The sequence below is a fragment of the Candidatus Binatia bacterium genome (assembly GCA_036493895.1).
Lineage (GTDB): Bacteria > Desulfobacterota > Binatia > UBA1149 > CAITLU01 > DATNBU01.
Genome location: DASXOZ010000026.1, coordinates 56,955 through 114,625, shown reverse-complemented (window position 1 = coordinate 114,625; position 57,671 = coordinate 56,955). Strand labels below are relative to the sequence as shown.

The following is a 57,671-nucleotide window of genomic DNA, read 5'->3' as shown; positions in this document are numbered from 1 at the left end:
CGCGGCGAAGCGTCCTGCCGGGCCGGTGTCGCGCGATTGACGACGATGGCGGCAAGGCCGATGCCCGCGTCCTCGAGATCGCGCCGCAGGTGCAGCGCCGTCTCGATGTCGGCGATGCGCGGCCGCGTGACGAGCACAAACGCCGTCTGCGGCGCGCGAAGCAGCGCATCGATGTCGCGCGCGCGCCCTTCGAGCCCGCCGACGAGCCCTTCGAACAGCCGCACGAAATCGCCGACGTCGCGTTGCAGCGACGTTCCGGTGACGCGCTCGACGGCCGCCAGCAGCAGCGAGAACGTCGCGCGTGCGACGGTGCCCCCGGCGCGCGCGACGATGCGCGCCGGCTCGGCCAGGATCGACAGTGCGCCGGTGTCGAGAAGTCCGGCCAGGCGCTCGGGAGCCGCCAGCAGCTCGCGCGCGTTCGCCGCCGGCGGCGTGTCGAGCACGAGGCAGTCGTGCCTGGCTTCGTCGGTGATCTCGTGCAGGCGCTGCAGCGCCATGTAGCTGTCCGTTCCGCCGAGCTGGCCGGCGATCGCGCGGTAGATCGGGTGGTCGAGAAGTGCCTGCGCCGCCGCGGGCGACGGTGCGTGTCGCAGCACCATGCGATCGAAGGTGTGCTTGACGTCCAGGCGCATGGCGACCAGCGACCCGCCGGCCGAAGGCAACGCCACCGTGCTCGGCTCCGCATCGAAGGCCGGCACGCCGAGAGCGTCGCCGAGGCGCGGTGCCGGATCGACGGTGAGCACCGCGACGCGCTCGCCGGCCGTCGCGCGAGCCCACGCGATCGCCGCCGACATCGACGTCTTGCCGACTCCGCCTTCGCCGACGAGCACGACCAGGCGCTTGCCGGCGAGTGCATCGAGAAGCGACCGCGCGCCGTCCCGCGGCGCGGCGTCATCGTCGCGTTGCTTGCGTTTTGCGCTGCGCGCCGGGGGGCGGCGCTTCGAAACTCGCACTCGCGTGCTCATGCGGCCGCGCGATCGAGCGAGGCCAGGAGCGCGGCGGCCGCTTCGCGCGGCAACTGCCGGTGGCCGGGATCGAAAACGAAGGGAAGTCGCACGCAGGGTCCGACGGTTTCCTCGAGCAGCGCGACCAGCTCACGCTGCCGCACGTGACGCTGCCAGTGCAGCGCAACGTCGCTCGAGCCCGTCTCTGCGAGCAGTCGCGCCGCCTCCGTATCGTTTACGTACGCGGGCCAGCAACCGTTGACGATGACGTTGGAAGCCGCGACGCCGGCAACGGCAACGTCGTCGCGAAGCGCAAGCACCTCGGTGATTGCCAGCTCTTCGGGCGTCGCGATCAGCAGCGCGACGAACGAGCGGGGATCGACGAGCAGGGCGAGGGCGCGGCGCGCTTCGCCGGCCGCGGGGCCGAACGGCGCGAGGTCGAGCACGCGGCGCGGCGCCTCCAGCATCGGTGCACTGTGGCCGCTCGACGGCGCGTCCACGATGACGAGGCCGCGCCGGCGACGCGCTTCGTGCGCGACGGCAGCGAGCGCGACGAGGTCGCGAAGGCCGGGCGCCGCAGCGGCGACGGCCGCGAACGTCCCGCTGGACTGCAGCCGCCTGGCCAGGAACCGGAAGCCGAGGACACGGTTGAGGAAAGCCTCGAGGTCGCTCTTTTCGTCGAGCGTCTTCTCTTCCCACGCAGGGCGGTGGCTCGCAGCGACGCGCGCGTGGCGGCGCGGATCCGAAGACGGCGGCATCGAGATGACAAGGGCCGGCCGTCCCTGGGCCACGGCTTCGGCGGCAAGCGCTCGTGCGATGGTCGACTTTCCGGTGCCGCCCTTGCCGGTAAGAAAGAGGATGCGCGCGGGCACGGCCTTGGCCTGTAGTACGGCGCAAGTACGTGCGCCAGCTACGGGCATCCCGGGCATTCGACCTTTTGCGGGAGAATATCGGCGCCAGCGCGGGCGGAGCGCAGCGGCGCCCGTTGCATCATGTAGCGGAGGGTTCGATCATCGGTCCTTCCAATGGAGTCCTCGCAGCGAGCCCGGTCGTCGAGCCCGGCTCGCGCCGGCACGGCCGGCGCGGCCGGCGCGGGTCGCCTTGGCGCTTCCGGCGCGGGTCACTCCAGCGCCTCCGGCGCGACTCAGAGGATAGCGGACCTCTTCGTGGCGCGCCTTGCCGACCTCGAAGACCGCGTCGACCGGGAACTCGGGCGACGGCAGCAGGGCCTCGGCCCGGCCGGAGAGCTGGCCCTCGACCTCGTGCGCGAATCCTGGCGGCGCGGCGCCCGGCTTGCCCGGGAGCTGACCTCCGGCGGCCCGAGCGGCCTCGTCGCGTCGTGGCTGGCGGGGCCGGCAGTCGGCGAGCTTGGCTTCGACGAGAGGGCGGCCGACGCCTTCGGCGAGGTCGTCCACCTGTCCGCTTCGCGCTGGGTCGGACTCGGCGGCCGCCCGAACCGGGAGCTTCCGCAGGATCGCGGCGTCCTCGTGCTGCTCAACCGCAGCGGCTGGCCGCTGCCGGTCGAAGCCGTCGTGCTGTGGGCCTGGCTTCGCCACGGGCAGCCGGGAGCCGGATGCAGGCCGATGGCGGTGCTGTGGCACGAGGAACTCCCCGAACTGCCGTGGATCAGCGATTTCCTTAGGAAAATCGGGCTCGTCCCGGCCACAGCCGACAACGCGGCAGCTGTGCTCGAACGCGGAGGCATCGTGCTGGCGTTTCCCGAGGGCCGCTCGGCCTCGTCCAAGACTTACGATCGTCGTTATCGTCTCGCGCGATTCGAAGGTACCGCGGTCCTCGAGGCGGCAGTTGCGTGCGAATCCGCGATCGTTCCGGGAGCAGTGATCGGCAGCGAGGAAAGCTTCGCGCTGCTCGGGCACATTGGGGGCTTGCCGTGCACGCTGCAGTTTCCACTGTTCGGCCTGTTCGGCCTGCTGCCGCTGCCGCTGGCATGGTCGGTGTGTCTAGGGGCGCCATTGAGCCAGGTCTCGGTGTCCGCAGGCCCGGCAACCGTCGACGACATCGCCGATACGGTCCGCGCCAGGATGCAGGCCCTGCTGGCCGAGATGCTCGCTGACCGGCCGTTCAGTCGCCGGCCCTGAATCCCGGTCCGCAAAGTCGTCTGTGCCCGGGCTCATGAAGTCCGGAAGATTTCCTCAGAAAGCCTTTCTCGTGGGACGGGCTCTGTGGTATCCGACCCAGTGGCGGTGCGGGGCAACCCGGGTTCCGGTGGGGAATTGTCCGGATCCTGATCAGGTTTGTCCAAGGACGAGGATGGTCGTCCGCGCTTGCCGAGGGGCCCAACGATTCTTGTTGGTCACGTCGTGTGCCGGGCACGCGGGCGTGGGGAAAAAAAGGGGTATCGAATGAGCTTCAGACGCTCGAATCTATTCTTCGCTGCAGTGTTGATGACGGCTTCGCTCTTCGGAGCGGCGAGCGCGGAGGCGGCGGGAACCTTCGCCGGCATCAACGTAGGAACTCAAACGGGAGCATTGAGCGCCGGCACAGCCGGAAGCGCCACGTTTTCGATCAACGGCGTGCGCACCGGTGGTGGTGCGATCACCGTCACCTACAACGCGCCTACGTTCGCGGGTGGAACGCCCACCGGTGTGACCTCGAATTACGTTCCGAACCCGTCAGCCTCGACCGGCGGCACGAACGCCGACTCCGTGTTGACCATCACCACGACTACGGCGACTCCCGCCGGCAGCTATACGTTCACGGTTTCGGGCCACGACGCCGGGAACAACAACCAGACCAGCGCCAACGTCACGCTGACGGTCAGCGGAGTGTGCGGCAACGGCGTCACCGAGAGCGGCGAGTCCTGCGACAACGGCGTCAACAACGGTGCAGCCAACAACTGCTGTTCGGGAACCTGCACCTTCACCGCGAGCACGGTCACCTGTCGTGCCTCGGCGGGTATCTGCGACACGGCAGAGAAATGTACCGGCGCGAGCGGCTCCTGTCCTGGCGATTCCTTCGTCGTGTCGACGACCGCCTGCCGCAACTCGGCCGGCATCTGCGACTCCGCCGAGAACTGCACGGGAACATCGGCAGCCTGTCCGGGCGACAGCTTCGTCGCCTCGACCACCACCTGCCGCAACTCGGCGGGCATCTGCGACTCGGCCGAGAACTGCTCGGGAACATCGGCCGCGTGTCCGGCCGACACCTTCGTCGCCTCGACGACCACCTGCCGCAACTCAGCGGGCATCTGCGACTCCGCCGAGAATTGCACCGGAACATCGGCAGCCTGTCCGGGCGACACCCTCGTCGCCTCGACGACCCCCTGCCGCAACTCGGGCGGAATCTGTGACGTGGCCGAGAACTGCACCGGCACGAGCGCGGCCTGTCCGGCCGATTCGTTCGTCTCTTCCACGACGACCTGCCGCAACTCGGGCGGTGTCTGCGATGTTGCCGAAAACTGCACCGGCACGTCGGCGGCCTGTCCGGCCGACAGCTTCGTGGCCTCGACCACCACGTGCCGCGATTCGAGCGGCGTCTGCGACGTTGCCGAGAACTGCACCGGCAACACCGCGACGTGTCCGTCCGATTCTTTCGTGTCGTCGAGCACGGTCTGCCGCTCGGCAACCGGTGTCTGCGACATCGCCGAGCAGTGCACCGGATCGTCGGGAGCCTGCCCGGCCGATCTCGTCGAGCCGACGACGACGGAGTGCCGTGGCTCGGCCGGCGTCTGTGACATTGCCGAAACCTGCGACGGCACGAGCGTCGACTGTCCGGCCAACTCGTTCGTTTCGTCTTCGACCGAGTGCCGCGCTTCGGGCGGCGTCTGCGACGTTGCCGAGAACTGCACCGGCAACTCGGCGGCATGTCCGGCCGATTCGTTCGTTTCATCCTCGACCGAGTGCCGCGCATCGGGCGGCGTCTGCGACGTCGCCGAGAACTGCACCGGCAACTCGGCGACTTGCCCGGCTGATTCGTTCCAGAGCTCGGACACCGAGTGCCGCGCTTCGGGCGGCGTCTGCGATGTCGCGGAAAACTGCACCGGCGCGTCGGCCGCGTGCCCCGCGGATTCGTTCCAGGATTCCACCACGGTTTGCCGCACTTCGGGCGGCGTCTGCGACGTAGCCGAGACCTGCACCGGCAATTCGACAGCGTGTCCGGCTGACTCGTTCCAGAGTTCCGACACGGAGTGCCGCGCTTCGGGCGGTGTCTGCGACGTTGCCGAGGACTGCACCGGCAATTCGGCAGCTTGCCCTGCCGATTCGTTCCAGGCCTCGTCGACCGAGTGCCGCGCTTCGGGCGGTGTCTGTGACGTGGCCGAGAACTGCACTGGCAACTCTGCCGCGTGTCCGGCTGATTCGTTCCAGAGCTCGGACACCGAGTGCCGCGCTTCGGGCGGCGTCTGCGACGTGGCCGAGAACTGTACCGGCAATTCGGCAGCGTGCCCGGCTGATTCGTTCCAGAGCTCGGACACCGAGTGCCGCGCATCGGGCGGCGTCTGTGACGTAGCCGAGAACTGCACCGGCAATTCGACAGCGTGTCCGGCTGACTCGTTCCAGAGCTCCGACACGGAGTGCCGCGTCTCGGGCGGTGTCTGCGACGTGGCCGAGAACTGCACCGGCAATTCGGCAGCGTGCCCGGCCGATTCGTTCGAGGCTTCGTCGACCGAGTGCCGCGCTTCGGGCGGTGTCTGCGACGTGGCCGAGAACTGCACCGGCAACTCGGCGGCGTGCCCTGCCGATTCGTTCCAGGCCTCGTCCACCGAGTGCCGCACTTCGGGCGGCGTCTGCGACATCGCCGAGAGCTGCACGGGTTCTTCCGCCGCGTGCCCGGCGGATTCGTTCGAGCCGTCGACCACCGAATGCCGCGGAGCCGGCGGCGTCTGTGACGTAGCCGAGAGTTGCCCTGGCAATTCGGCTGCATGCCCGGCCGACTCCTTCCAGGATTCGACGACGGTCTGCCGCAGCTCGAACGGAGTCTGCGATACGGCGGAGAACTGCACGGGAACCGACGGGGCGTGCCCTGCCGATACGTTCCAGGCTTCGACGACGGTCTGCCGCGGCGCCAACGGAGTCTGCGACACGGCGGAAAACTGCACGGGAACCGACGGGGCGTGCCCTGCCGATACGTTCCAGGCTTCGACGACGGTCTGCCGCAGCGCCAACGGAGTCTGCGATACGGCGGAGAACTGCACGGGAACCGACGGGGCGTGCCCTGCCGATATGTTCCAGGCTTCGACGACGGTCTGCCGCAGCTCGAGCGGAGTCTGCGATACGGCGGAGAACTGCACGGGAACCGACGGGGCGTGCCCTGCCGATACGTTCCAGGCTTCGACGACGGTCTGCCGCGGCGCCAACGGAGTCTGCGACACGGCAGAGAGCTGCACCGGAACCGATGGGGCGTGCCCGGCCGATTCGTTCCAGGCTTCGACGACGGTCTGCCGCGGCGCCAACGGAGCGTGCGACACGGCAGAGAGCTGCACCGGAACCGACGGGGCGTGCCCTGCCGATGCATTCCAGGCGTCGACCACCGTGTGCCGTTCGACCGCCGGTGCCTGCGATACGGCGGAGAACTGCACTGGCACCGATGCGGCGTGCCCGGCCGATGCATTCCAGCCTTCGACGACGGTCTGCCGCGCCGCCACGGGAGTGTGCGACTCGGCAGAGAGCTGCACCGGAGCGGCTGCGGCCTGCCCGGCCGACGCTTTCCAGAACGCGGGAACGGCGTGCGGCGACCCGAGCTCGGGTGTCTGCGACGATCCGGATTCGTGCAACGGCACGGGAACCTGCGTCGTCAACCACAAGGCGGATGCGACGTCGTGCGACGACAACCTGTTCTGCAACGGCAGCGACAGCTGCCAGGCAGGAGTCTGCACGCACGCCGGCGATCCGTGCCCCGGCCCCAACGGCGACGGCAACTGTGCGCAGAGTTGTAACGAGGCGGCCGACAACTGCACGGCGAACGATCCGGATGGAAGCGCCTGCAGCAACGGCGCCATGTGCACGAGCAGTGAGACCTGCACCGCCGGCGTCTGCGGAGGTGGCAGCACCACCAACTGCGACGACGGCGACCTGTGCACCGTCGACAGCTGCAACGGTCTGACGGGTTGCCAGCACTCCAGTACGCCGGTCGATGCCTCGAGCTGCTTCGCAGCCGGCAAGTTCAGCATCGGCATCAAGAACGCCAACGGGCCCAAGAGCAGCGTGAAGTGGGGCTGGAAGAAGGGTGAGGCGGTCGACAACGCCGACATCGGCACGCCGACGTCGACGACCACCTACGCGCTGTGCATCTACGACAGGCAGAGTGATGTGCCGAGCCTGGTCGGGTCGTACAACATTGCGGCGGGCTCGCCGCCGTGGACGGCCAAGCCGGGCCAGGCCAAGTACAGCGACAAGGCGGGAGCCTCCGACGGCGTCACGAGCGTCAAGATCAAGGCCAGCACCGACGGCAAGTCATCGCTCAAGCTGAAGGCCACCGGCGCGAACCTGACGCTGCCGCCGGCATTCAACACCAGTGTGTTCTTCGACGTCGACCAGTCGCTGACGGTGCAGATGCTCAACAGCGAAGGCGCATGCTGGACGACCGACTTCACTCCAGGCACGGAGAAGAAGAACGACGCCGCCAAGGGCTTCAAGGCAGTCGGCCCGGTCGCCCCGTAAAGACACGACCTGCTGCAGCGGGACGGGAGAGCTTCGGCTCTCCCGTCCTCGCCGCGACCTTCTACTTCCCTTCGGTTGCTTCATCGCTCTCGCGCCGCGTCGCATGTGGACGCGTTCGCATCCCCTCATCTCGCGAGTTCGGCGCAACTGGCGCAATGACAGCACTTCGAACGGGTTTTTACCCGATCGAGGGCGCTACGTGCTCCATGCGCGCCGCCGCACCCGTTGCGCGCCTGCACTGGCGCCTCCATCCTGAAAGGACCGCGTAGCCCTCCAATTTTGCGACGGCACGCGCCGGAGACGCCACGTGAAAGCTCCTGTCCGTCCTCGAATCCTCTCGATGCTGTGCCGCAGCAGCCTGGCACTGGCTCTGCCGATCGCGTGCGCGATTGGCGGCTGCGACAAGCCGCCGATTCCCACGGCCGGGCCGGTAGCCGCGGTCGATGTTTCCGGCCAAGGCAGCTCATCGCCTTCGCCGGCGGGCGATTCGAACGTGCCCGCATCGTCGCCGTCGGCATCGCCCGAACCTGCCTCCGCGCCCGGTTCTGCGCCGCAAGCAGGGCCTTCCCCGCCGTCCGCACCCGATTTTTCGGCCGAACGTCTCGAGCAGATGGTCGCGCCGGTCGCGCTCTATCCCGATCCGCTGTTGCAGGACGTGCTGATGGCCGCGACGTATCCGGCCGAAGTCGCCGAAGCTGCGCAGTTCGTCAGGAACCATCCGAACCTGACGGGAAAAGCCCTGGACGACGCGATTGCCGGCCGGCACTGGGACATCAGCGTGGGCGCGCTCGTGCACGCGACCGGGGCCATCAAGCTGATGGGCGAAGATCCGGAGTGGACGCGCGACCTCGGCGATGCGTTCCTCGCGCAGCAGAACGACGTGCTCAACGCCGTGCAGGTGATGCGAAACCGCGCCTGCGATCACGGCACGCTGAAGACCACGAGCCAGCAGAAGGTGATCACCGAACCTGCGCCGCCGCGGGCGGGGCCTCGTTACGCCGGTGCTCCGCCTCCGTATTACGTCGTGCCGCCACCCGCGCGCATCGTACGCATCGTTCCGGTCAGCCCGACCGAATTGTTCGTGCCGGTGTACAACCCTCTCGTCGTGTTCGGCCCGCCGCCGGTCGTCGTCTACTACCCGCCGCTGTTTCCGGCCGTTGCCGTGGACGTTGCGCCGTTCGTCACGTTCGGAATCGGTCTTTCGATCGGCGCACTGTTCGTCGGAGACCTCGACTGGGACCACCACGTGATCTACCCGTACCGCTGGGGCGGCGGCTACTATGCGGGTGACAGGTACTGGCGAGATGGCTACGCGTCCCACGTCACGCCGTGGCAGCACGATCCTTTTCACCGCCGCGATGTCTCGTACCGCAGTACGACGGTACAGCGCTTCTACCGCGGAGGCGGAGCCGGCGCGCTGGCCGCAGCTCGCGGCGGCGCAGGCGGCGGGCGTGGCGTGCAGGCCGCTGTCCCGGGCAGCGCCGCGCGAGAAGGCGGCGCCGGGCATGGCGGGCATGGAAGGAGCGACGCGGCCGCGACTCGCGGCGGTACCAACCACGAATCCGGCTCCGGTCGTCACGCCGCGCCGGTGAGCTCCCACGCAAGAGGCCCTGCCGCGGCGGCAGGGCAGCATGCGGCGGGCGGGCCTCACGGCGGACAAGCGCATGCGACGGGATCCCGTCACGGCGCAGTGGCTCGCGCGACCGGTGGGCCTCACGGGGCCGGTCCGCATGTGACCGGCGCACCGCATGGCGGATCTCGGATGAGCGCGGGTCCTCACGGCGGCCCCTCGCAGATGATGAGCGGCCATCACGGCGGCGGTGCGCAGATTGCGCGCGCACCTCACGGCGGCGGTTCTCCCATGATGGGCGGTGCCCACGGCATGCACGGCGGAGGCTCTCACTCCGCGGGCGCAGCGGCGCATCCCTCCGGCGGCGGCGGCCACGCGGGCGTCGCAGGCGGTGGCCACGGCCGCGGCGGACACTGAATCCGCAGCGGCGCGCCTCGCCACGGCAGCGCTTCGCCGACATGATCGGCCGGCGGAGGTCAGGCATGGCGCGCTACGTTCTCGCGATCGACCAGGGCACGACGGGTTCGACGGTGATGGTGTTCGACGAGCGCGGACGCGTGCGCTCGCGTGCCTACAGCGAGTTCCGTCAGCACTATCCGAAACCGGCGTGGGTGGAGCACGATGCCGAGGAGATCTGGACGGTCACGCATGCGCTGATCGCCAGGGCCCTGGCAACGGCCAAGGCGAAACCTGCCGAGCTCGCGGGCATCGGTATCACCAACCAGCGCGAGACGACGGTCGTCTGGGACCGGCGCAGCGGAAAACCGATTCATCGCGCGATCGTGTGGCAGGACCGTCGCACCGCCGCGGTCTGCGAGCAGCTTCGAAAGCGCGGCGCGCAGAAGGAAGTCCGGCGCAAGAGCGGCCTCGTGCTCGACCCGTATTTCTCGGGAACCAAAGTCGCGTGGATTCTCGACAACGTGCGCGGTGCGCGCGCGCGAGCCGAAAAAGGAGAGTTGGCGTTCGGCACGGTCGACTCGTGGCTCATCTGGAAGCTGACCGGCGGCAAGGTGCACGCGACCGATTACACCAACGCATCGCGCACGATGCTCTTCAACATTCGCACGCTGACGTGGGACGGAGCGCTGTGCCGCCTGCTGCGCGTTCCCGAAGCAATGCTTCCGCATGTTCGTGCGTCGGCCGGCAGCTTCGGCGAGACGCAGCCCGGGCTCGTCGGCGCCGGGTCGGTGCCGATCACCGGCGTGGCCGGTGACCAGCAGGCTGCAATGTACGGCCAGGCCTGCACCGCACCCGGCATGGTGAAGAACACTTACGGCACGGGCTGCTTCCTGATGATGTTCAGCGGAGACAAGCCGCTCGAATCGAAGCACGGCCTGCTGACGACGCTGTGCTGCCGCGCCGACGGAGGCCCGGCTTACGCGCTGGAGGGATCGGTGTTCATCGCCGGCGCGGCGATCCAGTGGCTGCGCGACGGGCTTCGCATTCTCGAGAAGGCCTCCGACAGCGAAGCGGCTGCACGGCGAGTGGATTCCACGCTAGGGGCGTACGTCGTTCCCGCGTTTGCCGGGCTGGGCGCGCCGTACTGGGACGCCGACGCACGCGGTGCGATCGTCGGCCTCACGCGCGGCGTCACCCGCGACCACCTCGTACGCGCGACGCTGGAGTCGCTGGCGTACCAGACGCGCGACGTCGTCGATGCAATGGCCGCCGATTCGAAGCGCACGCTGAAGGTGCTGCGGGTCGACGGGGGCGCGGCTGCCAACGACTTCCTCATGCAGTTTCAGGCTGACGTGATCGGCGTCGCAGTGGACCGGCCCACCGTGATCGAGACGACGGCTGCCGGCGCTGCGTTTCTTGCCGGCGTCGGCGCGGGTTTGTGGAAGAGCGCCAGGGACCTGGAAGCCGTGCGCAAGGTCGACCGCGTCTTCAGGCCGAAAATGAAAAAGTCCGAACGCGAGGCGCTCTACGCAGGGTGGAAGAGCGCCGTTGCGCGCGTGCGCTCCAGGTAACTACCCGGGACGGGAATCATCCAGGGTTAGGATCGGGGAGCATACTTCGATATCCGGGGCGGGATCGGTCGCTTACGCGATTTCCCATTCACGGGGATTCATCCCGCCCGATAGCCTCGATTGTCATCCATCGCTTCCCGGAAAAAGGAGACTCATGAATCATCGCGGACACGAGATCCCGCGTCGCAGCGGACTGCGGCTGGCGGCGCTGGCGATCCCGCTCTTCATTTTGACCGCTACGACAGCCCTCGCGGCGGACAAGAAACCGAACATCGTCGTCATCATGGGCGATGACATCGGAATGTGGAACATCGGTGCTTACAACCACGGCATGATGGCGGGGCGGACGCCGAACCTCGACAAGCTCGCCAAGGAAGGGATGCTGTTCACCGACTATTACGCCGAAGCGAGCTGCACGGCGGGTCGCGCGAACTTCGTCACAGGCGAGCTGCCCATCCGCACAGGCATGACCACCGTTGGTCAGGCCGGCGCCAAGATGGGACTGCCAGCCGAGGCCTGCACGATCGCCACCGCGCTCAAGGCGCAGGGTTACGCGACGGGGCAGTTCGGCAAGAACCACCTCGGCGACCTGAACGAGTTCCTGCCCACCGTGCACGGCTTCGATGAGTTCTTCGGGTACCTCTACCACCTCGACGCGATGGAAGACCCGGCCCATCCCAACTATCCCCAGGAGCTGCTGAATAAGGTTGGCCCGCGCAACATGGTCCACAGCTGGGCCAGCGACACGGATGATCCGACCGAAATGCCGCGCTGGGGCAAGGTCGGCAAGCAGAAGATCGAAGACGCCGGCACGCTCTATCCGAAACGGATGGAGACCGTGGACGACGAGTTCCGCGATTCCGCGTTCAAGTTCGTGGAGAAAGCCAAAACAGAGAACAAGCCGTTCTTCCTGTGGCTCAACCCGACGCGCATGCACATCGTCACGCATCTCTCCGAGAAGTACGAGAAGATGCGGAATGCAGAGAACGGCTGGTCGGAAGAAGAAGCCGGCATGGCGCAGCTCGATGACGACATCGGGCTGGTGATGCAGAAGCTCAAGGATCTCGGGGTCGACGACAACACCATCGTCGTCTTCACCACCGACAACGGTACCGAGCTTTTTACCTGGCCTGACGGAGGAACGACCCCGTTCGCGCAGTCCAAGGGAACGATCATGGAAGGCGGCTTCCGAGTGCCTGCGCTGCTGCGCTGGCCCGGCCACGTTCCGGCCGACTCCGTGCAGAACGGCATTTTCTCGGGCCTCGACTGGTTTCCGACCTTCCTGGATGCGGCCGGCAATCCGGACATCACCGACCAGCTCCTGAAGGGAGTGAAGCTCGGCGATCGTACCTACAAGAACCATCTGGACGGCTATGACCAGATGGCCGCCATCACCGGCAAGGGTCCGTCGGCGCGTCACGAGATTTTCTACCTGGGCGAGAGCACCGTCGGCGCGATTCGCATCGACGACTTCAAGTATCGCTTCATCGACCAGCCGGCCGGATGGCTCGGGGAGAAAACGCACGTGGACGTGCCTTACCTGACGAACCTCCGACTCGATCCGTTCGAGCGCCAGGGATGGCCGCAAAACGGCACGAAGCAAGGGTCGCAGCAGTACTTCGACTGGTTCAAGTTCCAGTTCTGGCGGTTCGTGTTCGTCCAGCAGGTGATGGGCAAGGAGCTGCAGACCTTCCTCGATTACCCGCCGATGCAGAAGGGAGCCAGCTTCAACCTCGATGCCGTCAAGGCCGAGATGGGCAAGCGCATGGCGGAGGCCGAGGCAGCCAGCCACGGCTCCGGCAACTAGGCGCAACTGTCCCGATGAGTACGGTGGTGGAGGGCTACGACTTCATCACCTTCGATCAACGGAAACGTCCGGCAATCCGAACGGATTGCCGGACGTTCTTTTGCGGTTCTCGCGAACGCCGCCACGAGGAGCCAGCGTATTCTGAATGATGAGCCCGCCCGTCATCGCCTCGATCGTCCTGATCTGCGTTGCCGCGAGCGCCGCACTCGGCCTCTGGCTTCGTGATGTTCTACCCGAGCACCATCTGGCGCCCGAGACGAAAGAGGTCGTGCGGCTGGCGACCGGCCTGGTTGCCACGATCGCCGCACTGGTCCTCAGCCTGCTGATTTCGGCTGCCAAGACCTCGTTCGACCGGATCGACGATGAGCTTACGGACAACGCCGCAAAAGTCCTGATGCTCGACCGGACGCTTGCCGAATATGGACCGGCGACGAAAGAGATCCGCGCACTGCTCAAGTCTTCCTATGCCGAACGCATTGATCGGCTGTTCTCCGGGCGCAAGGCGGAGCAGAACAATGCGAATGGCGCACGCGCAGCCTTCATCGCAGAGAGCATCGATGCGAACCTCTGGGCACTGCCCGCCGCCGGTGCCACCCAGGACGGCCTCAAGGCTCGCGCTCTGCAGATGAACAATGACATCGATATGACCCGCGCGCTGATGCACTCGCAACGCGAGGATACGATCCCGGCGACCCTGCTGGTCGTGCTGGTGACGTGGCTCGTCGTCATCTTCGCGACGTTCAGCCTGTTCGCCCCCCGCAATGCAACGGTCATCGCAGCGCTCTTCGTCTGCGCGCTGTCCGCCTCTGGTGCCATCCTTCTCATCCTGGAGATGAACACGCCGTTCAGCGGAGTCATCAATGTTTCCAGCCTCGCGATGCGAGAGACGCTGAGTCACCTCGGGGAGTAACGATCATCACACGGATTTCGCGCGCTCCTGCCAGGGACACGGCGCGGACGATCCGCAGAGAGGGATCGAATCTTTCCAGGACACGACCCCCGGAAGGAGCTTGACAGGGTGTCGAAAATCGACGATACGTCGGTTATCGACGTTATGTCAATCCTTCGCCGCTCCTCCGAAAGCTCGTCGTTACCAGCCGTCTCGGGCGGCGCAAGCCCCCGGAATCGCGTGGGTATCACGGTCGGCAGCGCCGCCGCTCCGACGCCGCGTCCGGGCGAGGGGGACTTCGACAGGCCGTCGCGGCGAAGCCGCAAGACCCGCGCCGCCCTTATCGATGCCGCCCGCGCATTGCTCGAAGACGAAGGGGTTGCGGGGCTGACGGTTCGCGCCGTCACCGACCGCGCCGACGTCGCGCACGGCACCTTCTACCACCACTTCGCGTCCACCGAGGCCGTGCTTGCTGCCGGCATCGAGGAGTCGATGCGCGAATTCTCGGCGGAGATGGAAGTCGGCTTCGCGCAGGCCGACGACAAGTCGTGGGTGCTCGTCGCCAGTCTCGCGCGGACGTTCCGCATGCTGTGCGCGCATCCGGCGCTGCCGTGGATGCTCGAACGGCCCCAGGTGCTCGCGCAGGCTCTTCGCCGGGCGTGCGGCCCTTTCGCCGTGCGCGACGTGCAGGCGATGATCGCCGCCGGCGACGTCGCACCGTCGGCATTGGAAAACGGCATGAGCTTCCTCGAATGGGCGCTCGTCGGTGCGCTGGTCGAAGTGGCGCAGTCGCCGAAACAGGCGCCGGAACTCGAGCGGCGGCTGGTCGCGCTCGCGCTGCGGGTACTTGCGCTGCCGGAGCGACGAATCACGTCGCTGCTGGGGCGCCTCGGCGAAGTTCCGGCAATCCGCCGCACTCGCCCGGCGCACGCGCAGGGCGGATCCAACGGACGCGGGGCGTGAGCAGCGCCGCCGCTCATCGCGCCGACGTCTGCGTCGTCGGCTGCGGACCGGTCGGTGCCGCAGCAGCAATCCTGCTGGCGCGCTCGGGACTGACGGCTTGCGTCGTCGACCGCTCGACCGCCGTCTACGATCTTCCGCGCGCCGTGCTGCTCGACGGAGAGACGGTGCGCGTCTTCCAGCGCATCGGCCTGGGCGACGAGGTCGACTCTCTGCTGCAGCCCTGGCGCGAAGGCGACGCAGCAGTATTCACCGATTCGGCGCGAAACGCGCTGTTCGGGCTCGACATGCCGAGCTCGGGCTCGAACGGCTGGAGGGATGGCGCGTTTTTCGACCAGCCGGAACTCGAGGGCTGGATGCGCGCGCAGATGCGCAAGGAGCCGAAGGTCGATGCCCTCTTCGGCCACGAGGTGACCTCGATCTCGCAGGACCAAACTTCGGTCCGCGTCACGGCAAGCCACCTTGCGACCGGCAACGCAGTCGAAATCCGCGCGCCGTGGGTCATCGCGTGCGACGGCGCATCGAGTTTCGTGCGGCGCAGCCTCGGCATCCCGTGGCGCAGCCTCGGCTACGACCGCGACTGGCTCGTCGTCGATGTCGTCGCGAAGAACGTTGCGGGCCTTCCGCCGGTCACGATGCAGGTCTGCGATCCGAAGCGGCTGACGAGCTACATCTGCGGCAAGGATCCGTTTCGACGCTGGGAGTTCCGGCTGCTCGAAGGAGAGACCCGCGAAGCGATGGTGCATCCGGCGAACGTCGCGAAGCTGCTCGCGCCGTGGATCGCGCCGGAAGACTACGAGCTGCGCCGCTCGGTCGTCTACCAGTTCCATGCGGCAACCGCCGGGCGCTGGCACGACGGCCGCATTTTCCTCGCCGGCGATGCGGCCCACCAGACTCCGCCGTTTCTCGGACAGGGTCTGAACGCCGGGTTGCGCGATGTCGTCAACCTTGCATGGAAGCTCGCGCTCGTCGCGGGCGGCAAAGCGCCCGAATCGCTGCTCGACAGTTATGCCGAAGAGCGTGACCCGCATGCCCACGAGCTGGTCGACTGGGCCGTTGCCGTCGGCCGCCTGATGGACGCGCTGGCCGAGCAGGAAGCGGGGCGCGCGAGCGGGCCCCTGCCCGACGACCTGCTGAATTCCGGCTACGGGCAGGGACGCTCGGCGCCGCCGCTGCGACGCGGCCTGGTCGTCGAAGAACAGGTCAGCGACGCAGGCGTCGCCGGCTACATGATCAGCCAGCCCACCGTCGCTGCGGGCGGTGGTCGCCGCTTGCGGCTCGACGAAATTCTCGGCAGCGGGTTTGCCGTCGTCGGCCGCGACCGTGCTTCGCTGGCGATGAGCGAAGCCAGCCGCGCCGTGCTCGCACGCATGGGTGCGACGACGACCGAGCTTTCGTCGCTTCCTGCTGTCGCCGGCCATCACGACCGGCTATTCGATGCCCACGGCGCGGCAATCGTGCGTCCGGACCGCTACGTATTCGGCGTCACCGACGCCGCGCATTCCCTCGACGATCTCGTGCTCCGGCTGGAGCAGAAACTGTACGGGGCCTTTGCGGCCCGGGGAGACCAACCATGAGTGAACCAGTCGTCAAGATTCGCGACATTGCCTACGTGAGGCTTCGCGTTCCCGATCTCGACCGCATGGAAGCCTACCTGCTCGATTTTGGCATGGAGACGAGCGCGCGCACCGACGCGGCGCTGTACATGCGCGGAACCGGTGCGAGCCATCACCTGCACATCAGCGAGAAGGCCGACGAAGCCGGCCTGGCGGCAATCGGGTTCCTCGCTGCGGACGCGGCCGATCTCGATCGGCTGGCTGCGATGCCGGGTGCCTCGGCGGTGCACGGCACCGGCGAGCCGGGCGGCGGCCGTCGCGTGGCCATCAGCGATCCGTGGGGAAACCGCATCGAGCTCGTGCACGGAATCGCCGGCGTCGAGCCGCGCAGCCAAGCCGAAGCCGGTGGTTTGAATCTCGGCCGTCGCGTAGAAAGAAAAGGCGCCGTCAAGCGCACGGGGCACCGGCCCGCGCAGGTGATGCGCCTCGGCCATGCCGGCATCAACGTTGCCGATCCGGACGAGGCTTTCGCCTGGTACCATCGCCACTTCGGCATCCTCAAGAGCGACTCGATCGCGATGGGGGACTTTGCGCTGGCGCATTTCTGCCGCTGCGACCGCGGCAGCCAGTTCACCGACCACCACACGTTCCTGCTCGCGCGCTCGATGGACGGCACCTCGGGCTTCAACCACGTTTCGTACGAAGTGACCGGCCTCGACGAGATCTGGGTGGGTCACCGCTACCTTGCCGAGCGCGGCTACCGTCACAACTGGGGAATCGGGCGCCACACGCTCGGCAGCCAGATCTTCGACTACTGGCGTGATCCGTGGGGACAGATCCACGAGCACTACACGGACGGAGACCTGCTGGACGCCGCTTGCGAGCCGGGTGTGCACTCGATCGAAGAAGGTGGCAGCCAGTGGGGGCCGGAGATGCCCCCGGATTTCGGCAGAACCGTTCCTTCTTGATTCTGGCTGATTCCGCCTGATCCCGGCAGTACCGCAAAGCAGACGCAGCGAACGAGGAGGATCGAATGAAGCTTGCGACATTCACGCACGGTGGAAAGACGCGAATCGGCGCGGTCGTCGGTGACGAGATCGCCGACCTGACGGCAAAAGGACTGCCGTCCTCGATGCTCGCGCTGCTCGAAGGCGAAGAGGCCGCGATTGCGGCGGCGCGCGCCGCGGTGGATGCGGCGCCGCGCCTTGCGCTGTCCGCCGTGCGCCTGGAAGCGCCGATCGCGAGGCCTCCGAAGATCCTCGCCGTCGGCCTCAACTATCGCGCCCACGCCGAAGAGTGCGGGATGCCGATCCCGGTTTTCCCGGTGATCTTCAACAAGCAGTCGACGTCGGCGAGCGGGCCTTTCGACCTCGTGCATCGCCCTCGCGAATCGGTGGAGCTGGACTACGAAGGCGAGCTTGCGGTCGTCATCGGTAAACGTTGCCGCCGCGTTCCGGCAGCGAAGGCCCGCTCGGTCGTTGCGGGCTACGCCGTGGCCAACGACGTCAGCGTGCGCGACTGGCAGATCCGCGTTCCGACGATGACGATGGGCAAGAGCTGGGACACCCACTGTCCGTTCGGCCCGTGGATCACGACGCGCGACGAGATCGCCGACCCGCACGCGCTCGACCTCAAGACCTGGGTCAATGGCGAGCTGAGGCAGAACGCGAACACGTCCGACCTGATTTTCAATACTGACGTCATCATCGAGCACCTGTCGACGGCGTTCACGCTCGAGCCGGGCGACGTGATCGTCACCGGCACGCCGAGCGGCGTCGGCCTGTGGATGAACCCGAAAGGCTGGATCAAGGACGGCGACGTCGTGCGCATCGAGATCGCAGGCCTCGGCGCGATCGAGAACCGCATCGTCGACGAGCCGGAAGGGACGGTGCGCTACTGACGCCTGCGCCTCAGGCCGCCGATGCCAACAGGAACAATCGTGCCAGGCATGCCAGACCGACGATGAACACGAGCGTGCGCGCCGTCGCGAGGTTGGCCAGGTACAGGGCCGGGTGCGCGATGCGCGTGGCAAGGTAGATCTCGCAGGCGGTCGCCGTCGCCTTCTCGTCGGCGTGCACGAGATGGGTCATGAACACCGCCGTCGCGAAGATCGCGAGCGCTTCCCACGCGTTGGCCTGGGCCGCCCACGCGCGGGCGGCGATGCCTTCGAGCTTTGCGGCCTGCAGGCGAGGGTGGTTGTTGTCGGCGCTTCCGAACTGTTTCGTACGCAGGTAGCCGCCGATGCCGGCGATCACGTAGGGCAGCACGGCGACGACGATGAGGCAGCGAAACGGAGTGGTCACGGGGTTTCTCCTTGGAAGGCGGGCGGCAAAAGGGCGCTTGGTTGGCGGCGGTTTCGAGGCCGGGTTTCGGTTCCCGCTGCCGCTGAGTCAACTGCCGGGGCGAGGGATCGACCGGCGGGCCCCCGTCTCGCCCGGAAACGACGCCGACATCGGCCGTTTCCGGCCGGCGTTTGAGCCGGCCCGCTGCTGCTGGTATGCACTCCCGTTCCGCGGCGCCAGAGGCGCCCGGGAGGACGACATGAAGGCAGCCATCCACCCGGAATACAAGGAAATCGACGTGCTCTGCGCCTGCGGGGCGACGTTCAAGACGCGTTCGACGTCGCCGAAGCTGCACGTCGAAATCTGCGCGAACTGCCATCCCTTCTATACGGGAAACCAGAAGATCCTCGACACCGCCGGCCGCGTCGAGCGATTCCGCCAGAAGTACGCCAACGTCAAGATCGCTGCCCGCTAGCTGCGACTCGACTGGAGACTTTCGAAGAGGGCCGGAGGCAACTTCGGCCCTCTTTGTGCATCGGCGCGCCCGCGCGCGCCGCGGGTGGTTGTGACCCATGCTCGACAAGCTCGGCAGAATCGAGCGGCGCTACGCCGAGATCGAGGCGGAAGTCGCTGACCCCGCGACGTCGTCCGATCGCGACCGCTTCGCGCGACTGATGCGCGAGCGCAGCGATCTCGAGGACATCGTCTTCGCGTATCGCCGTCGTCGTGACGCCGAATCCCAGCTGGGCGAGGCGAAGGTGCTGCGCGAGGACGCCGATCCGGAAATTCGCGAGATGGCGACCGGCGAGGCGCGCAAGCTCGAGGCATCGCTGGCGGCGCTGGACGAACAGCTGCGCCAGCTGCTGATCCCGAAGGATCCGCTCGACCAGCGCAATGCGATCGTCGAAATCCGCGCCGGCACCGGCGGCGACGAAGCGGCGCTGTTCGGCGGCGACCTGCTGCGCATGTACCTGCGCTACGCCCAGGAGCACGGCCTTCGCACCGAAATGATGAGCACGAGCGACGGCGCCAAGGGCGGCGTCAAGGAAGCGATCCTGCTGGTCTGCGGCAAGGATGCCTACGGTCTGCTCAAGTACGAGGGCGGTGTCCACCGCGTGCAACGCGTTCCCGAGACCGAGTCGCAGGGCCGCATCCACACGTCTGCCGTCACGATCGCCGTGCTTCCCGAGGCCGAGGAAGTCGACGTGCGCATCGAGGACAAGGACGTGCGCGTCGATGTTTATCGCTCGTCGGGCCCCGGCGGCCAGTCCGTCAACACGACCGATTCGGCGGTTCGCGTCACGCACATCCCGTCGGGCCTCGTCGTCACGTGCCAGGACGAGAAGAGCCAGCACAAGAACAAGGCGAAGGCCCTCAAAGTCCTGCGCTCGCGCCTGTTCGACCTGGAGGAAGCGAAAAGGCGGGCCGAGGTCGATGCCGACCGGCGCGCCATGGTCGGCAGCGGGGATCGCTCCGAGCGCATCCGCACGTACAATTTTCCGCAGAACAGGGTCACCGACCACCGCATCAACCTGACGCTGTACTCGCTCGAGAACTTCGTGCTCGGTGATATGGACGAGATGCTGAGCGCGCTGCGCGCCCACTACCAGGCCGAGGCTCTCAAAGCGGAGGCATCGTCGTGAGCGCCGCGGCAAATGACTCGCCGCGCACCGTGCTCGAGTTCCTGCAGGTGACCACCGCGTTCCTCACGGGACGCGGCATCGACGGTGCTCGCCTCGATGCCGAGCTGCTGCTGGCCGAGGCGCTCTGCATGACGCGCACGCAGCTCTACACGAACTTCGAGCGGCCGCTCGGTGCAGCCGAGATCGACCGCTACCGCGAGCTGGTGCGCCGCCGCGCGGCGCGCGAGCCGGTGGCCTACATCACTGGTCGCCGCGAGTTCTGGTCGATGGAATTCGCCGTGGACCGGCGCGTGCTGATCCCGCGGCCCGAGACCGAGTTGCTGGTCGAGCTGGCGGTCGAAGAATTGAAGGCGCGCGCCGGCGGCAGCGGTGGTGGACGCCTCAAGGTGGCCGACATCGGCACCGGCTCGGGCGCCATTGCGATTGCGATCGCGAAGGAGATCGAGAAGGCGGACGTCATCGCGACCGACCTGTCGCAGGCCGCGCTCGAAGTCGCACCCGTCAATGCCGAGCGCCATGGCGTCGCCGCCCGCATCCAGTTCCGCGCGGGCAACCTGTGCGAGCCCCTGGCCGGTGACGGCCCTTTCGACGTCATCGTCTCGAACCCGCCGTACCTGCGCCGCCGCGAAATGGCCGAAATCGCACCGGAAGTGCGCGAGTGGGAGCCGCGGCGGGCGCTGGATTCCGGCCGCGACGGAATGGACGCGACCGCGCCGCTCGTCGATGCCGCCTACGGCCTGCTCGCGCCCGGCGCCAGCCTCTGGGTCGAAGTGGGCACCCAGGCCGATTCGGTGCGCGACGCGTTCGTCGCGCGCGGCTACGACGCCGTTCGCACGCGCCTGGATCTTGCAGGAATCATTCGCGCCGTCGGCGGACGAAGGAGCGCCTGAGGATGGACAAGCTCGTCCTTACAGGCCCGAGCCGCCTCGAAGGCGAAGTCGATGCCGGCGGTGCAAAAAACGCGGCGCTTCCGCTGCTGTTCGCGTGCCTGCTGACCGACGAGCCCTGCCACTTCACCGGCGTGCCCGACGTCGCCGACATCCGCACGACGGTGACGCTGCTGGAGAGTCTCGGCGCCCGCGTCGAAAGGCCGGCACCCGGCGAAATCGTCATCCAGTGCGCGGACATCGCCAGCGTCGAGGCGCCGTACGAGCTGGTTCGGCGCATGCGCGCATCGTTCCTCACGCTCGGGCCCCTGCTCGCGCGTTTCGGCCACGCGCACGTCTCGCGGCCCGGCGGCTGCGCGATCGGCTCGCGGCCGGTGGACATCCACCTCGAAGCGATGCGGCGCCTCGGCGCCCGCGTTCTTCTCGAGGGAGGCTACGCCGACGCGCGCGCGAAACGGCTGAAAGGCGGGCACATCATCCTGTCGATGCCGTCGGTGGGCGCGACCGAAAATTCGCTGATGGCCGCGTCGCTGGCCGACGGGACCACGCGCATCGAGAACGCGGCGCGCGAGCCCGAAGTCGTCGACCTTGCCGAGGCGCTCGCAAAAATGGGCGCGCGCATCCGGGGCGCAGGCTCGTCGGTGATCGAGATCGAAGGCGCCGCGAAGCTGACGGGGATGAAGCACGCCGTCATCCCAGACCGCATCGTCGCCGGCACGTTCCTGATCGGCGCCGCGATGACGGGCGGCGATGTCTATGTGCGCGGCGCGCGCGCGGATCACCTCGAGAGCCTTCTCGAGGCGCTGATGCGCGCGGGATGCCGCATCGACATCGATGCGCGCGGCGTGCGCGCGCGCATGACGCAGAGGCCGCGGCCGGTGGAAATCGTCACGGCGCCGTTCCCGGGCTTTCCGACCGACCTGCAGGCCCAGTGGACTGCCCTGATGTGCCTGGCCGACGGCCGCGCCGAAGTGCACGAGCGCATTTTCGAGAACCGTTTCATGCACGTCGAAGAGTTGGCTCGAATGGGCGCCGACGTCCACGTGCTGCCCGGAGGCCATGCGGTCGTGCAGGGCGTGGAAAAGCTTTCGGGCGCGCCGGTCATGGCTACCGACCTTCGCGCCAGTGTCTGTCTCGTGCTGGCCGGCGCGGCCGCGACGGGCCGCACCGAAGTGCTGCGCATCTATCACCTGGACCGCGGCTACGAGCACATCGACGCGAAGCTGGCGGCCCTCGGCGCCAACGTCAGGCGCGAAAGGACGGGATGACGCGATGAAGAAGAATGCGAAAACAGGCGTCATCGTTCCTCTCATGGATGGGACGAAGGCTGCTGCCGCCCAGCTCGCGAAGCTCGTACGGCGCGGCCACGGTCCGGCCGGCATCGAAGACGTCGTGCGCGACGTCCTCGAATCGGTACGGCGCGACGGCGATGCCGCGGTCGCGCGCTTTACGAAAAAATTCGACGGCGTCTCGCTTGTACCGCGTGATTTCGAGATCCCGAAATCCGAAATCGAGGCGGCGCGCCGCCGGGTGCCGAAGCAGCTCATCCAAGCGCTGGAATCCGCGCATGCACGTATCCGCGCGTTTCACCTGCGCGAGAAGCAGACCGGCTTCGAGAAGAAGGAGCGCGGGATCCGCACCGGCATGCGCGTGACTCCGCTGGCGCGTGCCGGAGTCTATGTGCCGGGCGGCAAGGCGGCGTATCCGTCGAGCGTGCTGATGAACATCGTCCCGGCGGCGGTTGCCGGCGTCTCCGAGATCACGGTCGTCACGCCGCCGTCCAAAGCCGGAGTCCGCGACGCAGTGCTCGCGGCCGCCGCCATTGCCGGTGCCACACGGGTGCTGCGGATCGGCGGTGCCCAGGCCGTCGCTGCGCTTGCGTACGGGACGAAGACTGTCGCGCGCGTCGACAAGATCGTCGGGCCCGGCAATATCTACGTGGCCACCGCCAAGCGCCTGGTGTTCGGCGAAGTCGATATCGACATGATCGCCGGTCCGAGCGAGGTGCTGATCATCGCCGATGCCTCGGCCGATCCCGAGTGGATTGCCGCCGACATGCTCGCGCAGGCCGAGCACGATGAGCTGGCCGCTGCGATCTGCATCACGACCGATGCCGATCACGGGCGCGCCGTCGCCGAAGCCGTCGCTCGCCAGTGCGCCGAGCTTCCGCGCGCGGCGATCGCGGCGACGTCGATCGCAAATTACGGCACCATCCTGGTCGCGCCGAGTCTGGAAAGGGCGTGTGAGCTTTCCGAGGAGATCGCTCCGGAGCACCTCGAGATCGCGACGAAGACGCCGCGGCGGCTGGTTCCGCTGCTTCGCAATGCGGGTGCGATCTTCGTCGGCGCTCTTTCCACCGAGCCGCTCGGCGACTATGCGGCCGGCCCGAACCACGTGCTGCCGACCGGGGGCGCCGCGAGGTTCTCGTCGCCGCTCGGAGTCTATGACTTCGTCAAGCGAACCAGTATCATCGAGGTCGATCGCAGCGGCCTCTCCCGCCTCGCGCCGGCTGTCGTCGAGCTGGCGATGGCCGAAGGACTCGACGCCCACGCAGCCGCCGTGCTGCGGCGCATGAACAACACGAAGACGCGCCCTCGCGCGCGCTCGACAGGAGACTGACGTGGCGACCACGAAGAAAGCCGGCGGCAAGAAAACCGGCAGCAAGAAGACCGGCAGCAAGAAAACCGGCACGAAGAAAACGGCGCCCGCCGCCCCGCGCGAGAACGCGGCCAAGCGTCCGCGTTCGTCGCGGCGCGCGGCCCCGCAGTCGGCGCTCGTGCGGAAGGCCGAGGTGCTGCGCGAGACGAGCGAGACCGACATTTCGGTCAAGCTCGCGATCGGCGAGCCCGGCTACCGGGTAGCCACCGGTGTTCCGTTTCTCGATCACATGCTCGAAGCGCTGTCGCGGCACTCGGGAATCGGACTTTCGGTGGAGGCCAGGGGCGACACCCAGGTCGACGATCACCACACGGTCGAGGACGTCGGCCTTGCGATCGGCGAAGCGCTGCGCCGCGCGCTCGGCGACAAGGCGGGGATCTACCGTTTCGGCCACTTCGAAGCTCCGCTGGACGAGGCCCTCGTCGCGGTGACGGTGGACCTGTCGGGGCGACCCTACCTCGTCTACAACGTCTCGCTGAAGCCCCAGCGCGTCGGCACCTTCGACGTGGGGCTGGTCGAGGATTTCTTCCAGGCGCTGATGACGGCGGCGGGGATGAACCTGCACGTCAACGTGCGCTACGGTCGCAATCCACACCACATCATCGAGGCGACGTTCAAGGCGTTCGCCAAAGCGCTGGCGATGGCGTGCCGCAGCGACGGCGCGGGAGGCGAGATTCCTTCGACGAAGGGAGTTCTCTGACGCGATGATCGCGGTCGTCGACTACGGCGTGGGCAACCTGCGCAGCGTCTCCAAGGCGCTCGAGCGCGTCGGCGCCGACGTGCGCGTGACGGCATCCGCCGCCGAAATCGACGCTGCCGATGCCGTGGTGCTTCCGGGCGTCGGCGCCTTCGCGCACTGCATGAATAACCTGCGCGCCGCCGGCCTCGAGCCTTGCGTGCGCGCCGCAGCCGCCTCCGAGAAACCGTTCCTCGGCGTCTGCGTCGGCATGCAGATCCTGTTCGAGGAGAGCGACGAGTTCGGGCGCGTCGAAGGGCTCGGCATTCTTCAGGGCCGTGTGCGACGCTTCCAGCCGACCGACAAGACCATGAAAGTTCCGCACATGGGATGGAACGAGTTGTCGATACGCCGGCGCGCGCCGCACCTGGACGGCCTTGCCGACGGCACCCGCGTGTACTTCGTGCACTCGTACTACGTCGAGACGCCCGATCCTTCGATCGTCGCAACGACGACGTCGTACGGAATCGATTTCGTCTCGAGCGCGTGGCGCGGCAACGTGTTCGCAACGCAGTTCCACCCGGAGAAAAGCCAGGGTTGCGGCCTGGCGATCCTCTCAAATTTCGCGCGACTGGTTGCCGCCAGGCGCGCCGCCTGAACGCCGCGATGCTCGTTCTTCCGGCCATCGACATCCGCGGCGGGCGCTGCGTGCGCCTCGTGCAGGGCGATTACGCGCGCGAAACCGTCTTCGCCGACGATCCCGCTGCGATGGCCGAGCGCTGGCTCGGTGAAGGCGCCGATGCGCTGCATGTCGTCGATCTCGACGGTGCCCGCGAGGGAGCGGTAGCCAACCGCCGCGCGGTAGAAGGAATTCTTTCCGCGGCGGCGCGCTGCGGTCGCCGCATCGTCACCGAGCTCGGCGGCGGGATTCGTGATCTCGCCGGAATCGAAGCCTGGCTCGAAGCCGGCCTCGGCCGGGTGATCCTCGGAACGGCTGCCGTGCGAGAGCCGTCCCTGGTCGCCGAAGCCGCGCTGCGCTGGCCCGGCCGCGTCTGGGTGGGCATCGATGCGCGCGGCGGAAAAGTCGCGGTGGCGGGCTGGAAAGAGACGACGGCGATCGACGCCATCGATCTCGCGCTCGGCATGCAGGAGCGCGGCGCGGCCGGAATCGTGTTCACGGACATCGATCGCGACGGCACGGGGCTCGGAGTTTCCGTCGAATCGACGGCCCGGCTTGCCTCCGCGCTGCAGATCCCGGTGGTTGCGTCGGGTGGAGTGCACTCGGCGGCGGACGTCGAGCGGATTCGCGACGCGAACTGCGCCGGCATCGAAGGCGTCGTCGTCGGCCGCGCGCTCTACGACGGTGCCGTGACGCTGGCCGCTTTGCTTGCGGCCGCGCGCGCTCCGCAGGCGACTGCAACTTCGCGCGCAAAGGCCTGATCATGCTCGCCAAGCGCATCATCCCTTGCCTCGACGTCAAGGACGGCCGCGTCGTCAAAGGCGTCAACTTCCTCGGCCTTCGCGATGCGGGCGACCCCGTCGAGTGCGCGTCTCGTTACGACAGCGAAGGCGCCGACGAGCTGACGTTCCTCGACATCACCGCGAGCCACGAAAAGCGCGGCATCATCCTCGACGTCGTGCGCCGCACCGCCGAACAGGCCTTCATGCCGCTGACCGTCGGCGGCGGCGTGCGCACGGTGGACGACATCCGGGCACTCCTGCACGCGGGAGCCGACAAGGTTTCGATCAACACGGCCGCGGTTGCCGATCCGGACTTTGTTGCGACCGCAGCGCGCGCGTTCGGTGCCCAGTGCATCGTCGTTGCGGTGGACGCGCGGCTTCGCGCCGGGCAGACACGCATCGCTTCGGCCGACGAAGGCGGGGGCATCAGCGGCAGGCCCTCGTGGGCCGACCGCTATCCCGAGCTTCTCGTCGACGAAGCCGCGCGCGACGGCTGGGAGATCTACACGCACGGTGGCCGCCGCCCCACCGGCATCGATGCCGTGCGCTGGGCGCAGCGCATGGAGGAATTCGGATCGGGCGAAATCCTGCTGACGAGCATGGACCGCGACGGCACCAAGGCGGGCTACGACGTCGCTCTGACCCGTGCAGTGGCCGAAGCCGTCGGCGTCCCGGTGATCGCCTCGGGCGGAGTAGGCGGGCCCGAGCACATGCTCGAAGGACTGACGGCAGGAAAAGCCGATGCGGTGCTTGCCGCGTCGATCTTCCACTACGGCGAGTATTCGATCGGCGAGGTAAAGGACTACCTTGCCGGCCGCGGAGTGTGCGTGAGGCGCTGAGCCTTTCGCGGGCGCCAAACCCAGGGCGAGGATCAGCGCCGGGATCGGCTGGAGGATCAGCTCGAGGCGAGCGCCGCCAGCAGGCGCGACAACTCTCCGGTGTGGAAGTGATCGACGATTCCTTCGGTTTCACGCCCGAGGACCAGCCGCAGTGGCTGGCGCAGCGCATCGAGGCCGCGATGGACCGGAGCTGAATTGCGGCGCTGGAGATCGTGCCCCGCCCGGTAGCCTTCCCGTTCAGCGCTCCGCTTCGTAGAGCGAACCGTTTCCGCCGGGCAGCGTCTCGAGTGATGCGGAGAAGCACGGACCGGTGTCGCTCGTGAAGATCTCGACGGTGGCGCTGGCTGAGCCTGCAAGGGCAGCGGCGATTCCGGTTGGCAGATTCGCATAGCCGGCCCCGGAGTCGTTTTTCGCCTTCAGCAGGATCTTCGGCCTGCCCGCCGCGCCGGTCTTCATGCTGATCGATTGCATGCCGTCCGCCGTCAACGTCGGATCCTTGTACCGGTAGCCGTGGCCGCCAGGAGGTCTGGCGCCGGCCGATTTCCAGCACGGTGCGCGCCCGCAAGTGTCCCCGGCCCGACCGACCTCGATGCGACCGGCCACCGTACCCGCATCGTCGTAAACGCGGAGGACGTAGTCCGTACCGCCGTACGCGAGCGGATCACCGAGACCGGCCTGCGAGAGCGTAGGACCGCCGGCGAGTTCCGCCGAAAGCGTCTCCTTGCCCGCGATCGTCTCGTCCACACGCAGGCTGCCGCTCTGCCAGCTCGGGCCGCACGCGGGCGGCGCCGAGGCCACGCACGAGCCCTGTCCGTCGCAAGTTCCGGTGCCGATGCAGAGGTCCGCGCTCCGGCACGCGGTGCCTGACGATTCGAACTGGCAGGCGGGCGAGCAGCAGTCGCCGCCGGCCGGATCGCCGTCGTCGCATTGCTCGCCGAGCCCAGCTTGGACGATGCCGTCGCCACAACCGGGAGAGGCGGCCGGCACTCGTTCGTACGCGCCGATATCCGAGGAGCTGCCGGCCGGCCGCACGTTGCCGTCGATGTCTGCAGTCACCGTCGCGAGTGTGATTCCCGCGTCCACGGCCGGAGAGCCGGCGCGCAGGCGATAGTCGTCGGCACGGTCGTCCTCGAACAGGACGCCGGGCGTCGCGACCAGAGAGTCCGTCTCGTGCCCCGCGGCCTGCCAGTCCGACCAGGTCTTGCGCGTGGTCTCGTCGTCGTCCGACACGAAAAGGCGGCCGCCGACGATGTTGTAGTCGCCATCGGTGTTGGCCGCATCGTCGGGCGAGCCCCACGAATACGGGCCTTTGGCGCTGTTGCGGTTGTAGAGGATGTTGTTGCGTACCGTGATCGGACCCTGAGTACCGAGAATACGCAGGTCGTACTTTCCGTCGGCCGGCACGTCGATGGTGTTGTGCGAGATCTCGATATTGCCGACGCCGATGTCGCCCTCGCCGAGGAACAGCGCGATGCCCGAGGACGCGTGGTTGTCGTAGATGATGTTGTTGCGGATCACCGCGTCCTTGAAGGCATTCAGATTCAGCCCTCCACCGCCGTCGTTCCCGTAGATGCGGTTGCGCTCGAAGAGTGCGCCGGTGATCAGGCCGTCCCCGCCCTGGGTGATGTCGCCGTACGCACGGATGCCCGAGCCGGCGTTATGGTGAATCCGGTTGTCGCGCGCCACGGGACGATCGCCTCCGTTTGCAAAGTAGATCCCGTGCTGCGCGAGGCTGCCGTAAAGATCGCATCCCTCCACGACGACGTCGTCGCTGTGGGACGTCACGATGGCCCATATCGCGTTGTCGCCGTAGACGCCGTTCCTGATCGTGATGCCGTTGCTTGCGATGATACGTACCGCTGCCCGGCTGGCGTGGAACGAGCGCAGGCCATCGACGATGATGTTCGTCGAGTTCCAGATCGCGATGTTGTCGGGGTCGTACTGCGCGCCGCGGTCGGTCGTGGGCATGATCTCGCAGTCGCGGCCTTCGGCCTGAATGAGAATCGGATCGGCGGTCGCGTCGAGGCCGGCGATCGTGAATCCCTTGTACTGTCCGTCGGCAGCCAGAATCGAGTCGCCCGGCTGGACGGCCGTGAGCGCCCGGCGAACCTCACGCCACGGAGCGGCTACCGAGCCGTCGCCCGTCGCGTCGTCGCCCGTGGGCGCGACATGATAACTCGCCGCCGCGGACACGGCGGCATTCGCGGCAATCACGCCGAGTCCGACCAGGAGCGTACCTGCGAACCCGGCTGCCGACTTGAACGCTCGCATGAGGATCAGGTTTGACTCGCTGTCCGCAATTGGCAAGCGACACGAAGATAGACCGTATTCCATCATCATCGGCTACAGGCGGCGTGAAGTCCTGTCGCTACCATAGCGGACAGCCTCGGCCTACCTTCGGTCTCGGCGGGAGCGGACGTTCCCGCCCGCGCTCACGCCATACTTTCATTTCCTGATTGCGGCCATGGCTGGCTGGGTCAATCGCGATCGGCCCCCTGCTCCCGATGGGTTGTAACGATGTTCGCCCATCGTTCGTTCAGTCCTTGCGAGCGTATTTCGTCGAGCCGGAGGGAAGCTTATGAAGGTTAGGTCCATTCTCGTAGTCGGAATCCCGTTGCTGCTGGCCGGTTCTGTTGCCTTCGCGACGAATGCCCAGCCAGTCGCGGACGTTCACGGTCCCGCGCAAGTCGTATTCGTGTGCAGGAACGGAGTCTCGATGAGCGTGTGGTCCGCTGCGTATTTCAACCGGCTCGCGTCGGCACGCGGCTTGCGCGAGCGAGCAACCGCACGGGCGGCAATCGCCAGCTTCACTGACGTGCCCTTCAGGATGGTGTTTGCCCTCGCGGTCGACGGGTTCCGTCTCGATGGCTACCAACCGCACGTCGTCTCCCCGGAGGATGTCAAGGGTGCTGAGCGCGTCATCGTCGTTCAGGGAACTGACGATACGGTGCTGCCGCGCGACGTCCAGGTCGCAGCGCCCGAGAGCGAGGTCTGGCAGGGGTTCCCCGCGATGCGTGACCACTACTTCCCTGCGCATGCAGCTCTTCGGGCTAGAGTCGAAGATCTGGTGGAACGCATTGCTGCGAAGTAGCAGTAGACTGTGCCAAAACTCGGCCGACCGAACCGCGAGCGGTATCGCGACGCCGTTCCTCGGCCGACGTGTCGACTACTCGTACCGATTTCGCCGGTTCACGTCGGGAATCTGCTGGGCTGAGTTTTGGCGCCACACGCGATGGTAACTTGCTGCACAGAACGAAGACGGGCCGCCCGAAAGATCGAGCGGTCCTTTTTCATTCATCGTTCATTCCGTGACGCCGGATCCATGCCCGGCGTCGCACTGTGTGTGAGTGCTACCGCATCAGTCCGGTCACGGACAGGGAACGGAGGCGGGATTGCCCGACTGATCGGTGCATGCGCACGTCCCGTTGACCGGCGGGGCCCCGACCAGCGCGCAAGCATCTGTCGACAGGGCCACGCATTCGGGCGCCTCGGACCCGATTGAGAAGTCCTGCGTGTCGCTACCGTCGTCGCCGCCATTTCTGGCGCAATCAATGTCCGCGCGCGGTCCAGCGTCACGCAATTGTCATGCATGTCGCGAAGCTGGCTGGCAGTCAGGATCCTCGCATCGCTGTCCTGCAATCGGCAATGTCGCAGCTGACGACACGTGTTCACTTTCTAGCGCCGAAACTTATCCGACCACGAGAATATTGACTGCGACCTGCGCTCGAAATCGTGCACACGTTCCGAGCGAGCGCTTCATTCGCCTCCCTCGACACGGACTTCACGCAACTGTCATACTCGCGCGTGAGCGAGACTGGACACGATGCTCGCTGGCGTAGAACTCCTGTGGTTGAATGCCAGTTTCGTAGTGACGGTCGCCAGATCGCGTCTCTCGCCCTTGCAGGAGGATCCCATGGAGATTCGTCTATCCGAGATCAATGCCAAGTTCGGTGGACGATTGGCGTGTTCGGACCATCGCGGTTCCGACCCTTACATTCGTGGAATAAAGCCGGTCGAATCCTGCGGCGAAGGCGACCTGATTTTCATCGACAACAAACGATTCGTCCAGACGGCTTTGGCAAGAAGCCCCTCGGCCATCATAACGAATCCCGATCTTGCCCAGCTCTTTGCGCCGCGAGAAGGGCTGGGACTCCTGGTCACGCCCTTGGTGATGCTCGCGCACGCGCTCATCAAATCAGAGTATGCCGATCGCGATTTTCTGGATGACCAGTGGCCTGCGCGACCGACGTCCGCCGTCGTTCATCCCACCGCGAGTGTGGCGGAGAGTGCCTTTGTTTCTCCGAATGTCACAATCGGGGCCCGCGCCAGAATCGGCGAACGTACGCGATTGATGGCCGGCGTCGTTGTCGAAAACGATGTGATCATCGGTGACGATTGTGTGATTCATCCCAACGCGGTGATCGGTTACGGTTGCCGGCTGGGAGCCCACGTCGACATCGGCGCGGGCACCGTGATCGGTTCCGAGGGCTACGGGTTTGGGCAAGATGCCGAGTTCCAGAGTTACCGGATCCCTCAAACCGGCATCGTCGTCATCGGCGACCGGGTTCGCCTGGGCGCGAACAACTGCGTCGATCGCGCCTCGTACGGCATGACACGCATCGGTTCCGGGACCAAAGTCGACAATCTTTGCCACTTCGCTCACGGCGTGGAGATCGGTGAGAACTGCCTCCTCACGGCGATGTTCTGTATCGCGGGATCATCGATCATCGGGAATCGCGTGGTAGCCAGCGGCCAGGTCGGTGTCATCGATCACATGAAGATATGCGATGACGTCTGGCTCCTTCATCGCGCCGGAGTGGTCAAGGACATCTCATCACCTGGCAGGTACTGCGCACTGCCCCTGCAGACACTGGCAAACTACAAGCGCAACATGGAGGAAGTCGTCAGGCTCTCGGAGCTCGCTGCCGAGGTACGTGCGCTGCAGACCCAGATCAATGAAGATCGGTCCGGTAGCCACTGGCAGCGGGTCGAAAAGCAACATGACGTAAAGGCCGACACCGAGACCAAGCGCATAGACTGAACGGCCGGTAACGAAGGACTTTGCCGGGCATGTTGGCAGCCACATGCATTGGAAGCGCATCGGTCTGTCGCTGAAAATTTCGCAGGAATTCCAGCGCCGTGGAGTTCAGCGTCGGGGTGTAAAAGGAGTTGTTGGCCTCGTTTCGAATGATTGCTGCGAGTGGCTCGAGCGCCAGGACGCGCAGGACGAGTTGAAATGGAAATGCCGCCGCCCACCACGCCAGGACGCATGCCCGTTCGCGAGCGCCGATCTTGCGCGTCGTGAGCCACGCGAGTCCGCATGCCGCGGCGAGCACGATCAGGAAAGGGAGCCAGACTCGTCCCTCCGGAGCCGGACGGTAGTTGTAGATGTAGTTGCCTGCCACGGACCCCAAGAGAAGGGTCCTACTGGCGATCCGGTAAGTCGTATAGAGCGCAACGCCGACACTCAGGATGATGACCAGCTGCCGCCACGACGGCGCACAGCCTCGTGGGGATATATTCGCGCGGCGCCCGGTTCCGATACCAGTCAGCGGATCGCACGTTTCGTCTGGCATCATGTCGTAGTTCGCGTCGGCAGCGCTTCGCGTGGGGTGCTATGTCGGGTCAATCGAAGTCGTCATCGACGGGCCCGAAAGCGCTTACGTGCGGTTGACGCTGAGCAGCGTGACGGGCTCGTCGAATCCGCGCAAAAGTCGGCGGCCGGCGGGCTCCCAGCGCAGGCGCTCACTGGCAGCGTTGCCGGCGAGCTCGGCGGTGGCGAGCACCTCGCGCGGCACCGCGATCTCGGCGAGTCGTGCTGCAAGATTGACGATCGGCCCGTAGTAGTCACCGCCGCGGTCGAGGAGCTGGCCCTCCGCCAGCCCACCGCGTGGCGTCACGTTCGGATCGCCGGCGAAGCGCTCGATCAGCGTGAGTGCAATGTCACACGCCGAATCGGCGTCGCCAGTCACGAACATGACTTCGTCGCCGATGAACTTGACGACGCGGCCGCGCAGGTTGGTCGCAACTTCGAAAGCGACCTCCTCGAAACGATCGACGACGGCGGCCAGCTCGGTCGCGTCGAGTCGCCGCGACAGCGTAGTCGAGCCGACGATGTCGACGAAGCCGACGCAGCCGCGAACGGTCGCCTGCTCGAAGCGGCTGCGCCGAGTGCGCAGGCGCTCGGCGGCGAGCTGCAGGTGCATGGGCAACAGCCCTTGCATGATGAGGCCGGGGGCGCTGGCAGTCTCGATCGCCTGCAGGTTGGCCTTGGCCAGTTCGAGTTCACTGGCTCCGCCGGCGATGATCCCGACCATGCGGTCGTGATTCGAGGTCGCCATCGCCTCGGCAATCCGACTCACCGATGCGCCGAGCACGCGCGAAAGCCGCAGCATGCCGGTCTCACCGAAAAGTCCGATGCCGCCGGCAACCTGGCGGAAGAACTCCGCCTCCGCCTCATTGCACCAAGGCGCTTCGGGCTCGGCGGGCGGCAGGCCGAACGCGATTCGAAAGAGCTCGACCTGCTCAATGGTGCTGCCGACGCGCTCGGCAAGCTGCCTCTGCGACAGGTAAGGGCCGGGTCTCAGCGAGGCCATCGAAGCCAGGAACACGAGCTGCTCGCGCCCATCGGCCTCCTTCATCTGCGCGAGCGCGATGCCGCGCGCGGACATCCATTCGAGAAGCGCGAGCCGCCCGGCAGCCCTCGGTGAGGCCGGATCGTAGAGACCTGCGGCTTCGTAATCGGCGGCTGTCATGCGTGCGCGATACGCGTGCAACGCGGAAGGGTCAAGGCGCTTCTCTCCTCGAGAACGTCGTTCCGGGAGAGAAAACCTTCGCGAGAGGCGTCGGCCGGGCCCAATCCGGACCACATCAGCCCACCCGTCGGCACGCCCCAGTGGCCGCGCGGCACCACCGCTCGAGCAGGTAGCGCCCTTGACGGCGAATCTGATTGCGCGACATTGGGCGCCCTATGACCGAATCACCATCCAGCGAAAAACTCACCACCTGGGCCGCATCGAGTGACAACGCTTTTGTCGAGTTCGTCCGTTCGACGGTGGGGCCGCTTCTGCTCATTCTGGTGACGCCACCCGCAGCGATCATTTTCTGGATCGTCTGTACCTTCGAGCCGTTCAACGGCGCGTTGCTCCCCCTGTTCACCACCGCGGGTTGGCAATCGGTTCTCGCACATTGGCCGTGGCCGACTTTCAGCGCTGCCGCGATCATCCTCGGCTATGCCACGATCCAAGGAGCCCTCCTGCAATGGCTCCCGGGAAAGACATTCGAAGGACCGATCACGCCGGGCGGCAATCGCCCGCGCTACAAGCTCAACGGCGTAGCAGCTTGGTTTGTGACCCACGCGCTGTTCTTCGGCTGCGCCTGCGGGCTGCACCTGTTCAACCTCGGGATTGTCTGGGACCGCTTCGGCGCAATCCTGGCGACGTTGGTTCTCTTCGCTCTGGTCTTCTGCCTGTTCCTCTACTTCAAGGGCATCCATTGGCCCAACTCACCCGACCGCAGCGTTGCCGGCAATTTCATCTGGGACTACTACTGGGGCGTCGAGCTGCATCCGACCTTGTTCGGCATCAACCTCAAACAGCTGATCAACTGCCGCTTCAGCATGATGGGCTGGAGTGTGATCGTGTGCTCCTTCGCTGCCAAGCAAGCCGAGCTCGACCGTGCGGGTCACCTCAGCAACTCGATGCTGATCTCGGTCGCCATAACTGTACTCTACCTTTTTAAGTTCTTTTGGTGGGAGAGCGGGTACTTCACCTCGCTCGACATCATGCACGACCGCTTCGGCTACTACATTTGCTGGGGCGTCATGGCTTGGGTGCCGGCGGTCTATGCGATCACCGCGCAGTATCTCGTGCTGCGGCCTTACGACATGCCTTGGCTGCTCGCGGCGGCAGTCTTACTGCTTGGGGTTGCTGCGATCTGCGTCAACTACGACGCCGATGCGCAACGCCAGCGCGTGCGCGCGACGAACGGCAACACAACCGTGTGGGGCCGCCCCCCGGTCGTCATTCGCGCTCACTACAAAACCGCCGACGGCAAGGAGCACGAAAGCCTGCTGCTGGCTTCCGGCTGGTGGGGCCTGGCGCGCCACTTCCACTACGTCCCCGAGATCACCCTGGGGCTCGCGTGGAGCCTTCCCGCCGGCTTCACGCACTTCGTCCCCTACTTCTACGTTACCTTTCTGACCATCCTGCTGTTTGATCGCGCGACGCGCGACGACAAGCGCTGCCGCAAAAAATACGGCGCCGATTGGGACGAGTACTGCCGGCGCGTGCCTTCGAAGATCATTCCGGGAATCTACTAGTGACGATACTCGCATCCCCAACGAATTTCGCTCCCAGGACGCCTCTCCGGGGAGATGCCAGAACGATGCCGCCTCGGTGTTGGGGAACCGACGAATTGTCTCGGGCAGGTGTGCCTGACAGTCAGTGCTAGAGCCAGTTAACCATTCTCGCTCTAAGCGCGGACTGGTTAACAGATTCAGTTAACCAGCCTGAGGGTTCTCTCCCCGGAGAGGCATTCTGAGAGTAGAATTCAGCCTCATCGGCCGCGGATCGGCGCTCTCACCAACCGCTCTGGTTAACAGTTCGGTGACGAGTCTCGGTTGCACGAACTCGCAAACCACCGCGAGATCACGCAGATTTCGCGCCGCGTCCCGTAGGAGGACGGCGCGGCTCATCCGCAGAGAGACATTTGATCTTGAGGGGATCTGGCTCCGCATTCGATGCGCTGGGCGAACCATTTCTCAGAGAATTTCTGAGAGTCCCAACTCGCGAAGAGCTGAGAAAGCGTCTGGATTCAGTGCGGTGCAAGATCGTGTCGCCGACATCCAGAAAATGGGATCCCATTTGATCGATGCACCCATTCCATCTGGATCTGACCGTCTCCTCCTCTCATTGGCTCTTAGAGGACCGCTTGATGGCGTTTCCCCTCGAACGGCCCGCTGAGCGGACGGACGCCTTCTGAGGAACGAGTCGGACCTCGAGGTTGCATCCAACGGCAGAAGCGTAGCGCTTGAGCGTCGTCAGAGACGGCGCGTGCTTGCCGGCCGATTCCAGGCGCGAAATGGCACTCTTAGTCGTTCCCATCTTTTCGGCGACCGCATCCTGTGTCAGTCCCGCGCGCGAACGAGCGGCGAGCATCTGGCGGGCGATTTGGTACTCAAGGGCGAGCGCATCGTAAGCTTCGCCGAATCCCTTTCGCTGGCGTGCCTTTGCGACAAAGGCCGCGTGGTCATGACGCACGGGTTGGTACTTCAGTTCACTCACTGGACAACTCCTTCATGCGCTTACGTGCCAACTTCAGTTCTCGGTCCGGCGTGTGTTGAGACTTCTTGACGAAAGCGTGCAGCACGATGACGCGCTTGCCGACGAGGAAGCAGTAGAATGCCCGGCCGATGCCGGCGCGTCCCCGCGGTCTCAACTCGAAGAGGCCGTCGCCGAAGGCACGAGAGTAGGGAAGCCGCAGGTTCGGTCCGTACTCGACGAGCAATTCGACGATTCTGGCGTAGTCAGCCAGGACATCCACCGGCCACGACTCGATCTCGTCGCGGACTCGTTTGTGGAAGTACTCGACGGCGAACGCCACGGCCGGAGGTTAGCAAATGCGCTAACCTGGCACAAGCGGCCGAGTCGAGAGCGGGAGAGTCGCGGGTCGGCCCCGCGCCTGGCACCGCTCCGCGTCCGACTTGACGAGTTCTGGTTAACGGCCGATCGCCGCACCGTGCTTGCCCGATGTCGCAAACCCTCGCGACATCACGCGGATTTCGCGCCCAGCAGTTTTCCAACCCGAACGGGCATTTTCTGTACGAGTACTCGTCACCGAGGGCGGGTTTGAGACCCGACTGACCCCAGTGCAGATGGCGGGGATGGCTCAGCGGGAATTCCGTTAGCAGGTCTACGACCACAGGCTCCGTGATCTGGTTCGCCAGACCGGCGACATCGCCATCGCTACCGCGGCGGGCGTCCCTCGATCGACGGCGGCCGGCTGGCTATGCCGGTCCATCCTCGACCCGACGTGTCGAGTACTCGTCAAAAATTGCCCGTTCACGTTGGTGATCTGCTGCGCCAAGAACCCCCTCGGCACACCGATTCATTGACGCGGGGCGGACCTGAAGAAAGGCTCGCGCCTCGAGTGGCGGTGGTCGCGTTCCCCGAGGCTGGCGGTCGCCACCATCACTACGAGCGGATGGCGGCCTGAGGTCGTCCGGCACCGGGTTTTCGGGATGGACAATGCTTGCAGTCGGTCGCCATGACGTCTCAAGAACCTGAGAACGGCGAGGCCAAGATCCGGAAGGTCAGACTGGAGTCTGGGTCAACTCGACGTCGTAGCCCGTCGACATGACCCGCAGACTTGGCACCTGTCGTACTTCCTTCCGCCATGGGTGTGAGCACAATGGCAACGGCGGCACGGGGCCACTGTTCACAGCAGCCGGACCACCGGTCGGAGCACCCCGATGGCAAGCGACTACAGCCCGGGCCTCGAAGGCGTCATCGCGTTCGAGACCGAGATCGCCGAACCCGACAAGGACGGCGGCGCACTGCGCTACCGCGGCGTCGACATCGAGGATCTCGCCGGGCACGTCACGTTCGGCAACGTCTGGGCGTTGCTGGTCGACGGCAAGTTCGGCCCCGGCCTGCCGCCGGCCGAGCCGTTCCCGATCCCGGTGCACACCGGCGACGTCCGCGTCGACGTGCAAGCAGCGCTCGCGATGCTCGCGCCGGTCTGGGGATACCGCGCCCTGCTTGACATCAGTGACGAAGAGGCCCGTGAGCAGCTCGCCCGTGCGGCCGTCATGGCGCTGTCCTACGCGGCACAGTCCGCCCGCGGGCTGTCGACGCCGGCCGTGCCGCAGTCGCGCATCGACCAGTGCCATACAATCGTCGAACGCTTCATGGTCCGCTGGCGCGGCGAGCCCGACCCGGCGCACACGAAGGCGGTCGACGCCTACTTCGTGTCCGCCGCTGAGCACGGCATGAACGCCTCGACCTTCACTGCCCAGGTCATCGCGTCCACCGGCGCCGACGTCGCGGCCGCGATGTCCGGTGCGATCGGCGCCATGAGCGGCCCGCTGCACGGCGGCGCTCCGGCCCGCGTGCTACCCATGATCCAGGAGGTCGAGAGGACCGGCGACGCCAAGAAGGTCGTCACCGACATTCTCGACCGTCACGACCGTTTGATGGGCTTCGGGCACCGCGTCTACCGTGCCGAGGACCCCCGCGCTCGCGTGCTGCGCCGCACGTGCAAAGAGCTCGACTCGCCGCGCTTCGAGGCCGCGCAGGCGCTCGAGCAGGCGGCGCTGGAGGAGTTGCGTGAGCGGCGTCCCGACCGTCCGATCGAGACGAACGTCGAGTTCTGGGCCGCGGTCATTCTGGACTTCGCCGAGGTGCCGCCGCACATGATGCCGGCGATGTTCACCTGCGCCCGGACGGCCGGTTGGTCGGCGCACATCATGGAACAGAAGAAGACCGGCCGACTCGTCCGCCCGTCCGCGCGGTACGTCGGTCCCGAGCCGCGCAAGCCGGAGGACGTCGAGGGCTGGTCGAACATCGTCCATGACTGACCGCTCGTGGCGTCGAGGACAACCCCGGAACCGATTTGCGTGCTGCCGATCTCAGTGCGCACGCGGGCCCGCTCGACCAACAGCTCGCTGGTGCGCGCGGCCGTTGTAGTATGCCAAGACTCGGTCGACTGAGATGTGACCAGTTGCGTCGCCCGCCCGAGCAACCGTCGTGCGGCCTCGCTAAACAATTCCCAGAGTTGGTAAACGTTGCGAATGCCCTCGCTGCAGTTTTGTCACCCGGCTCACAGTCTCTGGATAACTCGTTTAACGGGGTCTCCCCTGGGAAGCGTTCTGAGAGCGAAATTCGTCCCGCTGAGCCTCGAATCGGCGCTCTCAGCGGCGGCCCTAGTTAACAGCCAACTGCCGCGTCATGCCTGCCCGATGTTGCAAACCCGCGCGACATCACGCGGATTTCGCGCCGCTCCAGGTATGGAGGCGGCGCGGACCATCCGCAGAGAGACATTTGGTCTTTAGAGGATCTGGCTCCCCGAATTTGACTCGGCACGGTTTTGCGGAAATCCGCCAGTGCCATGGCAGCACTGGACGGAATCCGCATCGTCGACCTCACGCAGTGGGAAGCGGGCACCTCGTGCACGCAGCTTCTTGCCTGGCTCGGCGCCGACGTCATCAAGGTCGAACCGCCCGGCGGCGAGCCAGGCCGCAGGATGATCTCCGAGCGTCCCGACGCCGACGCGATCTACTTCCTGCTGTTCAATTCGAACAAGCGCTCGGTGACGCTCGACCTCAAGCAGCCGCGGGGGCGCGAGATCTTTGCGCGCCTGGTCGCCGGCGCCGACGTCGTCGTCGACAACTACGCCAACGGCGTGATGGAAGAGCTCGGCCTCGGGTACGACGCGCTGAAGGCGATCAAGCCCGACATCATCCACGCCTCGTGCAAGGGCTTTGGTTCGTGGGGGCCGTGGGCCGACTTCAAGAGCTTCGACATGATCGGGCAGGCCACCGGCGGAGTGCTCGCCGTGACCGGCACTCCCGAGACTCCGCCGCTGAAGCCCGGCGTGACGTTCGGCGACAGCGGGGCCGGCGTGCACCTCGGCATGGCGATCCTCGCGGCATACATCGAAAAGCTGCGCACCGGCCGCGGCCAGTACGTCGAAGTCTCGATGCAGGACGCGATGTTCAATTTTTCGCGCTCGGCGCTGGTCGCGCACTACCTGACGGGCGGAATGCCGGCGATGCGCTACGGCAACCGCATGGGCCTTCTGTGTCCTACCGACCTTTACCCGACCAAAGGCGGAGCACCGAACGACTGGATCTACCTCATGGTCACGACCACGCGCATGTGGCACGCGCTGCTCGACACCATCGGTCGCGGCGACCTCAAGGGCAGCGACGACTACGAGCTGCAGAGGGAGCGCGGCAATCACTGGGACGAAGTCAGCGAGATGATATCCGGCTGGACGCGGCGCCACGACAAGTTCGAGGCGATGCGCCTGCTCGGCGAGGCCGGCGTGCCGTGCGGCGCCGTGCTCGATTCGGCCGACCTGTTCGCCAACGAGCACCTGCGCGCGCGCGGCATGATCGCCGAGGTCGAGCATCCGGTGCGCGGAACTTTCACGATGCCGGGCATGCCGATCAAGATGGGTGGGGCCGCCGAAGTTGCATTCGAGGCTTCGCCGCTGCTCGGGCAGCATACCGGCGAAGTATTGCGGGAAATCGGCGTCGGTGAGGGCGAGCTCGAGGAGCTTCACCTCGCCGGTATCGTCTGACGAAGCGTCTGGGCTCTTTGCGGGAGACGGCGACTCAGGCGCGCTCCAGCGCCGCGGTCAGCCGTACCGCAACGCCATTCAGAATGGACTGACCGACGATACCCTCGACCTCGGCATCGTCGGTCCAGTCGTTGGCCGAGACGCCGGCGTGAGCGCCGGCCACCCGCTGCCATCGGGCAGACGGCGCGTGACCCCATCCGTGCGGCAGGCTCACGACACCGGGACGCATCTCGTCGCTGACGTGCACGCGTACCGGTCCGCGGTGGACGCGGCTTTCGAGCACCGCTTCGTCGCCGTCGTTGATGCCGATGCGGCTTGCGTCCTGCGGGCTGACGAAGAGCACGCAGCGCTCCTTGCCCGATACCATCGCCGGGACGTTGTGCATCCACGAATTGTTGCTGCGCAGGTCGCGCCTCCCGATCAGCAGCAGCTCGCCCTCGTTCGGCCTGCCGGCAAGCTCGTCGAGCAACTCGTCGAAAGCCTGGAGGAATACCGGCGCACCGACGTGGATCTTCTTGTTTCGATGGAAGATGCGGCGCGCGACGCCTTCCTCGAGCGCGCCGAGGTCGATGCCGTGCGTGGCTTTGCGCAGTTTTGCCATCGAGAGGCCTTTCGACCACGGCAGGAAGCGATCGCCGTGGGGCCCGAGCCGGAGCAGAAGATCGGCCGTCGACGTGGGGTCCCAGTTCCATCCGAAGCGGCGACCGGCGCGATACGCCGAATCGACAGCCGGGATTCCGAAAGGCCCACCGCCAAGTCGCAGCGACAGCTCGTGAAGGATCTCCCAGTCGGCACGCTCGTCTTCCGTTTTCGCGACGACGGGCGCAGACCAGCGCGCGACGTTGCGCATCGCGATCATCGGCACGATCGTGTCGATGTGGTCCTCGGCCAGCGCCCACGCCGGCGGCAGGATCACGTCGGCGTGCTGCGTCGTCTCGTTGATGTAGATGTCGATCGACACCATGAAGTCGAGGCGCTCGATCGCGGCCTTGACGCGCCGGCCGTTCGGCAGCGACAGCACCGGATTACCGGCGTACGTCACGAGTGCGCGCACCTGTCCCTTACCTTCGGTCTCGATCTCTTCGGCAAGGCACGCTGCCGGCAGGTCGCCGACAGTCTCGGGCAGCCCGCGGACGCGGCTCTTCCAGCGCGCGTGGCCGTCCATGCCGGCCGTATGCGCGAGGGTGGCTGCATCCAGCGCCGGGCTCGGGAACATTGCGCCGCCGATCTTGCCGAGGCGCCCCGTGACGATGTCGAGCAGGTCGCCGGCCCAGGTCGCGAGCGTGCCGTAGCGGTTGTTGCAGACGCCGATGCGCGTGTACGCCACAGGCTTTCGCGCGATCGAGAAGTCGTGGGCGATGCGCTCGAGCACGTCGACCTCTACGCCGGCATGGAGCGCGGCAGAGGCGACGTCGAGCTTCGAAAGGCGCTGGCCGACCTCTTTCCACCCGTCCAGCATCGCCAATACGTCGCCGGGAATGCCCTTGGCATCGAGAACCAGGCGCACGAGCGCGAGCAGGAAAGCGGCATCGCCGCCGGGCCGGATCTGCACCACCTCGTCGGCGTCGCGCGCGGTTTCGGTGCGACGCGGATCGACGACGACGACCTTGCCGCCCCGCTGCCGGATCGCACGCATGCGGTTCTTGACGTCGGGGCCGGCCATCGCGCTGCCCTGAGAGACGTACGGATTGGCGCCGATGCACAGGAAGTAATCGGTGCGATCGATGTCCGGCACCGGAATCACGAGCGAGTTGCCGTACAGGTAGTACGATGCGGCAAAGCGAGGGCTCGTGTCCTGGGAGCCTGCGCTGTAGGAGTTGCGTGTGCCGATCGACTTGAGGAAGCCGTGGCGCATCAGCAGCGCGCCGTGGTTGTGCGTGACGGGGTTGCCGAAGTAGCTCGCGATCGCGTCGCTGCCGTACCTGGCGCGGATCGCGGCGAGGCGAGAGGCGACCATTTCGAACGCGGTGTCCCAGTCAATCGGCTCGAAGTCGCCGGACAGCGTGCGGCGCATCGGCGTGCGCAGGCGGTCCGGGTCGTGGTGGACGGCGCCCATCGCGACGCCTTTCGGGCACACGTAGCCTTTCGACCAGACGTCGTCGTGGTCGGGCCGTATCGAGACGATGCGCTCGCGGCCCGGCATTCCCGAAACGTCGAACGCGAGCCCGCACGCGGCCTCGCAGAGAGAACAGCTGCGGAACACGGTGCGCGTCGCGGCGGCAAGACCGCGCCGTGCATCCTCGTCGGCGTCGATGTCGGGGGGCAGGCGGTGAAGCATCGAAGTTCTCCTTCGGTTCCTGCCCGATTACTGCGGGGGGCCCGCCGCGACAAGGGCCGCTGCGGCGGCGACGGATGGGACCACTCAGTGCCGCGTTTCCGTCGATGGTCCTTCGAGCGGTCCCGGTGGCTGCTTTTTGCTGCGCGAGGCCTTCGTCCCGGCTGAGGCCTCGGTTTCGGCGGGAGAAGGCTCCGGGAAGGACACCGCGATGTCGGCATCATCGACCGGGGGCATCGCCGCCTTCAGGTCCTCGAACGACTCCTGGATGTCGAGCACGAAATCGTGGAGGTCGGGCAGCAGATCCCAGTCGCACGTGAATCCCCAGCACAGCGATCCGGCATAGCTGAACAGCACGATGCCGAGGCACAGGCCGTCCATCAGCGGGACGAAGCCGAAGTTGTCGTGCATGCGTGCGCCGAGCATGTACAGCGGCACCTGCGGCCCCGGCACGTTCGTCACGACGAGGTTGAACGGCAGCGCGCGCGTGGCCATGCGCGAGGCGAGCGAGAGAATCGTCGACGGAGTCCATTCGCCGACCTGCGTCAGCATCTCGGCCGTCTTGGCCTGCTTGGCTTCCTTCAGGTGCGACGTCGTCGTGCGGATGTGCTCGAGGCGACGCCTGGCATCGCGCTCGCCAAGCGGCATCGGCACGATCCATCCCGAGACGCGGTTGCCGAGAGCGCCTTGCTCGCTTTCCCCGCGCACGCTGACCGGCGCCATGACGCGGAAGTCGAGCATTTCGCAGTTCACCTGCCGCCTTTCGAGGAAGCGGCGCACGGCGCCCGCGACGGTCGCGAGCACGATGTCGTTGACCGTGCCGCCGAGCCGGTCCTTGACGTTCTTGATGTCCTTGAGGCTCATCTTGAGCCAGTCGAAGCGACGGTGCGGCCCGACATTCTGGTTGAGCGGGGTATCGGAAGTGCCGAAGCCGGTTCCGAGCATCTCGCGCAAGGAGCGAAGGCGCGATCTTACGTCCGACAGCGGGTCCTGGATCTGCGTGGCCAGGGCCGTCACGTTCTTGCCGATCTCGAACGGCAGTCGCGCAAGCTGCCCGGCCGTCTCCAGCATGAGGTCGAGCTCGCTCGGAGCGGGGCGCGGCAGGAACTGCTGGGCCTCGGGGAAATCGTCGATCGGCTGCGGCGTGAGCAGCACGTTCAGGAGATCGACACTGGAGACGCCGTCGACCATGCAGTGATGGATCTTGCTGATCATCGCGACGCGCTTGCCGTCGTCGAGGCCTTCGACGACCCAGATCTCCCAGAGCGGCTTCGAGCGGTCGAGGTGCTGGGACATGATGCGCGCGGCCAGGCGCTTGAGCTGGCGCTCGTCGCCGGGCCTCGGAAGGGCGGTGTGGCGCACGTGGTAGTGGATGTTGAAGTGCGTGTAGTCCACCCAGATCGGCGCACTGTGGAACCAGCTCGACTGCAGCACCTGGCGGTAGCGCGGGATCAGGTGCATGCGCGAGTCGATGTAGGCGCGGATGCGCTCGATGTCGATGCTGCCGTCTTCCTTCGTCAGCGGCGCGGCGTCGTAAGTGGCCGTGCCGGCGATGTGCATCGGCGTGTTTTCCCTCTCCAGGATGAGGAAGGAATTGTCGAGAAACGTCAGGTGGTCGTATGCGTACTGCGTCATGGTCGGATGCTCCTTCGCAAGCTCGGGCAATTACCGCAATCTCGACTCGGTTCAGAACAGTCGTTCGTGGTGGGCCCAGTGCGCCAGCTCCGCGTCGGCGATTTCGCGGACGCGTGTCGCATAGCGCTCGCGGTCGTCGCCGGCGAGGAATTCGCGCCACTGGCCGCTGGTTCCCCTGTGGAAGAAATTCTCGTTGCTCTGCCAGATCGCCTCGCTCGTGTTCGGCGCCGTCTTGTCGGCGTCCTTCTTCATGCGCTCGAAAGTCGCCGCCTCGACCAGCTCGGGCCAGCGCTCCTCGGGAATCGTGATCGCCAGGCGCCGCGCGAGCATTCGCATCTGCCCGTCCAGGTCGCGCTTCATGTCGTCGTAGTGCAGCAGGACGACGTTCGGCCGTGAGCGCTCTTTCCAGAACGTCGCGAGGTGGTTGAACACGTTCGCCAGCGACGTCGGCGTCTCGTTGACGGGCGTCGCATCGTCGGCCCACATCCAGAAGCGCTCCTGCGGCGTCGGCGGCTTCTCCGGCATGCCGTTGTCGACGATGCCCTGGATGTCCGCGTTGCTGCCGGTGGCCTGCTCGCGGACTTTCAGGAATCTCTCGACGTCGAGGTTGTCGGTGTGGTTGTCCCAGGAGCAAGCAATGTCGCGCGGATCACGCCCGACGCAGATGTAGGTGACGCGCTCGTCCCAGGGCAGGCCGTCCAGCGGAGTGTGCGTCTTGATGAAGCGGCGATGTGTCTGCGATGCCAGCAGCGCGAATACGTCGTCGCGCGAGCGCGTCAGCATGTCGAGCCACGGCGAGAGGCGGCTGAGCGGCTGCTCGAGCTCGGCGGTGCCGAACACCAGCGCCGCGCAGATGCGCTGCGTCCACGTCGTGCCCGCTTTCGGCGGCGTGCTGATGACGATGTCGCCTTCCCGGAACTCGAATCCGTCCCAGCGCGAGTTGTCGTACACGAACGTTCGATAATACTGGAGCGCCATCCGTTTCTCCTTCTGGTCCGGTCGCCTCGCGGCGACCTCGCACGGTCCGGTCGCCTCGCGGCGACCTCGCGCGGTCTGGTCGCCTCGCGGCGACCTTGCGCGGTCTGGTCGCCTTGCGGCGACCTCGCGTGTGCAGGCCGGCGCCGCCGCGGCCTCGAGTACGAGCGCCCAGCGCTACTCCGGCGCGCGCGCCGACTCAAGATCGCTGACGGGGGCGGCCCCGGGCGGGCGCGCATGGCGCTCGAGCCGCGGCGTTGCGGCGCGACCTTCTTCTTCGAAAACGCGGGCATGCAGGCGGTGGAGTGCGCTCTCGGCCTCGATGCGGACTCGTTCGAGGGCGGCGGCGTCGGCTCCCTCAGGGACCTCGATCGGACCTTCCATCCTTGCCCACACACGCCCGAACGGCAGCGCGATGGTCGTGCGATCCCAGGTCGGTGCGAGGATTGCCGGTGCGGCATGGATCTTGATGCACCAGACCGACGCGCGGGTCTCGAGCGCGACGAGCGCAAAACCAGGCTTGCAGGCGCCGGCGGGGCCGATCGATCCGTCGGGCGTGATCGCGATCACGAAGCCTTCGCGTGCGCGGCTGCGGCCGTAGCGGATCATTTCCCGAAGGGCGCCGAGAGGGCGGTGGCGACTCTCGCGGCCGCTGGTGCCTCCGCGCACATTGCAGTGACCGAGACTGCGCATGACTGCGTCGATGATGTCGCCGGCGTCGCCGGTGCTCGCCAGGCCGCAGACGCCGATGCCGCGCAGGAACCACGGCGCGACGAACACGTCCTGATGCATCATCACGAGCACGATGCGCTCGCCGCTTCGACGCCGCCGGTCGAGCTCGTGTGCGGCGGCCTCATCGACTCGCGAGGTGGCTGCCACCGTGCGCATCCACACTCGATAGACGAGCGGTGCGATGCGCACCACCAGGCGCATGCCGGCCTTCTTCGCGCGCCGCGCCGGCGGCATTGCCGCCGGGCCGCCGGAGTCGCTTGTCAGAAGCCCTTCTCGCGCAGCCACTGGACGATCTCGGCGGTCGCGCGGTCGCGGCCCCATTCGGCCGTGCCGGCCAGCGGGAACCCGTAGTGGTCGCCGTCGACTTCGACCAGTCGCTTGTCGGGCGAGCCGAGGCTGTCGAAGATCGTTCGTGCGTCCTCGCGATAGACGCCGTTATCCCCCGTGTAGCTGACGACGATCGAAGGCACTGCGACCATCGAGCCGCGCAGCGGGATCGCCGCGTTCGACGAGATTCCCGACCAGGTCGACAGCCATGCTTCGGGAGTGACCATGCGCGCGAAGCCGAAAGGGCCGTAATTGAACAGGTCGGGGCGATGCGTCCACAGCGAGCCGTAGTCGCGATTGGACGGGTCGAGCGACGGATCGACGTAGCGCGGATCGGCCTCGGTGCGGTAGATGCGCAGGAACTGCACGGCGATGGCCTCGCGCCACGGCGTTGCTTCGGACGGATGCTCCATCGCACGCCGGCGCGCATCGCGGCGCCGCGCGACCAGGGCGCGTGCGTGGTTGTCGATGCGCTCGACGCGCGCTCTTTGCCCATCGCGGTAGCGTGCGACGAAGGACGCATCGTAGCTGCTTGCTTCGGGCGCGGGACGAAAGCCGTTTGCCTGGTCGAACATGTCGATGCGCGAGTCGCAGGCTACAGGGTCGTTCTCGTCGACCACCGACGGATCGATCGCTTCGAGCAGGAACAGGCCTTCGCCGGGATGCGCCGCAAGGTAGACCATCGCATCGACCGGCGGCATCGTGAGCCGGTCGAGGCCGACGGGTTCTCCCGCCGGTGTTTGCGTGATCCGCATCTCCGGCGCCGTGTGCGCCTGGGAGATATAGAACGTGTAAAGGGATCCGCCGCCGCTGTTGCCGACGGGGATGACGTTCTCGAAGCCGATCTGGCGCAGAGTCTTCATGCCTGCGGCGACGTCGAAGAGCACGGTCTCGTGGATCAGCATGGAGTCGTTGCCGACCCAGCGGCTGTTCTGCGTGAACACGGCGTAGCCGGCTTCGAGAAGCGACGGCACGACGTAGTGGCGATGAAAGTCGGCGCGCGGGTGCATCACCGTGAGCACGGTGCGGGGTCGCGGTCCGGGCGGGAGCCACAGCACGCCGTGGCTGTTGGCGCGGTCCTCGCTTACGAGGCTCAGCACCAGAGACGAGGAGCCGACCGGCGGCTCGCGGTGAAACTCGACGGTGAGGTAGGGGTTTTCGTAGCGTCCGATGCGTGGCATGGCGGCAGAATTTAGCAGGCCGCTTGCGCCGAACGAATCGCGAGCGAGCGGACGGCCGTCGGCCACGAACGGGTCGCGGCTGGCCACCAGCGGGTCGCGGTTGGCCACCAGCGGGTCGCGGTTGGCCATGGCCGGCCCGCGGTCAGGCGCCAGCAGGCACGCGCTCAGCCGTGGTGGTGCCCCGCCTCGAGCCAGCGCTCGGCGTCGATGGCGGCCATGCAGCCGCTGCCGGCCGCGGTGACCGCCTGGCGGTAGATCGAGTCCTGCACGTCGCCGCACGCGAACACGCCGTCCACGCTGGTGTAGGTGCTGCCCGCTCGCGTCACGATGTAGCCCTTGTCGTCGAGCTCGATCTTGCGTTCGAAGATCTTCGTGTTCGGTACGTGGCCGATCGCCATGAACACGCCGTCGCAGGCGACGGTGGAGGTCGCGCCGGTCTTCGTGTTGCGAAGACGCGCGCCGGTGACGCCGCCGGCTGCCGCTTCACCGAGGATCTCGTCGATCGTGTGGTCGAGCAGGAAGTCGATCTTCGGATTGGCGTGGGCCCGATCGAGCATGATCTTGGATGCACGGAACTCTTCGCGCCGGTGCACGATGGTGACCGAGCTCGCGAACTTCGTGAGAAACCCCGCTTCTTCCATTGCCGAGTCGCCGCCGCCGACGACGAGGACTTTCTTTCCGCGAAAGAAGAAGCCGTCGCAGGTGGCGCACGCCGACACGCCGTGTCCCATCAGCGTCTGCTCGGACGGAAGGCCGAGAAGGCGAGCGGTGGCGCCTGTGGAAACGATCAGCGCATCGCACGTGAACGCGTGGTCGGCCGATTTCAGCGTGAACGGGCTTTTCGAAAAATCGACGCTTTCGATGTCGCCGGTCGCGAACTTCGTGCCGAAACGCGCGGCCTGCTCGCGAAACTGCACCATCATCTCCGGTCCCATCACGCCCTCGGGATATCCGGGGAAGTTCTCGACCTCGGTCGTGATCGTGAGCTGGCCGCCGGGCTGGGTGCCTTCGACGACCAGGGGAGCCAGGTTGGCGCGCGCAGCGTACAGGGCCGCCGTGAGGCCGGCTGGGCCGGAGCCGAGGATCAGGACTTTGTGGTGTTCGCTGGTCATGACGGCGCCGGATATAAGAACTCCCCGCCAGCCATGCAACCGAAGTCGAAATCCGAGCTGACCCATCTCGACGAAAAGGGGCGCGCCCGCATGGTCGACGTCGGTGCGAAGGACGTCACCGAACGCCGCGCCGTCGCGCGTGCGCGGCTTCGAACCAGCCCCGAAACGCTCGCGCGGATCCTGCAGGGCGACCTTCCGAAAGGCGACGTCCTCGCCGTCGCGCGCACGGCCGGCATCATGGCGGCCAAGCAGACTCCGTCGCTGATTCCGCTGTGCCATCCATTGCCGCTGACGTCGGTGGAGATCTCGTTCGCCGAAGGTCGCGAGGCCGGAGTGCTCGAGGTCGAGGCGCGCGTGTCGGTTACGGCGCGCACCGGCGCCGAGATGGAAGCGATGACGGCCGTGGCCGTCGCGGGCCTGACCGTCTACGACATGTGCAAGGCAGTCGACAAGTCGATGGTGCTGACCGACGTGCGCCTGGTCGCAAAGAGCGGCGGCAAGAGCGGGGACTTCCGGCGCGAAGACGAGTAGGCGCGCGTCGTCGCTCGTGAGCCGGCCCGGGCTCGCAAAAACACACTTCCGTCAATGACAGCGCGGCGCGCGGGGAGCGATCCTGCCCGAACGGCAGGGCCCGGCATTGACGGTGCGGGAATTAGCGTATATACGAGAATTCGTCTGGGATTCGGCCAAGGGGCTGGCCGACCTGGCGAAGCACGGCGTGTCCTTCGAAGAGGCGTCGACTGTCTTCGCGGATATGAAAGCGCTCGATGCGGATGACATCGCGCATTCGTCGCCATCGGAGTCTCGGAATCAGCGCCTTGGAATTTCCGGCAGCGGAAGGGTGTTGCTCGTGGTGTATACGATCAGGAGGTTGCCCGATGGCCAAGAAGCAATCCGCATCATCAGCGCGCGTCGCGCCAGCCGCAAGGAAAAGGCGGCCTACTCCCGATTCCGAGATCGATTTCTCTGATATTCCCGAAATGACCGACGAGGAGCTCGCGCGTGCCCGGCGCGTCAGTGGCCCAGGCCGTCCGCAATCCGGCAACGTCAAGCACATGATCGCGATCCGCATCGCGCCGGACGTGCTGTTCAAGCTTCGACAGATGGCGGCCAAGCGTGGCAAGCCTTACCAGACGTTCATCCACGACATGCTCGAGAGGGCGACGAAGCGCGAGAAGTAGCGCCGCGCGATCATTACAGCCTGGTCGCTGACCGGATGACGCGCAATCGATAGGCTGCCCGCATGAAATCGACGCCGGCGCGCAGCGATTCCACCCAAGCCCTGCGATCCCACGACAGCTCGCCCGCCACGTGGCCGGAGACCGAGCGCCCGCGCGAGCGCCTGCTCGCCCTCGGCCCAAGCGTGCTCAGCGACGGCGAAGCGCTCGCCGTGATCTTCGGCACGGGACACCCGGGAGCCGGAACCGCGCTCACTATCGCCCGGAACGTGTTGGCGACCTTCGGCGACCTGCGCGGCGTGCTCAGCGCGTCGGTCGCCGAGCTTGCGTCTCTTCCGGGAGTCGGCCGCGCGCGGGCTGCGACCATCGTCGCGATTGCCGAGCTCTCGCGCCGCGTCCGTGCCGACAGGCTCGACGCCGGCGCGGTGCTCTGCTCGGCATCCGCGGTGTACGCGCACTTCGGCCCGCTGCTGTCGGACGACAAGCGCGAGAGCTTCTTCGCCGTGCTCGTCGACGGCCGCAATCGCGTGATCGCCAAGACGCGCGTGTCCCAAGGATCGCTGGGCTCATCCGTCGTGCATCCTCGCGAAGCGTTTCGCAGTGCCGTGCGCGAGGCCGCCGCCGCGGTGCTGTTCGTGCACAACCATCCGAGCGGCGATCCGACGCCGAGCCAGGAAGACCGTCGCATCACGGTGAGGCTGCGGCACGCGGGCGAGCTGATGGGAATTCCGGTGCTCGACCACGTCGTCGTCGGGCGCAGCGGGTACTGGTCGTTCGCGGAGAACGGGTGGGCCTAGCAGGCTGGAGTCGGCGGCCACGCACCCGGCGCAGCCGCCCCCCGTTCAGAACGGGATGTCGTCGTCGGCCGGTGGGCCCGAGGAGGGACCGGAGTAATCTTCGTCACCCCGGCTGCGGCCGGCTCCCGTACCCGCACCGGCACCGGCACCGGCAGCGCCGCCGGCACCGCCGACGAACTGGACGCGGTCGGCGACGATCTCGGTCGAATAGCGGTCGTGGCCTTCCTTGTCCTGCCATTTGCGGGTCTGGAGGCGGCCTTCGACGAAGACCTGGCGGCCTTTGGCGAGGTATTGCTTGCAGTTTTCTGCCTGGCGGCCCCACACGACGATGGTGTGCCACTCGGTGCGCTCCTGGCGCTGGCCGTTGGCGTCGTTCCAGGAGTCGGTGGTGGCCACGCGCAGCGTAGTCACGGCCTTGCCGCTGGTGGTGTTGCGCAACTCGGGGTCCTGTCCAAGATTGCCAAGGACCATTACCTTGTTAAGTGAAGCCATGGTGTCCTCTTGCGAGCGCCCGATGTGGCGACCGGAAATGCTGGCGGCGAGGCTAGGTCCGCCCCCGGACCGAGTCAATGACACCGAAGTGCTGACTCGCGGCGCTTCGCACGTACTCGCAGCAATCCTGTGCGTTCGAGTCACGGCAACGGACGCGGGCGTCGCAGATCAACCTTGAGTCTCCTCGTCGCCTACCTGCGGCTGCTTGCGTTCTTCGCGTTCAGCGCGGTGATGCTGATCGCGATGTCGCTGGCGGTCCTGGCAAAGCCGGGCACTCTTGCGTACTGGCCCGTCGCCGAAATCTGGATCAACGGCATCCTCAAGATCTTCGGCGTCACGCTCGTCGTGACGGGGCAGGAGAACCTCGACCCCAACCGCACCTACGTCGTGATGGCCAACCACAGGAGCCAGCTCGATCCGGTCGCGATGGGGGTCGCCGTCCTTCCGCGCGTCACGCGCTGGGTCGCCAAGAAGGAGCTGCGCCGGGTGCCGATCCTGGGCAAGGCTCTCGAGCTCACCGGGCAGATCTTCATCGATCGCGGCGATCATTCCTCCGCCGTCAAGGCGCTCGGCCGTCACGCGAGCGATCGCGACGCGCTGATCTGTTTCTTTCCCGAAGGGCACCGCTCGTCGACGCGACAGATGCTGCCGTTCAAGAAAGGCGCAGCCGCTTTCGCGATCTCGTCCAAACTCTGGGTGCTGCCGATGGCGGTTTCCGGCTCCGAGCGTTGCATCGCCAATCATTCGGTGATCTCGACACCTGGCACCATCCACGTGTGCTTTGGAAATCCCATCGATACCACCGGCATGACCGAAGACGACCGCGCCGCGCTCACCGATCGCGTGCGCCGCCAGCTCGAAGACATGCTGATGGAGCTCGAGGGACCGGTTGCCGAAGAAGCCCCGGCGCGCGTCGCGCTGAGCGCCTGACGGAGACGAAGGCGCCGCGATGGCCAGCCAGCCTCCTCTTCGCCTCGTTCCCCTCGGCGGTCTCGGCGAGTTCGGCCTCAACTGCATGGTCGTCGAGCGCGGCGCCGACGCCATCGCGATCGACTGCGGCGTGATGTTCCCCGATGCCCAGCACCTCGGCATCGACCTGATCATCCCCGACATCACTTATCTTCGCGAGCTCGGCGACCGTTTCCGCGGCTTCGTGCTGACGCACGGGCACGAGGATCATCTCGGCGCGCTGCCGTACGTCTGGAGCGAGTTCGACGTGCCGGTGTACGCGACCCGTTTTACTGCCGGCCTCCTGAAGGAGCGGCTGATCGACCACTCGCGCCTTGCCGGCCGCCCGATCGAGATCTTCGGCGACGGCGAGCGTTTCTCGATCGGCGCGATGGAAATCGAGGCGATCCCGGTCACCCACAGCATCGTCGATGCGGTGGCGCTGGCGGTGCGCACCGGCGGCGAGACCGTCGTGCACAGCGGCGACTTCAAGATCGACCAGACACCGATCGACGGCCGCGCTTTCGCATCCGAACGCTTCCGCGCTCTTGGCGATGAAGGCGTCAAGGTGCTGATGAGCGACTCGACCAACATCGAGAAAGAAGGCCACAGCGGCTCCGAGCGCCTGGTGCGCGGCATGATGGAGCCGATGTTCGCGGCCACCAGCGGCCGCGTCTTCGTCGCGACGTTCGCGTCGCACATCCATCGCATCGCCGCCATCATGTCGCTGGCCCACCAGTTCGGCAGGAAGATCGTGATCCTCGGCCGGCGCATGGAAGCGAACACGTCGCTGGCCAACGCGATCGGCCACCTCGGCATTCCCGGCGACCTGCTCGTCGACCCGCGCGACGCCCAGCGCATGAAGCCGCACGAGGTCTGCTACCTGCTGACGGGCTCCCAGGGCGAGCCGCGTTCGGCGCTTTCGCGCATCGCGTTCGGCAACATGCCGGGCGTCGTCCCGGGGCCGGACGATGCGGTGATCTTCTCGTCCAAGGTCATCCCGGGCAACGAAAGGCCGATCGGCGCCGTGATCGACCAGCTCTACCGCCTCGGCTGCGAAGTCTACTATCCGCGCTTCCAGCGCGCGCACGTGTCAGGCCACGCGTGCCGCGAAGAGCTGAAGACGATGCTCGAGCTGGTCAGGCCGGAATATTTCGTTCCGCTGCACGGCGAGTACCGCAACCTCGTCCACCACGCGCGCCTGGCCGTGGAAACGGGGGTGGCCGAAGACAAGACCGTTCTGATGACCGACGGCGACGTGCTCGAGATCGGCGCGGACGGCCATCTGCGAAACGAAACGGTGACGGTCGGCCGCGTGCTGATCGACGGCGGAGTAATCGGCATCGACGACGAGAGCGTCATGCGCGACCGGCGCAACATCGCGCGCGACGGCATGGTGCTGGCCGTGCTCGCCGTGGCGCAGCAGAGCGGCCTGATCCTTTCCGGGCCCGAGTTCCTGATGCGAGGCGTCGTCACGAGCGGCGAAGACGTCGAGCCCGACGTCGAGCCGCTGCGCCGCGCGGTCGTCGATTCGATCACCGCGATGCCGAAGGCGGCCGTGCGCGACCTCGATGCGCTCAACGAGGAAGTGCGCCTGGCGGTGCGGCGCTATTTCCGGCGCACGTTCGGGTCGAGGCCGGTGGTCGTTCCCTACGTCGTCGAGCTCTGACGCCGGCGCTGCGCTGCTTCGCGGCGCGCGCATTTCCTGTGATGTGATATTCGCGTCCTGATCCCGATCGCCTGACTTCCATGTCGTTGATCGCCGGTGCCGGCGGGCCCACACCCGCAATCGCCGGTCGCCGCTCTTCGCACGCTCGTGTGCAGGGGCACGGCGACCGCGCGCGGAGGTGGGCTCATGGCGCGGAAGTCTGCAGCGTTTCCTTTTCTGGCGGCGGCGATCTTTTCCTTCCCTTGGGGTGCGACGTGTACGCAGGCCGCCAATTCGTCGACTGGTCAGTGGCGTGCCCCCGGTTGTCACAGCTCGTACACGCTGCCGGCCAACGCCAGTGTCGAGGCCGCGTGCGTCGCCGCGGCCGCCGACTGCGGCGGAAGGTTTGCCGGCGTCTATCCGAGCGACAAGTGGTACATCCAGAACTGCCGCTGGACCGACGCGCTCACGACCGGCCAGCAGGTGACGTGGGACTGCTATAACGGCGGCGGCTACACGCGAAAGCCGTATTTCCAGTGTCTTTACGACGGCAACCGCCGCGAAAGGCCCCAGTGCGAGAAACCGTCCGGAGCACTCGTCAACGCGACGACGCCGAATCCCATCGACCTGCTGACCGGGTCCAAGCTCCTGCAGGCCGGCGACTTCGAGACCGCCGACGGCCTGATGAGGGTGCGCCGCCTGTACCGCAGCACTGCCGCCGGCGAAGCCCGCGTCGCTGCCGCACCACCGAAAGGCGCAGGCGCGGGGTGGCGCTTCGAGTTCATGCCGGAGCTGCACATCGCGAGCGATTTTTCTGCATCGGCGCCGTACGTGACGTGGCACTGGAACGACGGCTCGGCGTACGATTTCATGCGATCCTCCAGCGGAAGCATGGACCCGCTGTTCCAGGCCGGCATTCCGTTCAGCAGCATGCGCCTCTCCTTCGTCGGCGCCTGGCCGTCGAACCTTTCGGCTGTTGCGCAGACGCAGACGCACTGGCAACTCATCGATCCCGACGGCACGACGTGGGATCTCGAGTCGTACAACGCGACCGGTGCGAAGCCTCCGCTCTACAATGTCGCGCGTCCCACTGCGCGCACGACGCGAAGCGGTTACCGCTGGAGCTTTCACTACGATGCCGGCACCCAGCAGCTCGCATCGATCAGCGACACCTTCGGCCGTACGCTGATGTTTACGTGGGTGTGGCAGGACGCGGCAGCGCGGCTCGGCGCCATCGGGCTGCCCGCGGTCGCCGAGGCGATCTCGCTCGTCGGGCTGCCCGACGGCACGACGCTGCGCTACTCGTACGCATCGCAGGCCGCGCAGGATCCGTTCTCGACGCCCGACGTGCTGGCGCGCGTCGAGCGCATCGACGTCGCGGGCGCCGTCGTCGATTCGACCACGTATCACCACGAAAATGCCGACTTCCCGACCTTCGTCACCGGGATCACCGACGGGCGCGGCGTGAGGGCGTGGAATTTCGCGTACGATTCCAGCGGAAAGGCCGTCTCGAGCGAGCGTGCCGGCGGCTCCGACCGTTTTCGCGTCTCGTACTCGGCCGACGGGGCCAATCCGCCGACCCGCACCGTCACCAATCCCCTCGGGCGAAGCGCCGTCTACCGCTACGCCGACAAGTGGACGACGCGCCTGGTCGGCATCGACGGCCAGGCCACCGCGAGCTGTCCGGCCGACGTGCAATCGATCGCCTACTTCACGACCGGTGCTGCCACGGGTTTCCTCTCGTCGACCACCGACCAGGAAGGGCGCGTCACCAGCTACACGCGCGACGGGCGCGGTCGTCCGCTGACCATCACCGAAGCGACGGGCACTTCCGACCAGCGCACGACGTCGATCGCCTGGCATCCGACGATGGATGTGCCGCTTTCGGTGTCCCGTCCCGGGCTGACGAAGACCTACGCGTACGACGGCGGACTGCTGCATTCCGTTACGCTCACCGACACGACTTCGATCACGGTGCCGTACGTGACCGGCGCAAGGACGCGCACCTGGACGTACGGCTACACGACCGGCGGCTTGCTGCACACTGTGGATGGACCGCTGCCGGGACCGGTCGACGTCGTCACGTACGATTACGATGACAGCGGATACCTCGCGCGTGTGACCAACGCCCTCGGCGAGGCCACGACGATTGCCGCCGTCAACGGACGCGGCCAGCCGACGCGGATCGTCGATGCGGACGGCGTGGCCACGGAGGTCGGCTACGACGGCGACGGTCGCCTTGCGTCGCTGCTGCACAACCCGGGACCGGACGAGGAGACGACCCGGATCGACTACGACGGGGCCGGAGACGTCCTCCGTCTCACCCGCGGCGACGGGAGCTATCTCGAATATGCATACGATGATGCCCGCAGGGTCGTTTCGATGACGAACGGCGACGGGGAAACGATCGAATACACGTACAATGCGGCCTCGGAGCCGACGTCGGTGAACGTCCAATCCCGCTCGGGAGCCATCGTCGAGAGCCGCTCCCGCATTTACGACGAGCTGGCCAGGCTGCGCCGCGAGATCGGCGCGGATACTGCGCAGACCACGTTCGCCTATGACAGGGACGACGAGGTCGTCAGCGTAAGCGATCCGCGCTCGTACCTGTTCCAGTTCGCGTTCGACCGGCTCGGGCGCCTCGTGCAGGTGACGGATCCTGCGTCCGGTCGCACGACGATCGGGTACGACCCCCGCGACGACACGACGGCGGTCACCGACGCGCGCGGCCTGGCGACGAGCTACGTCGTCGATGGATTCGGCGAGCTCATCCGTCGCGGCAGCCCCGATACCGGCGTCACCGACTACGTTCGCAACGAGCTCGGGCTGGCCACGGCGAGCACCGATGCTCGCGGTGTGACGACCTCGTTCACGTACGATGCGCTCGGCCGCATTCTGTCCAGGTCATTCGCGTCGGACTCTTCTGCAAACATTTCGTACTCGTACGATTCCGCCGACAGCGGAAATTTCGGAGTCGGGCGCCTGACGGCAGTTCGCGACGCGTCGGGAACGACGTCGCTTACCTGGAATGCACTCGGGCGGCTGGTCGGTGTCTCGCGCACCGACGGCTCGCGAGTCTACGCGACAGCGTACGACTACGACCGAGCCGGCCGGATTTCGGCGGTCGCGTATCCTTCCGGCCGCATCGTCAGCTTCGAACGGGATGCTTCCGGACGCATCGCGGGCGTGCAGACGCGCGACAACGCTGAGTCGGCCCCGCAGACGGTGGTCTCCGACATCGACTGGCTGGCGTATTTTCCCGACGCCGACGCCGACGCCGACGCCGACGCCGACGCCGGCGCTGCGCTTGGCGCAGCGCCCATGCCCGGATCTCCCCAGCTTTCCGGCCTGGCCGGTCTTCGTTACGGCAACGGTCTGGTGCTTCGCTACGGCTACGACCTCGACGGGCGTCTCGCGCAGATGTCGGTCTCCAGCGAGACCGGAGCCGCAATCCAGGACCTTTCGCTCGGCTATGATGCGTCGGCGAACCCGGTCACGATCAGCGACAACCTCGACGCGTCGCGGTCGCAGGCATTGCGCTACGACTCGCTCGGTCGTCTGGGGCATGCGGATGGAGCCTACGGTCACATCGACTACGCGTACGACGCGGACGGCAACCGCGTGCACCGCACGGTGGACCGCGGATCTCTCATCGACGAGTCGTACTGGTACCCGTCTTCGAGCAACCGCCTTGCGAGCGTGACCACGGCAACGAGTCTTCGGGCGTTCGGCTACACGGCCGACGGATCCGTACAGTCGGACACTCGTGGCAACGTGCTCGTGAGCTCGACGTATCGCGCCGACGGCCGCCTCGCCTCGGTCGCTGCAGATTCCGGACCGATGGCTTCGCGCTCCTACCAGTACGATGCGGATGGCCACCGCGTTGCAGAAACGAGCCAGGATCGCCTGGGCGGTCTCATTCAGACTTCGTCACGCGAATACGTCTACGACATCGCCGGTCACCTGCTGGCCGAATACGACACGACCGACGGCGATGCGGCGCTCGTTCGCGAGTACATCTGGCTCGGCGACGTCCCGCTCGCGCTGGTCGACGGGCAAGACGCGGACGGGCTTCTGTTCGTGCACACCGACCACCTCGGCCGCCCGCAGAAAATCACCGGCGCAGACCAGGCGCTCGTCTGGGACGGACAGTTCGATCCTTTCGGCGAAGAAGTCTCGGTTTCGGGCTCGATTGCGCTGCCGCTTCGCTTCCCGGGGCAGCAGTGGGACGCAGGCGCTGCTCTCAGCCAGAACTGGAACAGGGACTACGATCCGACGCTCGGCCGTTACATCGAGAGCGATCCCGC

Annotated in this window: 45 protein-coding genes (2 of these 45 cut by a window edge); 31 read left to right on the top strand and 14 right to left on the bottom strand. The window is 66.7% G+C overall.

Translation table 11 applies throughout. The features are described 5' to 3' along the window. Both VGK20_07100 and VGK20_07095 read right to left on the bottom strand, forming a co-directional pair. A protein-coding gene (locus tag VGK20_07100) for an ArsA-related P-loop ATPase (GenBank protein ID HEY2773803.1) crosses the window boundary here: on the bottom strand, window positions 1-953 show its 5' portion. 250 nt of this gene lie to the left of the window's left edge; the window shows 953 of its 1,203 coding nt (coding positions 1-953); its start codon is at window positions 951-953; the stop codon falls past the left edge of the window. Window positions 954-961: 8 nt separating this feature from the next. Beyond that, window positions 962-1,816: an ArsA-related P-loop ATPase gene (locus VGK20_07095; GenBank protein ID HEY2773802.1), complete on the bottom strand. Its 855-nt coding sequence runs from the start codon at window positions 1,814-1,816 to the stop codon at window positions 962-964. Between the two features lie 294 nt (window positions 1,817-2,110). On the opposite strand from VGK20_07095, the gene VGK20_07090 reads away from it, so the two are divergent. The 10 genes from VGK20_07090 to VGK20_07045 all read left to right on the top strand — a co-directional run bounded on the left by VGK20_07090 (window position 2,111) and on the right by VGK20_07045 (window position 18,213). Further along, window positions 2,111-3,043 (top strand): 1-acyl-sn-glycerol-3-phosphate acyltransferase, encoded by a 933-nt coding sequence (locus VGK20_07090; GenBank protein ID HEY2773801.1) that lies wholly within the window; start codon window positions 2,111-2,113, stop codon window positions 3,041-3,043. A gap of 264 nt (window positions 3,044-3,307) precedes the next feature. Beyond that, window positions 3,308-7,561 (top strand): hypothetical protein, encoded by a 4,254-nt coding sequence (locus VGK20_07085; GenBank protein ID HEY2773800.1) that lies wholly within the window; start codon window positions 3,308-3,310, stop codon window positions 7,559-7,561. A 307-nt stretch (window positions 7,562-7,868) separates the two neighbouring features. Next, the gene (locus VGK20_07080) at window positions 7,869-9,548 is read left to right on the top strand and encodes a DUF3300 domain-containing protein (protein ID HEY2773799.1); all 1,680 of its coding nucleotides are present in this window, start codon (window positions 7,869-7,871) and stop codon (window positions 9,546-9,548) included. A 65-nt stretch (window positions 9,549-9,613) separates the two neighbouring features. Continuing rightward, window positions 9,614-11,101, top strand: coding sequence for a glycerol kinase GlpK (gene glpK / locus VGK20_07075; protein ID HEY2773798.1), 1,488 nt, complete (start codon window positions 9,614-9,616; stop codon window positions 11,099-11,101). A 154-nt stretch (window positions 11,102-11,255) separates the two neighbouring features. Beyond that, a complete protein-coding gene (locus VGK20_07070) occupies window positions 11,256-12,908 on the top strand; it encodes an arylsulfatase (protein ID HEY2773797.1) in 1,653 nt (550 codons plus the stop codon). Between the two features lie 148 nt (window positions 12,909-13,056). Next, a complete protein-coding gene (locus tag VGK20_07065) occupies window positions 13,057-13,818 on the top strand; it encodes a hypothetical protein (GenBank protein HEY2773796.1) in 762 nt (253 codons plus the stop codon). A 219-nt stretch (window positions 13,819-14,037) separates the two neighbouring features. Continuing rightward, window positions 14,038-14,760 carry a TetR/AcrR family transcriptional regulator gene (locus VGK20_07060; protein HEY2773795.1) on the top strand — a complete coding sequence of 241 codons (723 nt, stop codon included), beginning with the start codon at window positions 14,038-14,040 and terminating at the stop codon, window positions 14,758-14,760. Continuing rightward, window positions 14,757-16,334 (top strand): bifunctional 3-(3-hydroxy-phenyl)propionate/3-hydroxycinnamic acid hydroxylase, encoded by a 1,578-nt coding sequence (locus tag VGK20_07055; GenBank protein HEY2773794.1) that lies wholly within the window; start codon window positions 14,757-14,759, stop codon window positions 16,332-16,334. Before VGK20_07060 ends, VGK20_07055 begins: the two co-directional genes overlap by 4 nt. Further along, the gene (locus tag VGK20_07050; GenBank protein ID HEY2773793.1) at window positions 16,331-17,281 is read left to right on the top strand and encodes a VOC family protein; all 951 of its coding nucleotides are present in this window, start codon (window positions 16,331-16,333) and stop codon (window positions 17,279-17,281) included. The genes VGK20_07055 and VGK20_07050 overlap by 4 nt, the downstream gene beginning before the upstream one ends. Before the next feature lie 65 nt (window positions 17,282-17,346). After that, on the top strand, window positions 17,347-18,213 hold the full coding sequence (locus VGK20_07045) for a fumarylacetoacetate hydrolase family protein (GenBank protein HEY2773792.1): 867 nt from the start codon (window positions 17,347-17,349) through the stop codon (window positions 18,211-18,213). Between the two features lie 10 nt (window positions 18,214-18,223). Here VGK20_07045 and VGK20_07040 read toward each other — a convergent pair whose 3' ends face one another. Continuing rightward, window positions 18,224-18,616: an MAPEG family protein gene (locus VGK20_07040; GenBank protein ID HEY2773791.1), complete on the bottom strand. Its 393-nt coding sequence runs from the start codon at window positions 18,614-18,616 to the stop codon at window positions 18,224-18,226. Between the two features lie 238 nt (window positions 18,617-18,854). On the opposite strand from VGK20_07040, the gene rpmE reads away from it, so the two are divergent. The 9 genes from rpmE (at window position 18,855) to hisF (ending at window position 26,759) form a co-directional block, all read left to right on the top strand. After that, window positions 18,855-19,070 carry a 50S ribosomal protein L31 gene (rpmE, locus tag VGK20_07035; protein ID HEY2773790.1) on the top strand — a complete coding sequence of 72 codons (216 nt, stop codon included), beginning with the start codon at window positions 18,855-18,857 and terminating at the stop codon, window positions 19,068-19,070. Between the two features lie 97 nt (window positions 19,071-19,167). Further along, window positions 19,168-20,238: a peptide chain release factor 1 gene (prfA, locus tag VGK20_07030; protein HEY2773789.1), complete on the top strand. Its 1,071-nt coding sequence runs from the start codon at window positions 19,168-19,170 to the stop codon at window positions 20,236-20,238. Next, on the top strand, window positions 20,235-21,128 hold the full coding sequence (prmC, locus tag VGK20_07025; protein HEY2773788.1) for a peptide chain release factor N(5)-glutamine methyltransferase: 894 nt from the start codon (window positions 20,235-20,237) through the stop codon (window positions 21,126-21,128). Before prfA ends, prmC begins: the two co-directional genes overlap by 4 nt. A 2-nt stretch (window positions 21,129-21,130) precedes the next feature. Further along, the gene (gene murA, locus VGK20_07020) at window positions 21,131-22,393 is read left to right on the top strand and encodes a UDP-N-acetylglucosamine 1-carboxyvinyltransferase (protein ID HEY2773787.1); all 1,263 of its coding nucleotides are present in this window, start codon (window positions 21,131-21,133) and stop codon (window positions 22,391-22,393) included. Window positions 22,394-22,397: 4 nt separating this feature from the next. Further along, window positions 22,398-23,744, top strand: a complete 1,347-nt coding sequence (gene hisD, locus VGK20_07015) for a histidinol dehydrogenase (GenBank protein HEY2773786.1) — start codon at window positions 22,398-22,400, stop codon at window positions 23,742-23,744. Window positions 23,745-23,901: 157 nt separating this feature from the next. After that, entirely contained in the window at window positions 23,902-24,483 is a 582-nt protein-coding gene (hisB, locus tag VGK20_07010) for an imidazoleglycerol-phosphate dehydratase HisB (GenBank protein HEY2773785.1), read from the top strand. Window positions 24,484-24,487: 4 nt separating this feature from the next. Beyond that, entirely contained in the window at window positions 24,488-25,117 is a 630-nt protein-coding gene (gene hisH, locus VGK20_07005) for an imidazole glycerol phosphate synthase subunit HisH (GenBank protein ID HEY2773784.1), read from the top strand. 8 nt (window positions 25,118-25,125) lie between these two features. After that, window positions 25,126-25,899 carry a 1-(5-phosphoribosyl)-5-[(5-phosphoribosylamino)methylideneamino]imidazole-4-carboxamide isomerase gene (gene hisA, locus VGK20_07000; protein ID HEY2773783.1) on the top strand — a complete coding sequence of 258 codons (774 nt, stop codon included), beginning with the start codon at window positions 25,126-25,128 and terminating at the stop codon, window positions 25,897-25,899. A gap of 2 nt (window positions 25,900-25,901) precedes the next feature. Then, the gene (gene hisF, locus VGK20_06995; GenBank protein ID HEY2773782.1) at window positions 25,902-26,759 is read left to right on the top strand and encodes an imidazole glycerol phosphate synthase subunit HisF; all 858 of its coding nucleotides are present in this window, start codon (window positions 25,902-25,904) and stop codon (window positions 26,757-26,759) included. 237 nt (window positions 26,760-26,996) lie between these two features. Here the strand turns inward: hisF and VGK20_06990 are convergent, their stop codons facing one another. Continuing rightward, entirely contained in the window at window positions 26,997-29,030 is a 2,034-nt protein-coding gene (locus VGK20_06990; protein HEY2773781.1) for a right-handed parallel beta-helix repeat-containing protein, read from the bottom strand. Window positions 29,031-29,475: 445 nt separating this feature from the next. Here VGK20_06990 and VGK20_06985 point away from each other — a divergent pair, with 445 nt between their 5' ends. After that, window positions 29,476-29,850 (top strand): hypothetical protein, encoded by a 375-nt coding sequence (locus tag VGK20_06985; protein HEY2773780.1) that lies wholly within the window; start codon window positions 29,476-29,478, stop codon window positions 29,848-29,850. 822 nt (window positions 29,851-30,672) lie between these two features. Further along, a complete protein-coding gene (gene lpxD, locus VGK20_06980) occupies window positions 30,673-31,800 on the top strand; it encodes a UDP-3-O-(3-hydroxymyristoyl)glucosamine N-acyltransferase (protein ID HEY2773779.1) in 1,128 nt (375 codons plus the stop codon). A 619-nt stretch (window positions 31,801-32,419) separates the two neighbouring features. Here lpxD and VGK20_06975 read toward each other — a convergent pair. Next, window positions 32,420-33,514 carry an adenylate cyclase regulatory domain-containing protein gene (locus tag VGK20_06975; GenBank protein ID HEY2773778.1) on the bottom strand — a complete coding sequence of 365 codons (1,095 nt, stop codon included), beginning with the start codon at window positions 33,512-33,514 and terminating at the stop codon, window positions 32,420-32,422. A 215-nt stretch (window positions 33,515-33,729) separates the two neighbouring features. Here VGK20_06975 and VGK20_06970 point away from each other — a divergent pair, with 215 nt between their 5' ends. After that, window positions 33,730-35,079: a 7-dehydrocholesterol reductase gene (locus VGK20_06970; GenBank protein ID HEY2773777.1), complete on the top strand. Its 1,350-nt coding sequence runs from the start codon at window positions 33,730-33,732 to the stop codon at window positions 35,077-35,079. Window positions 35,080-35,668: 589 nt separating this feature from the next. Here VGK20_06970 and VGK20_06965 read toward each other — a convergent pair. Together VGK20_06965 and VGK20_06960 are read right to left on the bottom strand one after the other, a co-directional pair. Next, window positions 35,669-36,043 carry a helix-turn-helix transcriptional regulator gene (locus VGK20_06965; GenBank protein ID HEY2773776.1) on the bottom strand — a complete coding sequence of 125 codons (375 nt, stop codon included), beginning with the start codon at window positions 36,041-36,043 and terminating at the stop codon, window positions 35,669-35,671. Then, window positions 36,036-36,362 (bottom strand): type II toxin-antitoxin system RelE/ParE family toxin, encoded by a 327-nt coding sequence (locus VGK20_06960; protein HEY2773775.1) that lies wholly within the window; start codon window positions 36,360-36,362, stop codon window positions 36,036-36,038. Before VGK20_06960 ends, VGK20_06965 begins: the two co-directional genes overlap by 8 nt. 868 nt (window positions 36,363-37,230) lie before the next feature. Between VGK20_06960 and VGK20_06955 the strand changes: the two genes are divergently transcribed. Beyond that, on the top strand, window positions 37,231-38,337 hold the full coding sequence (locus VGK20_06955) for a citrate synthase 2 (GenBank protein ID HEY2773774.1): 1,107 nt from the start codon (window positions 37,231-37,233) through the stop codon (window positions 38,335-38,337). A gap of 530 nt (window positions 38,338-38,867) precedes the next feature. Continuing rightward, on the top strand, window positions 38,868-40,064 hold the full coding sequence (locus tag VGK20_06950) for a CoA transferase (GenBank protein HEY2773773.1): 1,197 nt from the start codon (window positions 38,868-38,870) through the stop codon (window positions 40,062-40,064). Window positions 40,065-40,098: 34 nt separating this feature from the next. On the opposite strand, the gene VGK20_06945 is transcribed toward VGK20_06950, so the two are convergent. The 6 genes from VGK20_06945 to trxB form a co-directional block, all read right to left on the bottom strand. Continuing rightward, window positions 40,099-42,342, bottom strand: coding sequence for a molybdopterin-dependent oxidoreductase (locus VGK20_06945; protein HEY2773772.1), 2,244 nt, complete (start codon window positions 42,340-42,342; stop codon window positions 40,099-40,101). 84 nt (window positions 42,343-42,426) lie between these two features. After that, entirely contained in the window at window positions 42,427-43,974 is a 1,548-nt protein-coding gene (locus VGK20_06940) for a wax ester/triacylglycerol synthase family O-acyltransferase (protein HEY2773771.1), read from the bottom strand. Between the two features lie 51 nt (window positions 43,975-44,025). Next, a complete protein-coding gene (locus VGK20_06935) occupies window positions 44,026-44,952 on the bottom strand; it encodes a sulfotransferase domain-containing protein (GenBank protein ID HEY2773770.1) in 927 nt (308 codons plus the stop codon). A gap of 174 nt (window positions 44,953-45,126) precedes the next feature. Then, on the bottom strand, window positions 45,127-45,966 hold the full coding sequence (locus VGK20_06930; protein ID HEY2773769.1) for a DUF374 domain-containing protein: 840 nt from the start codon (window positions 45,964-45,966) through the stop codon (window positions 45,127-45,129). Beyond that, window positions 45,942-47,318, bottom strand: a complete 1,377-nt coding sequence (locus VGK20_06925) for an alpha/beta hydrolase (protein ID HEY2773768.1) — start codon at window positions 47,316-47,318, stop codon at window positions 45,942-45,944. Before VGK20_06925 ends, VGK20_06930 begins: the two co-directional genes overlap by 25 nt. A gap of 35 nt (window positions 47,319-47,353) precedes the next feature. Continuing rightward, window positions 47,354-48,301: a thioredoxin-disulfide reductase gene (gene trxB / locus VGK20_06920; protein HEY2773767.1), complete on the bottom strand. Its 948-nt coding sequence runs from the start codon at window positions 48,299-48,301 to the stop codon at window positions 47,354-47,356. Between the two features lie 33 nt (window positions 48,302-48,334). On the opposite strand from trxB, the gene moaC reads away from it, so the two are divergent. From moaC to radC, 4 genes are all read left to right on the top strand, one after another. Next, window positions 48,335-48,832 carry a cyclic pyranopterin monophosphate synthase MoaC gene (gene moaC, locus VGK20_06915; protein HEY2773766.1) on the top strand — a complete coding sequence of 166 codons (498 nt, stop codon included), beginning with the start codon at window positions 48,335-48,337 and terminating at the stop codon, window positions 48,830-48,832. Window positions 48,833-48,944: 112 nt separating this feature from the next. Next, a complete protein-coding gene (locus VGK20_06910; protein HEY2773765.1) occupies window positions 48,945-49,271 on the top strand; it encodes a BrnT family toxin in 327 nt (108 codons plus the stop codon). A gap of 10 nt (window positions 49,272-49,281) precedes the next feature. Then, window positions 49,282-49,482, top strand: coding sequence for a BrnA antitoxin family protein (locus VGK20_06905; protein ID HEY2773764.1), 201 nt, complete (start codon window positions 49,282-49,284; stop codon window positions 49,480-49,482). Between the two features lie 62 nt (window positions 49,483-49,544). Then, complete coding sequence (gene radC / locus VGK20_06900; GenBank protein ID HEY2773763.1) at window positions 49,545-50,276, top strand: DNA repair protein RadC; 732 nt, start codon at window positions 49,545-49,547, stop codon at window positions 50,274-50,276. Window positions 50,277-50,321: 45 nt separating this feature from the next. Here the strand turns inward: radC and VGK20_06895 are convergent, their stop codons facing one another. Then, window positions 50,322-50,768 carry a single-stranded DNA-binding protein gene (locus VGK20_06895; GenBank protein HEY2773762.1) on the bottom strand — a complete coding sequence of 149 codons (447 nt, stop codon included), beginning with the start codon at window positions 50,766-50,768 and terminating at the stop codon, window positions 50,322-50,324. 174 nt (window positions 50,769-50,942) lie between these two features. On the opposite strand from VGK20_06895, the gene VGK20_06890 reads away from it, so the two are divergent. From VGK20_06890 to VGK20_06880, 3 genes are all read left to right on the top strand, one after another. Continuing rightward, window positions 50,943-51,698, top strand: a complete 756-nt coding sequence (locus VGK20_06890; GenBank protein HEY2773761.1) for a lysophospholipid acyltransferase family protein — start codon at window positions 50,943-50,945, stop codon at window positions 51,696-51,698. A gap of 19 nt (window positions 51,699-51,717) precedes the next feature. Continuing rightward, window positions 51,718-53,385 carry a ribonuclease J gene (locus tag VGK20_06885; protein ID HEY2773760.1) on the top strand — a complete coding sequence of 556 codons (1,668 nt, stop codon included), beginning with the start codon at window positions 51,718-51,720 and terminating at the stop codon, window positions 53,383-53,385. A 186-nt stretch (window positions 53,386-53,571) separates the two neighbouring features. Beyond that, window positions 53,572-57,671 carry the 5' portion of an RHS repeat-associated core domain-containing protein gene (locus VGK20_06880; protein HEY2773759.1) on the top strand. 364 nt of this gene lie beyond the right edge of the window, so the window shows 4,100 of its 4,464 coding nt (coding positions 1-4,100); the start codon lies at window positions 53,572-53,574; its stop codon lies beyond the right edge, outside the window.

What these genes read in the sequence shown, in the direction of transcription:
- VGK20_07085 (HEY2773800.1), top strand. Translation starts at nt 3,308, where the DNA reads ATGAGCTTCAGACGCTCGAATCTATTCTTCGCTGCAGTGTTGATGACG.
- glpK (HEY2773798.1), top strand. Translation starts at nt 9,614, where the DNA reads ATGGCGCGCTACGTTCTCGCGATCGACCAGGGCACGACGGGTTCGACG.
- VGK20_07070 (HEY2773797.1), top strand. Translation starts at nt 11,256, where the DNA reads ATGAATCATCGCGGACACGAGATCCCGCGTCGCAGCGGACTGCGGCTG.
- VGK20_07065 (HEY2773796.1), top strand. Translation starts at nt 13,057, where the DNA reads ATGAGCCCGCCCGTCATCGCCTCGATCGTCCTGATCTGCGTTGCCGCG.
- VGK20_07050 (HEY2773793.1), top strand. Translation starts at nt 16,331, where the DNA reads ATGAGTGAACCAGTCGTCAAGATTCGCGACATTGCCTACGTGAGGCTT.
- VGK20_07045 (HEY2773792.1), top strand. Translation starts at nt 17,347, where the DNA reads ATGAAGCTTGCGACATTCACGCACGGTGGAAAGACGCGAATCGGCGCG.
- rpmE (HEY2773790.1), top strand. Translation starts at nt 18,855, where the DNA reads ATGAAGGCAGCCATCCACCCGGAATACAAGGAAATCGACGTGCTCTGC.
- prfA (HEY2773789.1), top strand. Translation starts at nt 19,168, where the DNA reads ATGCTCGACAAGCTCGGCAGAATCGAGCGGCGCTACGCCGAGATCGAG.
- murA (HEY2773787.1), top strand. Translation starts at nt 21,131, where the DNA reads ATGGACAAGCTCGTCCTTACAGGCCCGAGCCGCCTCGAAGGCGAAGTC.
- hisD (HEY2773786.1), top strand. Translation starts at nt 22,398, where the DNA reads ATGAAGAAGAATGCGAAAACAGGCGTCATCGTTCCTCTCATGGATGGG.
- hisH (HEY2773784.1), top strand. Translation starts at nt 24,488, where the DNA reads ATGATCGCGGTCGTCGACTACGGCGTGGGCAACCTGCGCAGCGTCTCC.
- hisA (HEY2773783.1), top strand. Translation starts at nt 25,126, where the DNA reads ATGCTCGTTCTTCCGGCCATCGACATCCGCGGCGGGCGCTGCGTGCGC.
- hisF (HEY2773782.1), top strand. Translation starts at nt 25,902, where the DNA reads ATGCTCGCCAAGCGCATCATCCCTTGCCTCGACGTCAAGGACGGCCGC.
- VGK20_06990 (HEY2773781.1), bottom strand. Translation starts at nt 29,030, where the DNA reads ATGCGAGCGTTCAAGTCGGCAGCCGGGTTCGCAGGTACGCTCCTGGTC.
- VGK20_06985 (HEY2773780.1), top strand. Translation starts at nt 29,476, where the DNA reads ATGAGCGTGTGGTCCGCTGCGTATTTCAACCGGCTCGCGTCGGCACGC.
- lpxD (HEY2773779.1), top strand. Translation starts at nt 30,673, where the DNA reads ATGGAGATTCGTCTATCCGAGATCAATGCCAAGTTCGGTGGACGATTG.
- VGK20_06975 (HEY2773778.1), bottom strand. Translation starts at nt 33,514, where the DNA reads ATGACAGCCGCCGATTACGAAGCCGCAGGTCTCTACGATCCGGCCTCA.
- VGK20_06970 (HEY2773777.1), top strand. Translation starts at nt 33,730, where the DNA reads ATGACCGAATCACCATCCAGCGAAAAACTCACCACCTGGGCCGCATCG.
- VGK20_06955 (HEY2773774.1), top strand. Translation starts at nt 37,231, where the DNA reads ATGGCAAGCGACTACAGCCCGGGCCTCGAAGGCGTCATCGCGTTCGAG.
- VGK20_06950 (HEY2773773.1), top strand. Translation starts at nt 38,868, where the DNA reads ATGGCAGCACTGGACGGAATCCGCATCGTCGACCTCACGCAGTGGGAA.
- VGK20_06945 (HEY2773772.1), bottom strand. Translation starts at nt 42,342, where the DNA reads ATGCTTCACCGCCTGCCCCCCGACATCGACGCCGACGAGGATGCACGG.
- VGK20_06940 (HEY2773771.1), bottom strand. Translation starts at nt 43,974, where the DNA reads ATGACGCAGTACGCATACGACCACCTGACGTTTCTCGACAATTCCTTC.
- VGK20_06935 (HEY2773770.1), bottom strand. Translation starts at nt 44,952, where the DNA reads ATGGCGCTCCAGTATTATCGAACGTTCGTGTACGACAACTCGCGCTGG.
- VGK20_06925 (HEY2773768.1), bottom strand. Translation starts at nt 47,318, where the DNA reads ATGGCCAACCGCGACCCGCTGGTGGCCAACCGCGACCCGCTGGTGGCC.
- trxB (HEY2773767.1), bottom strand. Translation starts at nt 48,301, where the DNA reads ATGACCAGCGAACACCACAAAGTCCTGATCCTCGGCTCCGGCCCAGCC.
- moaC (HEY2773766.1), top strand. Translation starts at nt 48,335, where the DNA reads ATGCAACCGAAGTCGAAATCCGAGCTGACCCATCTCGACGAAAAGGGG.
- VGK20_06905 (HEY2773764.1), top strand. Translation starts at nt 49,282, where the DNA reads ATGACCGACGAGGAGCTCGCGCGTGCCCGGCGCGTCAGTGGCCCAGGC.
- radC (HEY2773763.1), top strand. Translation starts at nt 49,545, where the DNA reads ATGAAATCGACGCCGGCGCGCAGCGATTCCACCCAAGCCCTGCGATCC.
- VGK20_06895 (HEY2773762.1), bottom strand. Translation starts at nt 50,768, where the DNA reads ATGGCTTCACTTAACAAGGTAATGGTCCTTGGCAATCTTGGACAGGAC.
- VGK20_06885 (HEY2773760.1), top strand. Translation starts at nt 51,718, where the DNA reads ATGGCCAGCCAGCCTCCTCTTCGCCTCGTTCCCCTCGGCGGTCTCGGC.